The sequence below is a fragment of the Thermopirellula anaerolimosa genome, from assembly GCF_054657335.1.
In genome coordinates, this window is sequence record NZ_BAAHYX010000004.1 from 1,208,346 (window position 1) to 1,266,016 (window position 57,671).

General features: G+C 61.9%; 43 protein-coding genes and 1 tRNA gene (2 of these 44 cut by a window edge). 20 read left to right on the top strand and 24 right to left on the bottom strand.

Going from position 1 to position 57,671, the window contains the following annotated elements:
• From ACYQ6J_RS05090 to ACYQ6J_RS05125, 8 genes are all read left to right on the top strand, one after another.
• Window positions 1-338 carry the end of a Na(+)-translocating NADH-quinone reductase subunit A gene (locus tag ACYQ6J_RS05090; RefSeq protein ID WP_460183115.1) on the top strand. 1,090 nt of this gene lie to the left of the window's left edge, so only the last 338 of its 1,428 coding nucleotides appear in the window; its start codon lies beyond the left edge, outside the window; the stop codon is at window positions 336-338.
• The gene (locus ACYQ6J_RS05095; RefSeq protein WP_460183309.1) at window positions 338-1,546 is read left to right on the top strand and encodes an NADH:ubiquinone reductase (Na(+)-transporting) subunit B; all 1,209 of its coding nucleotides are present in this window, start codon (window positions 338-340) and stop codon (window positions 1,544-1,546) included. The genes ACYQ6J_RS05090 and ACYQ6J_RS05095 overlap by 1 nt, the downstream gene beginning before the upstream one ends.
• Window positions 1,539-2,339 (top strand): Na(+)-translocating NADH-quinone reductase subunit C, encoded by an 801-nt coding sequence (locus ACYQ6J_RS05100; protein ID WP_460183116.1) that lies wholly within the window; start codon window positions 1,539-1,541, stop codon window positions 2,337-2,339. Before ACYQ6J_RS05095 ends, ACYQ6J_RS05100 begins: the two co-directional genes overlap by 8 nt.
• 67 nt (window positions 2,340-2,406) lie before the next feature.
• Window positions 2,407-3,030 (top strand): NADH:ubiquinone reductase (Na(+)-transporting) subunit D, encoded by a 624-nt coding sequence (locus ACYQ6J_RS05105; RefSeq protein WP_460183117.1) that lies wholly within the window; start codon window positions 2,407-2,409, stop codon window positions 3,028-3,030.
• Window positions 3,031-3,051: 21 nt separating this feature from the next.
• Window positions 3,052-3,663, top strand: a complete 612-nt coding sequence (gene nqrE / locus ACYQ6J_RS05110; protein ID WP_460183118.1) for an NADH:ubiquinone reductase (Na(+)-transporting) subunit E — start codon at window positions 3,052-3,054, stop codon at window positions 3,661-3,663.
• 13 nt (window positions 3,664-3,676) lie between these two features.
• Complete coding sequence (gene nqrF, locus ACYQ6J_RS05115) at window positions 3,677-4,906, top strand: NADH:ubiquinone reductase (Na(+)-transporting) subunit F (RefSeq protein ID WP_460183119.1); 1,230 nt, start codon at window positions 3,677-3,679, stop codon at window positions 4,904-4,906.
• Window positions 4,907-4,909: 3 nt separating this feature from the next.
• Window positions 4,910-6,010, top strand: coding sequence for an FAD:protein FMN transferase (locus ACYQ6J_RS05120; protein WP_460183120.1), 1,101 nt, complete (start codon window positions 4,910-4,912; stop codon window positions 6,008-6,010).
• A gap of 80 nt (window positions 6,011-6,090) precedes the next feature.
• Entirely contained in the window at window positions 6,091-6,366 is a 276-nt protein-coding gene (locus tag ACYQ6J_RS05125; RefSeq protein ID WP_460183121.1) for a hypothetical protein, read from the top strand.
• On the opposite strand, the gene ACYQ6J_RS05130 is transcribed toward ACYQ6J_RS05125, so the two are convergent.
• The 4 genes from ACYQ6J_RS05130 to ACYQ6J_RS05145 form a co-directional block, all read right to left on the bottom strand.
• The gene (locus ACYQ6J_RS05130) at window positions 6,350-7,516 is read right to left on the bottom strand and encodes a nucleoside hydrolase (RefSeq protein ID WP_460183122.1); all 1,167 of its coding nucleotides are present in this window, start codon (window positions 7,514-7,516) and stop codon (window positions 6,350-6,352) included. The genes ACYQ6J_RS05125 and ACYQ6J_RS05130 overlap by 17 nt on opposite strands.
• 160 nt (window positions 7,517-7,676) lie before the next feature.
• Window positions 7,677-8,993 carry a PhoPQ-activated pathogenicity-related family protein gene (locus tag ACYQ6J_RS05135; protein WP_460183123.1) on the bottom strand — a complete coding sequence of 439 codons (1,317 nt, stop codon included), beginning with the start codon at window positions 8,991-8,993 and terminating at the stop codon, window positions 7,677-7,679.
• Between the two features lie 345 nt (window positions 8,994-9,338).
• Window positions 9,339-10,595: a putative sugar nucleotidyl transferase gene (locus tag ACYQ6J_RS05140; protein ID WP_460183124.1), complete on the bottom strand. Its 1,257-nt coding sequence runs from the start codon at window positions 10,593-10,595 to the stop codon at window positions 9,339-9,341.
• Between the two features lie 193 nt (window positions 10,596-10,788).
• On the bottom strand, window positions 10,789-12,234 hold the full coding sequence (locus tag ACYQ6J_RS05145; protein ID WP_460183125.1) for an endo-1,4-beta-xylanase: 1,446 nt from the start codon (window positions 12,232-12,234) through the stop codon (window positions 10,789-10,791).
• A 236-nt stretch (window positions 12,235-12,470) separates the two neighbouring features.
• On the opposite strand from ACYQ6J_RS05145, the gene ACYQ6J_RS05150 reads away from it, so the two are divergent.
• Both ACYQ6J_RS05150 and ACYQ6J_RS05155 read left to right on the top strand, forming a co-directional pair.
• Window positions 12,471-13,946, top strand: a complete 1,476-nt coding sequence (locus ACYQ6J_RS05150) for a glycoside hydrolase family 140 protein (RefSeq protein WP_460183126.1) — start codon at window positions 12,471-12,473, stop codon at window positions 13,944-13,946.
• Window positions 13,947-14,380: 434 nt separating this feature from the next.
• On the top strand, window positions 14,381-16,093 hold the full coding sequence (locus ACYQ6J_RS05155; RefSeq protein WP_460183127.1) for a hypothetical protein: 1,713 nt from the start codon (window positions 14,381-14,383) through the stop codon (window positions 16,091-16,093).
• 165 nt (window positions 16,094-16,258) lie between these two features.
• Here ACYQ6J_RS05155 and ACYQ6J_RS05160 read toward each other — a convergent pair whose 3' ends face one another.
• A complete protein-coding gene (locus ACYQ6J_RS05160) occupies window positions 16,259-17,659 on the bottom strand; it encodes a sigma-54 interaction domain-containing protein (protein WP_460183128.1) in 1,401 nt (466 codons plus the stop codon).
• A gap of 722 nt (window positions 17,660-18,381) precedes the next feature.
• Here ACYQ6J_RS05160 and ACYQ6J_RS05165 point away from each other — a divergent pair.
• The gene (locus ACYQ6J_RS05165; RefSeq protein WP_460183129.1) at window positions 18,382-18,810 is read left to right on the top strand and encodes a hypothetical protein; all 429 of its coding nucleotides are present in this window, start codon (window positions 18,382-18,384) and stop codon (window positions 18,808-18,810) included.
• 128 nt (window positions 18,811-18,938) lie between these two features.
• Here ACYQ6J_RS05165 and ACYQ6J_RS05170 read toward each other — a convergent pair whose 3' ends face one another.
• Window positions 18,939-22,877, bottom strand: coding sequence for a carbohydrate binding domain-containing protein (locus tag ACYQ6J_RS05170; protein WP_460183130.1), 3,939 nt, complete (start codon window positions 22,875-22,877; stop codon window positions 18,939-18,941).
• A gap of 46 nt (window positions 22,878-22,923) precedes the next feature.
• Window positions 22,924-24,192, bottom strand: coding sequence for a cysteine desulfurase-like protein (locus ACYQ6J_RS05175; protein ID WP_460183131.1), 1,269 nt, complete (start codon window positions 24,190-24,192; stop codon window positions 22,924-22,926).
• 358 nt (window positions 24,193-24,550) lie between these two features.
• Here ACYQ6J_RS05175 and ACYQ6J_RS05180 point away from each other — a divergent pair, with 358 nt between their 5' ends.
• The gene (locus ACYQ6J_RS05180; RefSeq protein ID WP_460183132.1) at window positions 24,551-25,939 is read left to right on the top strand and encodes an MFS transporter; all 1,389 of its coding nucleotides are present in this window, start codon (window positions 24,551-24,553) and stop codon (window positions 25,937-25,939) included.
• Window positions 25,940-25,945: 6 nt separating this feature from the next.
• On the opposite strand, the gene ACYQ6J_RS05185 is transcribed toward ACYQ6J_RS05180, so the two are convergent.
• Together ACYQ6J_RS05185 and hcp are read right to left on the bottom strand one after the other, a co-directional pair.
• On the bottom strand, window positions 25,946-26,458 hold the full coding sequence (locus tag ACYQ6J_RS05185) for a TPR end-of-group domain-containing protein (protein ID WP_460183133.1): 513 nt from the start codon (window positions 26,456-26,458) through the stop codon (window positions 25,946-25,948).
• 173 nt (window positions 26,459-26,631) lie between these two features.
• Entirely contained in the window at window positions 26,632-27,927 is a 1,296-nt protein-coding gene (gene hcp, locus ACYQ6J_RS05190) for a hydroxylamine reductase (RefSeq protein WP_460183134.1), read from the bottom strand.
• Window positions 27,928-28,146: 219 nt separating this feature from the next.
• Here hcp and ACYQ6J_RS05195 point away from each other — a divergent pair, with 219 nt between their 5' ends.
• Window positions 28,147-28,824 (top strand): Crp/Fnr family transcriptional regulator, encoded by a 678-nt coding sequence (locus ACYQ6J_RS05195; protein WP_460183135.1) that lies wholly within the window; start codon window positions 28,147-28,149, stop codon window positions 28,822-28,824.
• On the opposite strand, the gene ACYQ6J_RS05200 is transcribed toward ACYQ6J_RS05195, so the two are convergent.
• The 11 genes from ACYQ6J_RS05200 to ACYQ6J_RS05250 all read right to left on the bottom strand — a co-directional run bounded on the left by ACYQ6J_RS05200 (window position 28,821) and on the right by ACYQ6J_RS05250 (window position 41,264).
• Window positions 28,821-30,494, bottom strand: a complete 1,674-nt coding sequence (locus ACYQ6J_RS05200) for an outer membrane protein assembly factor BamB family protein (protein ID WP_460183136.1) — start codon at window positions 30,492-30,494, stop codon at window positions 28,821-28,823. The two genes, ACYQ6J_RS05195 and ACYQ6J_RS05200, sit on opposite strands and share 4 nt — an antisense overlap.
• A gap of 319 nt (window positions 30,495-30,813) precedes the next feature.
• A tRNA-Glu gene (locus ACYQ6J_RS05205) sits at window positions 30,814-30,887 on the bottom strand.
• A 252-nt stretch (window positions 30,888-31,139) separates the two neighbouring features.
• On the bottom strand, window positions 31,140-31,595 hold the full coding sequence (locus ACYQ6J_RS05210; RefSeq protein ID WP_460183137.1) for a carboxypeptidase-like regulatory domain-containing protein: 456 nt from the start codon (window positions 31,593-31,595) through the stop codon (window positions 31,140-31,142).
• A gap of 101 nt (window positions 31,596-31,696) precedes the next feature.
• Entirely contained in the window at window positions 31,697-32,797 is a 1,101-nt protein-coding gene (locus ACYQ6J_RS05215) for a DUF1559 domain-containing protein (RefSeq protein ID WP_460183138.1), read from the bottom strand.
• A gap of 200 nt (window positions 32,798-32,997) precedes the next feature.
• A complete protein-coding gene (locus ACYQ6J_RS05220) occupies window positions 32,998-33,309 on the bottom strand; it encodes a hypothetical protein (protein ID WP_460183139.1) in 312 nt (103 codons plus the stop codon).
• 25 nt (window positions 33,310-33,334) lie between these two features.
• On the bottom strand, window positions 33,335-34,393 hold the full coding sequence (locus tag ACYQ6J_RS05225; RefSeq protein ID WP_460183140.1) for a DUF1559 domain-containing protein: 1,059 nt from the start codon (window positions 34,391-34,393) through the stop codon (window positions 33,335-33,337).
• Between the two features lie 168 nt (window positions 34,394-34,561).
• The gene (locus ACYQ6J_RS05230; RefSeq protein WP_460183141.1) at window positions 34,562-34,969 is read right to left on the bottom strand and encodes a carboxypeptidase-like regulatory domain-containing protein; all 408 of its coding nucleotides are present in this window, start codon (window positions 34,967-34,969) and stop codon (window positions 34,562-34,564) included.
• A 132-nt stretch (window positions 34,970-35,101) separates the two neighbouring features.
• Entirely contained in the window at window positions 35,102-36,118 is a 1,017-nt protein-coding gene (locus ACYQ6J_RS05235) for a DUF1559 family PulG-like putative transporter (RefSeq protein WP_460183142.1), read from the bottom strand.
• A gap of 132 nt (window positions 36,119-36,250) precedes the next feature.
• Window positions 36,251-38,737 (bottom strand): transglutaminase TgpA family protein, encoded by a 2,487-nt coding sequence (locus tag ACYQ6J_RS05240; protein ID WP_460183143.1) that lies wholly within the window; start codon window positions 38,735-38,737, stop codon window positions 36,251-36,253.
• A gap of 28 nt (window positions 38,738-38,765) precedes the next feature.
• Window positions 38,766-40,067, bottom strand: coding sequence for a DUF58 domain-containing protein (locus tag ACYQ6J_RS05245; RefSeq protein WP_460183144.1), 1,302 nt, complete (start codon window positions 40,065-40,067; stop codon window positions 38,766-38,768).
• 69 nt (window positions 40,068-40,136) lie between these two features.
• The gene (locus ACYQ6J_RS05250) at window positions 40,137-41,264 is read right to left on the bottom strand and encodes a homospermidine biosynthesis protein (protein ID WP_460183145.1); all 1,128 of its coding nucleotides are present in this window, start codon (window positions 41,262-41,264) and stop codon (window positions 40,137-40,139) included.
• Window positions 41,265-41,958: 694 nt separating this feature from the next.
• On the opposite strand from ACYQ6J_RS05250, the gene ACYQ6J_RS05255 reads away from it, so the two are divergent.
• Window positions 41,959-43,854 carry a hypothetical protein gene (locus ACYQ6J_RS05255; protein ID WP_460183146.1) on the top strand — a complete coding sequence of 632 codons (1,896 nt, stop codon included), beginning with the start codon at window positions 41,959-41,961 and terminating at the stop codon, window positions 43,852-43,854.
• A 90-nt stretch (window positions 43,855-43,944) separates the two neighbouring features.
• On the opposite strand, the gene ACYQ6J_RS05260 is transcribed toward ACYQ6J_RS05255, so the two are convergent.
• The 3 genes from ACYQ6J_RS05260 to ACYQ6J_RS05270 form a co-directional block, all read right to left on the bottom strand.
• Window positions 43,945-45,879 (bottom strand): coiled-coil domain-containing protein, encoded by a 1,935-nt coding sequence (locus ACYQ6J_RS05260; protein ID WP_460183147.1) that lies wholly within the window; start codon window positions 45,877-45,879, stop codon window positions 43,945-43,947.
• Between the two features lie 261 nt (window positions 45,880-46,140).
• Window positions 46,141-47,703: a sialate O-acetylesterase gene (locus tag ACYQ6J_RS05265; protein WP_460183148.1), complete on the bottom strand. Its 1,563-nt coding sequence runs from the start codon at window positions 47,701-47,703 to the stop codon at window positions 46,141-46,143.
• Between the two features lie 241 nt (window positions 47,704-47,944).
• Window positions 47,945-49,681: a methyl-accepting chemotaxis protein gene (locus tag ACYQ6J_RS05270; RefSeq protein WP_460183149.1), complete on the bottom strand. Its 1,737-nt coding sequence runs from the start codon at window positions 49,679-49,681 to the stop codon at window positions 47,945-47,947.
• Window positions 49,682-49,976: 295 nt separating this feature from the next.
• Between ACYQ6J_RS05270 and ACYQ6J_RS05275 the strand changes: the two genes are divergently transcribed.
• From ACYQ6J_RS05275 to ACYQ6J_RS05300, 6 genes are all read left to right on the top strand, one after another.
• Window positions 49,977-51,428, top strand: coding sequence for a Gfo/Idh/MocA family protein (locus ACYQ6J_RS05275; RefSeq protein ID WP_460183150.1), 1,452 nt, complete (start codon window positions 49,977-49,979; stop codon window positions 51,426-51,428).
• A 264-nt stretch (window positions 51,429-51,692) separates the two neighbouring features.
• The gene (locus tag ACYQ6J_RS05280; protein ID WP_460183151.1) at window positions 51,693-52,370 is read left to right on the top strand and encodes a 3-keto-disaccharide hydrolase; all 678 of its coding nucleotides are present in this window, start codon (window positions 51,693-51,695) and stop codon (window positions 52,368-52,370) included.
• Between the two features lie 114 nt (window positions 52,371-52,484).
• Window positions 52,485-53,555: an ROK family protein gene (locus ACYQ6J_RS05285; RefSeq protein ID WP_460183152.1), complete on the top strand. Its 1,071-nt coding sequence runs from the start codon at window positions 52,485-52,487 to the stop codon at window positions 53,553-53,555.
• A gap of 273 nt (window positions 53,556-53,828) precedes the next feature.
• A complete protein-coding gene (locus tag ACYQ6J_RS05290) occupies window positions 53,829-54,770 on the top strand; it encodes a hypothetical protein (RefSeq protein WP_460183153.1) in 942 nt (313 codons plus the stop codon).
• A gap of 509 nt (window positions 54,771-55,279) precedes the next feature.
• Window positions 55,280-55,945, top strand: a complete 666-nt coding sequence (locus ACYQ6J_RS05295) for an RNA polymerase sigma factor (RefSeq protein ID WP_460183154.1) — start codon at window positions 55,280-55,282, stop codon at window positions 55,943-55,945.
• Entirely contained in the window at window positions 55,938-56,912 is a 975-nt protein-coding gene (locus ACYQ6J_RS05300; protein ID WP_460183155.1) for a hypothetical protein, read from the top strand. Before ACYQ6J_RS05295 ends, ACYQ6J_RS05300 begins: the two co-directional genes overlap by 8 nt.
• Window positions 56,913-56,968: 56 nt before the next feature.
• On the opposite strand, the gene ACYQ6J_RS05305 is transcribed toward ACYQ6J_RS05300, so the two are convergent.
• Window positions 56,969-57,671: the 3' portion of a sulfatase family protein gene (locus ACYQ6J_RS05305; protein ID WP_460183156.1), read on the bottom strand. The gene runs 815 nt beyond the window's last position; the window shows 703 of its 1,518 coding nt (coding positions 816-1,518); the start codon falls outside the window, past its right edge; its stop codon occupies window positions 56,969-56,971.

Sequence of the window (57,671 nt, forward strand, 5' to 3'; positions counted from 1 at the left end):
GATGGCTGGCCCCGGGGTTCGGCAAGTTCTCCGTCAGTCCCGTCACAGTGGGCGCCGTCCTGGGGAAGGATCGCCTGTTCGCCATGCACGCGGGCAGGCACGGCGGAAAGAGAGCGGTCTTTCCCATCGGCAATTACGAAAAGGTCATGCCGCTGGACATCCTGCCGACGTTTCTCCTGCGTGCCCTGGAAAACGGCGACCTGGAGGAATCCGAGGCCCTAGGGTGCCTGGAATTGGAGGAAGAAGATCTGGCCCTGTGCAGCTTCGTATGTCCCGGAAAGCAGGATTACGGGACCATGCTCCGCGGCGTACTGACTGCCATCGAAAGGGACGAGTGATGCGACCGCTCCGCAAGCTGCTGGATTGGATGGGTCCCTGGTTCGCTCCCGGCAAGCGTCTGCATCCGCTCTACCCGGTCTATGAAGTCGTGGACAGCTTCTTCTATACGCCGGGAGAACCGAGCGAGGGCACGTGCCACGTCCGCGACGCGTTGGATTACAAACGGCTGATGAGCGTGGTGCTCGTCGCCCTGATGCCGTGCGTTTTCGTGGCGATGTACAACACGGGCCTACAAGCCAACCGCGTCCTCGAAACGCGGGGCGGCGTTCCGCCGCAGGGATGGCGTTACCAGCTCTTGGACCGCCTGGGAGCAGGTTACGATCCCGCCGATTTTTGGTCCAATCTGGCGCACGGGGCCGCTTATTTCCTGCCTGCCTACGCGGTGACCATGATCGTCGGGCTGAGTTGGGAAATACTCTTCGCGATTCTCCGCAAACACGAGGTGAACGAAGGCTTTTTTGTGACGGGACTATTGTTCCCGCTGACCCTGCCCCCCGCCATTCCGCTGTGGCAGGTGGCGGTTGGGATTTCTTTCGGCGTCGTCTTTGCCAAGGAATTGTTCGGGGGAACGGGGCGGAATTTTCTTAATCCGGCCTTGGCCGCCCGGGCGTTCCTGTTTTTCGCCTATCCCGCCGCCATCTCGGGAAACGAGGTGTGGGTGGCCGTGGACGGCTTCACCGGAGCGACGCCGCTCAGCGCCGCGGCGACCGGCGGCATGTCGGCAGTTACGGCCCAAACCACCTGGGCCGGCGCGTTCATCGGCACCATTCCCGGTTCCATGGGCGAGACCTCTGCTGCGGCTTGCCTTTTGGGCGCGGTCGTCCTCTTGGCGACAGGAATCGCCTCCTATCGAATCATGAGCGGCACGTTGCTGGGCGCGCTGGGTGCGGCGGCGGTGTTTTACGGCCTGGGAACCTCCGCGAATCCCATGTACTCCATGCCGCCCCATTGGCATCTGGTATTGGGCGGATTCGCCTTCGGGTTGGTCTTCATGGCGACCGATCCCGTGACCGCCGCCATGACCTCGACGGGACAGTGGCTTTACGGCCTGACGATCGGGGCCTTGGTGATCCTCATTCGCGTCGTCAATCCGGCGTTTCCCGAGGGCACCATGCTGGCCATTCTGTTCGGCAACGTCACGGCCCCGCTGTTCGACTACTACGTGGTGCGAGCGCACATTCGAAGAAGGAAGTTGCGCCATGCCTAACGATTCGATCGTCAAAACGGTGGCCGTCGCGTTGGGGGTGTGCCTCGTCTGCTCGATGATGGTGGCGGGCGCGGTCGTCACGCTCCGTCCAATTCAGGAACGCAATATCCGATTGGATCACAAACGGAACGTATTGCTGGCGGCGGGGCTCTTGGAACCCGGCCAAAAGGCCGATATCGAAGCCCTGTTCGCCCGCCTGGAAGCGGAGGTCGTGGACTTGGAAACCGGCGAACCGGTGCCGGATGCAGACCCCGACGCATTCGATCCGGCGGTCTTGGCGCGGGATGCCGAGGGCGCCGCGACGCTTCCAGCGGACCGGGATATCGCGGGGATTCGCCGTCGTCCCAACCGGCAAGTCGTGTACTTCCTGCGAGAGGACGGCCGCTTGCGTCGCGTGATCCTGCCGGTCTACGGCAAGGGACTGTGGTCCACGATGTACGGTCTGATCGCTTTGGGGCCCGATCTCAACACGGTGGAGAACTTTGGATTCTTCGCCCACGCCGAGACGCCCGGTCTGGGCGGCGAGGTGGACAATCCCCGATGGAAGGCTCAGTGGATCGGCAAGCGAGTCTTTGATGCGTCGGGGCAACCCCGCTTGGAGGTCGTGAAGGGTCGCGTGGCACCCGACTCGCCGGAAGCGGAGTATCAAGTGGACGGCCTTTCCGGCGCTACGCTGACCGGTCGAGGCGTGACCAATCTTCTTCGATTTTGGCTCGGAGAGCAAGGATACGGCCCACTCTTGGAGCGGTTGCGGCGAGAAGAACGGACGGACCATGCGGACGCGGCGTCTTGACGGGACCGACCGAAGACGGTCGCCGCTTCAGGCGTATCGGCGTCGCAGTTAAGGGAGAGCACGAGTCATGGCGACAATCCGGCGAACGCTCACCGATCCGATCATTCGCAACAACCCCATCACGGTGCAAATCCTGGGGATCTGTTCGGCCCTAGCCGTGACCACGAAACTATCCACGGCCCTGACGATGGCCGCGGCGGTGGTCTTCGTAGCCGCGGTTTCCAGTACGCTGATCTCCATCATTCGGAATTGGGTGCCCGGCAGCATTCGCATGATCGTGCAAATGACGGTCATCGCCTCAGCGGTGATCGTGGTGGATCAGTTCCTCAAGGCCTTCGCGTACGACATCAGTCGCCAGTTGTCGGTCTTTGTGGGCCTGATCATCACGAACTGCATCATCATGGGACGCACGGAGGGCTTTGCGATGAAGCATGCCGTGCTGCCGAGCCTGTTGGACGGCCTGGGAAACGGCCTGGGCTACGGTGCGGTGCTGGCGGCGGTGGGCGCGGTTCGCGAGTTGCTAGGCTCGGGAACGCTGCTGGGCTACACCGTTTTGCCCTTGGCGGGCGACGGCGGGTGGTACGTGCCGAACGGTTTGATGCTCCTATCGCCCAGCGCATTCTTTCTGATCGGTTTGCTGATTTGGGCCTTGAATTCGCGCGGCCGCGCGGTGATTCGGGATCACTCCTAGAGGACGGACGTGGGGGGAGCCATGTTGGAACACCATTTGAGCCTATTGATGCGTGCCATGTTCGTCGAGAATTTGGCCTTGGCCTTCTTTCTCGGCATGTGCACCTTTCTGGCGATATCGAAGCGCGTCGATACGGCCTTGGGGTTGGGTATCGCCGTCATCGTGGTGCAAACCGTCACGGTGCCCGTCAACCAATGGGTCTATCAAAGTTTCCTCCGCGCCGGCGCTTGGGACCGCTTTGGGTTGCCGGATCTGGACCTGTCTTTTCTTTCGCTGATCACTTTCATCGGGGTCATCGCTGCGATGGTGCAGATACTGGAGATGGTGCTGGATCGATTCTTCCCCTCGCTCTACAACGCGCTCGGCATATTCTTGCCGCTGATTACCGTCAATTGCGCGATCCTCGGTGGTTCCCTATTTATGGTGGAACGCGATTACACGTTCGCGGAGAGCGTGACGTTCGGTTTCGGATCGGGTGCCGGTTGGGCCTTGGCGATCGTAACGATGGCGGCGGTGCGCGAGCGATTGCGGTACGCCCGCGTACCGCGAGGCTTGGAGGGCCTCGGCATCACGTTCATTACGGTGGGACTGTTGGCGATGGTGTTCATGTGCTTCTCGGGAATCCAACTCTGAACGAGGCCAGGCCATGTTGATCGAAATCGGTCTCAGCGTCGGCATGTTCTCGACCGTCGTCTTGGCCTTGACGACCGTGATTCTGGTCGCTCGGGCGGTGCTTCTTCCCTGGGGCGAAGTGGAGATTGAAATCGACGGTGCGCCCGAGCATTCCTTCCGCGCTCGACCGGGAGTCAAACTCTTGCCGCTGCTAGCCGAACATCGCATCTTCGTCCCATCGGCTTGCGGCGGGGGCGGCAGTTGCGGGCAGTGCAAGGTCAAGGTCCTGGAGGGCGGCGGCGAGATTCTGCCCACCGAAGCGCCGTTCATGACCCGCCGCGAGATACGCGAAGGCGTGCGACTGGCGTGTCAGGTTGCCGTCAAGGAAGACCTACGGCTTTTCATACCCCAAGAGATCCTCGACGTTCGGCAATGGACGTGTACGGTTCGCTCCAACCGCAACGTGGCGACGTTCATCAAGGAGTTGATCTTGGAATTGCCGGCAAATGAACCGTTCGAATTTCGTGCCGGAAGCTACATCCAGATCCAGGCCCCGCCGTACGAGATCGCGTTTCGCGATTTCGATATACCGGCGGAATTCCGCGACGAATGGGATCGGCTCGATCTGTGGCGGTATCGGGTCCGGACGCGGGAATCGGTGACGCGGGCGTATTCTATGGCGAACTATCCCGAGGAACGCGGCATCATCATGCTGAACGTGCGGATCGCGTTGCCGCCCCCGGGCAGCGACGGCGCACCGCCGGGATTGATGTCGAGCTATTTGTTCAGTCTCAAGCCGGGCGATCGCGTCCTGGTTTCCGGGCCGTACGGCGACTTTTTCCCGCGCGAGGGCAACGCCGAAATGATCTACATCGGCGGCGGTGCCGGCATGGCGCCTTTGAGATCGCACATCTTCGACTTGTTGCGGCGCCGCGGTTGCACCCGAAAGATCTCCTACTGGTACGGCGCGCGCAGCCTCCGCGAGGCCTTCTACATGGAGGATTTTGAAGCCCTGGAGAGGCAGTATCCTAATTTCAGTTGGCATCCCGCCCTGTCGGAACCCAAGCCCGAGGATCGCTGGACCGGTCCCACCGGTTTCATTCACCAAGTCCTTTACGACTGCTATTTGAAGGATCACCCCGCCCCGGAAGACTGCGAATACTACCTGTGCGGTCCGCCGGTGATGAACAAGGCCGTGCTGCGATTGCTGGAGGACCTGGGCGTGGAACGCGAGAACATCGCCTTCGACGATTTCGGAGGGTGAGAAATGGCGGAGCGAACGCGTCGTTGGCAACGAACGGGGATGACGGCGGCGGGCCTGTTGGTTCTTGTCGCGTGGCTGGCTTCCACGCGGATTGCGTCGCCGCGTTCAAGCGTCTCCCTCACCGGCAGCACCATGGGGACGACCTATTCCATCAAGTTGGCCGAGTTGCCCGACGGTCTCTCCTCTGCGGCGATACGGGACGAGGTGGAGCGCGTTTTGCGGGATATCAATGGCAAGATGTCGGCCTTCGATGCGCAATCCGAAATCAGTCGCTGGAACGCGGCGTCCGCCGGCGTTTGGCAACCGATTTCCGCCGATACCGCGACCGTCTTGAGGGAGGCCTTGGCGGTGTGCGAGCGGTCGGGCGGGGCACTCGACGTGACCGTCGGACCGCTGGTTCGCCTTTGGCATTTCGGTCCCGGAGAGGGGCATGACGCCGGGGAATTGCCGGCGGTTCCCGATGAAGACGCGATTCAGGCGGCGCGGGAGCGGGTCGACTGGAGATGCATTGAACTGCGAGGGCAACCGCCCGCCGTCCGCCGCGGGATCGAGGGCGGCGCCGTCGATTTGGCCGCCGTCGCGAAGGGCTATGGCGTGGATCGCGTAGCGGAGCGTTTGGAGGCGTCAGGAATCGAGAATTATCTGGTGGAGATCGGCGGCGAGATTCGTGCCAAAGGCCGTCGCCCGGACGGGTCGCCGTGGGCCGTCGCCGTCGAGGCGCCGCGTCTCGACGCCCGACAGACCCAGGCCGTCTTACGATTGGATGGCGGATCACTCGCGACCTCAGGCGACTACCGCAACTATTTTGAACGCGACGGACGACGCTTCAGTCACTTGATCGATCCGCGGACCGGGCGACCGATCGAACATCGCTTGGCATCGGTCAGTGTGTTGCATCCATCGTGTATGACGGCGGATGCCTGGGCGACGGCGCTGATGATTCTGGGACCGGAGGAGGCCTGGGCGACCGCTCAGCGAGAGGGATTGGAGGTCCTGCTCATCGAGCGGAAAGATGCAGGTTTTGAGTGCCGCATGACGCCGGGTTTCGCCGCGCGCATGGTCTCTGTCGCCGGAGATGCATTGCTCCGCCGCGCATCGAGATGAGCGGCACGCCTTGAAGCGTGGGCAACGAGAGTCCGCAGGCCTCGAACCGTGGAATTCTTGTCGCGATGGAGAGGACGGCCATGATGACGTTTCTTGCAACGGTGCCGGTGTTCGTGGCAGTGTTCTGCTGTCTTATTTTGGCTCAGACCTTGCCCGCCCGAAGAAATCGTTGCAACTGTCGCTTGGCTGCCGAGATCTTGGAGTCCCGACGGCGGATTCAGCGCGGCAACGTCCCGAATGTTGGCGGCGCCGTGCCCAAGCTTCCGATCCGACAAGCAGCGGGCCACTGCGGGGCGTGCAGCGGCGAGGACGCGGGCAAGACGTATTCCGCGGCCTTACTCAGGGCAACTCGCTGAGTAGCGATCGCATGGCCGTAGTCATGGCGATGGGATAGCGGGATACGTCCCGCACGTGGAAGATGAATCGCGGCGGCGAATCGGCGGTCTTATCGGCGTCGCTCCACCGGGTCACTCCGTCTTCGGAACACGATACGCGGACGCGATCGAACGTGAAAACCGGTTCGGCGGCGAATGACGCGGGCACGATGCTCCCCTCTTGGGTTACCGTCAAGCCGACGGAGTGGAAGAATCCCGCCGTACACCACATGTTGCGATCCATTGAGGCAATTCGGGCGATCAAGTCGGGGTCGGGACGTGCCGTCAGGAATCGCAGCCAATCAGGCCGCGGAACGAACGACGACGTATCGTCGGATTGAAGCAGATTTCCGTGCAGGAACATATAGGCGAAGAAGTTCCGCAGGGATGGTGAGAGGTGGGGCATAACCTCCCCTTGGCGAAAGCGATAAAAGGTACCGTATTCGGCCGTCCGGAAGCCTTCCCCGGGTCGGTTGGGGACCTCTTCGAAACACGGCATCCAATACACCGGACAAGGGAGATCGAAGACGGCCCGGTAGGCGGCGGGATCGAGGTGGACGTTCCACTCCAGCACCGCGGCCTTTTGCGGGTCGCGCGTTCCGCTGCCGGCGTTCAAATAGACACCGCTGCACTTTTGCTCGAACAATTGCGGTTCCAATCGCCCCGCCAAAGCCACGTCGCGGCATGAGCCGAGTACGTGGATGACGACGGGTCGGGGCGAACGACGCATCCAATCCAGCATCGCACGGACGCCGCGAAGATCGGCCTCTTCCGCCTGTGCCGCGCCGCCCGACGAATCCTGAAAACGCGGCGACCCGACCATCACCGGCACGGCTTTTCCCGTCAGATAGTTCAACTGCGCCACGGCCAGAACGTCGGGATCGTGGGCCGCTCCCGGCAAGGGATAGTCGATCAGCACGCCCAGCAATTCCGCACGCGACTGAAACGCCAATGCATACACGCAGGCCAAATCCCAGTGATCGTCGGGGTCGTTGTGGGGACGATAGAGATCGGTGACGTGGATCATGGGAACCGGTTCCGTCGCCGCCGCATAGGAACCGGCGTAGAGCACGGTAATGCCGGCGATCGTTGCCAGGATCAGAGCACCGATGCGGTTGGGCACGATCGACATGATTCACCTCACGAAAAACGTGTTGTGCCGGACCGGTTTCGTCCCCGGCGTCGGGCGCTGATTACGTTTGCAAGCCAAAGGGAAGCCTCGGCCTGCCGTCGAAGCACTTGCGGTTTTGTGGCACGCGATATGCCGTTCGCCGTTCGGGCCGATGCCTCGCTTATTCCCCGGCGCGAAGGTTCGTCCCCGGCAGTACGGCGTCCGCAAAGGGGAGCGTGTCCGGCACCACGCGAGGCGGCGTGGTGACCTTAAGGTAGAAATCGTCCTTAACCGGAAAGGTCAACTCGACGAAATAGACCGTCCAACCCTTTTCCGGGCGAGGGACGCGCGCGAAGCAGCGCCCGGCGTTCCATTCCAGCGGTTGGGACGTGTAGCTTGGGCCGATCGTCACAAGGCGGAAATCTCGGGCCTCGGGATTGGTCGCTTGCCACAACAGAATCCGTTGCGGCTTGTCTGCGGATTCCACCTCGACGACGCCCTCGCCCGGGAACCGCCACGAGACACGCGGTCGCGGGGCGTCGTCCAGAATCAATTGGTAGAAACCGATGATCGTTTGCAGCGCGTCGCTGTTCTTCAGCCCATGATCCGTATTGGGCACGACGCGGAGGTATTTTTCGCCCTGTAGATCGTCGAAATAGAATTGGGGTGAATCCGGGGGGAAGAACTGGTCGCCCGATGCGTTGACGACGTACTTGGGCATCGTCAGGCGGTGACGGTAGAAATAGGGATCCTCCACCTTCAGAAAGTCGCTGATTCCAGGCTCGCCCAATCGCTGGAGGATATTATGATCGACGTAATCGTGGACGGCGGGGGCCCAAAAACCGTAGGCCGCGTAGTGATGCCGCAAAGAAGGTTCGCAATTGAGGACGTCGATGACGATCGGCACGGCGGCTTTGACGCGAGGATCGACGGCGGCGGTCAGCCAAGTCGTCCAACCCCGCTTCGATCCGCCCGCCACCACGAAGTCGCGGATTTCCACGCCTCCGCCCGCCTCGGAGCGGAGAAAAGCTTGCACGGTATCCATGGCCCGCACCGCGGACTTGACCATGGGGAAACGTGCCGACCACGTGACGTCGCCGGTCTCCAGGACCTTGTTCCAAGTGTAGGCTACCAGATCGTCTTCGAACCGCTCTTTACCGTCGCTGAAGAAGATGATCGGTTGATTGGGCACCATCCGCAGTTCGGCGGTCACGGTTCCGGTTGCGGCGGCAATGGTCGTGATCAGGTTGTCGGTCGCGGCGGGAGGCGATCCGCCGTTGCGTCCTCCGCCGATCATCAAAAAGGCCGTGGAGTACCGCACGACATCCGGTTTGGCGACGACCAGCCAATGTTTCCACACCGATTGACTCACTTCGTCGGGCGAACGCCAAGTCTGCGACGTCATTTCCAGAGTGAAGACCGTCCCGCCCGGCACCTTTTGCGTTTGGACCACCTGCCAAGCGTATGCGGCATCCGGTTTGGCCACGTACTCGTCCAAGGCGGTCCTCTCCGGCAGATCGAGTTGCGGCGGCGCAGCGAAAGTCGAGCGCGCTGCATTCGGCAAGCCGCAGACTGCGACCGCGAAGACAACCGCCGCAATCTTGGCGGCGCGAGCAACGATGCGCGACGACGTTTTCCTTTTGATCGATGCATGAACAGTCACGAACGCAGAGCGAGTTTTAGTCAAGGTGGACAAGGTTGCCATAAGCAGCAGTCTCCCAGGTCGCGAATCGGGATGAGAGCAAACGAATGACCGCGAGGTTGCCGAAACCGCTCGGCATTATAGAGGAAAGCGGCGGCATGGTACAGCAGACGAAACCGGCTCGGTGCCCGCGCCGTTTCGTCACAGGACCAACGGTTGGCTGCCCAGGCGGCGCTCGTGGCGCGTCAATTCGTACATGTCGCGAATCAACTGCACGTCGCACGGGCGCTGCGTGACGTTGCGGCGGACGAACATCCGCTGCTGTCCGGCGATGGCCACGTCCACAGGGACCTCGCTGATTTGGCCGAAGACCCTGGCGTAGTTGGTGAAACTGGGCACATTCGTGGTCACGAATCCGTACACCATACAGCAAGCACCGATCACCTTGCCGGTGAAGATGGCCGTATTCACCGCCGTCTTGGAATAGTCGCCGATGATGCACCCCAGGAATTGCATGCCGGTCGCGACGCGATTGCCGTCGTATTCCATGCTCACGCGACCGTAGGTGTTCTTCAAATCGCTGTTGCAACTTCCGGCGCCGAGATTGACCCAACTTCCCAGGTAGCTGTGCCCGATGAAGCCGTGGTGCTGCTTATTGGAGTAGGGTTCGATGACGGCGGCCTCGATCTCGCCGCCGATCTTGGTCGTGTGCCCCACGCTGACCATGTCCTTGAGCGCGGCGTATTCGATCACTTTGGCGTTGGCGCCGATGTAGACCGGACCTCGAAGGAAACAGTACGGCCCAATGACGGCGCCCGATTCGATCACGATGGGTCCCTGCGAGGCGTCCACCGTGCCGTACTCTCCGATCCGGACGTTTTCACCCACAAAAAGGCCGTCCTGCAACTGCCGATACCCGCTGCCGGAGATGCGGTCTTGCAGGTGTTCGGCGATGGTTTCCATGTGGTATTGAATGACGTGGTGCGGATATTCCATGAGCGGCCAGGAAATGTCCCAATCCGGCAAAGCCAGCGATTCGACCAGGCGCTTCCATTCGCCGGGCGGTGCCGCAGTGAGCAAAGGAGGCGAAGGCAACGGAATGTCGGCGGCGGACGAGCGATCGATCTTGGCCGCCACAACCTGGCCCTGCCAAGTGACCACCCCGGAAGCCCCCGTCCGGACACGTTGCTCCAACTGCCGTACCGCCGAGACCGACGGTATGGATCTGGCATTGAGGAACAAGATGGAATCAGCCGAGAGGTCGGCGGCGGGCAAACCGTAGTCGAGCTTGGTCGTCTCGGCGAGATGCGGGCGGACCAATGCCGACAACCTGCCGCCCAGCCTCTGCGCCAAATCGAGCAGGCGGTAGGCTCCCACCGTCACGCCGAAGACGGGCCGACCAACGGTAATCGGATACAATTGCTGCACCAGCGAATCTTCAAAGAGGACGACTTCCATAGCCCTTCCCTACCAATCGACGGTTACAAGCCTGCAACATCGCAGGCCTTGGCTCCCCTCTATTAGGGACTGCAATTTGTGGCCCAACTTTCACTTCAGGGGATAGAAAAGGGTACATTATTCCGCGCCGCGGCGTCAAAGCCGAACACAATTCTTCGACGGCGGAACAGAACCCGACGGAGTCGATGCTCATCTATCGCGGCGCATCGGCGACCGTGCAGCGCTCGCCGCGTTCCGGTAAAGTGATCGTGTAGCCGTTGGTCTGCCCCTCTCGGACGTCGATCACGGCTTTGGCGGCGGTCTTTCCGGCGACGACCTGGACCGAGTATTTGCCTGCGAATCCGCGAAACTCGGCCCAACCGTTCCCGTCGGTCTTGGCCCGAATATGGGTAGTCCATTCCGAGCGAATAAGACGTTCCAGTTCACGGTAGGCGGGCTTGGGATCGAGGTTTTCGTCCAGCAGACCGCCTTTGGCCTCGTTTTCGCCCTGAACCGCCGTGCCGTCGCCGAGATTCCACCAGGTAATCCCCGCCATGTTGGGAGCGCTGAACCACAAGCGATAATGATCGCGAACGACTTCCGCTTGCAGGGCATCGCCGCCGTCGCCCGCCGAGGGAATCGTGATTTCGGTAATGTAGATCGGCAGGCCGAATCGCGCTAGCCGCTCGTAGACCGCCAGGAGTTTTTTCGGGTCGCAGTTGGGGCTTTTCAAATAGGCATCCAATGCTTGGCGACGAAAATAGTGGAATTGCAGGCCGATACCGCGAACGGGAATTCCCGCCGTCAAAAGTTCTTCGATTTGCTGTTCATACCTACCGGCGGCAGGTGGGAAATTGAACGATGTGACCTCATTGATCATCAAGACGGTATCCTCGGGAAACAGTGGCGCAACCTGCCGAAAGGCCCAGCCCACGTAGGACCGATCCGAATCGTACAAGGCATAGGACGGCGGGCACACCAGCGACTCGTTGACGACATCCCAGATGCGGATGTGGTCACGGTAACGTGCAGTGATTTCGCGAAACCGCTTTTGGTACAACGCCTTCAGCGCTTCGGCATCTTTGGGAAGCCAAGATGGATTGTAGGCGTGCCACAGCAGGGGGTGGCCCTTGAGGGTGATTCCGTGGCTCTTAGCCCAGGAAAGGAAGCGGTCCGGCGGCGGACGACGCCAGATATCGCGGCTTCCCTCGGCGTAGCGCAATTCACCTTCAACAGGTTCCGTGCCCTCCCAATAAAACGGCACGGTGGCGAAATTGAAAAGATGCACAAAGGCGTCTTCGTACTTGCGATTCTTCTCGGACGAGTCGAGTTGCCCCAGCACGAAAGCGTTGCATCCGAACAGAAATGCGTGCGTCTCTTGGCGAGCCTCGACCTGTACATGAGGCACGGGCATCCCTTCGCTTCCGAGCACTTGGCAACGAACCGTCTCTTTGCGGTAACGATCGATGTTTTCCGATATCTGCTTCTGAACCTCGGGGTCTTGCCAGCGCGTGCGATAAGCTTCCAATTCCGGTGATACGGGCGGCGCTGCGGAGTCTTGCGCGGCAAGTTTCTGCGCGATCACCAAAACCACAAGCAATGCCGTCGCGCTGCGAAGGACGTTCGCGCTCGGTTCGGGAGCACCTGCTCGCAATTGCATGACTTTGATTCTCCCGGTCGAGGATTGTTGAAAAACGGTCGACGCTGCTTTGCTGCTTCAGTCGAAAGACTCGCCTGCGTCGCTCGCCCGGCACCATTATAGCCCGCGTGACGGCCTCTTCGCGCCGGGCGCTCCCGCGTGTTGCAAGTGCGTCGAGGGGACCGGAAAATCACATTCATTCGGCAATCCAATGCTCGGCCCAACACAACCTTGCGGAGAAGAAAGGAAGGGATCGAATGTCGGCGGCACCGAACACGAGGGGAAGTGTTTTCGCGCAGCGGAAAACGCTGCGATTCGGATTACGGTTAGCCGCTGCGGCGGTGGCATTTGAGGCCGCCGTCACTCTGACTCGCGATGCCCTTGCGACGAACGGCGTGGAGCAATTAGGGAGCAGCCCCAACGGACGATATCTGGTAACGCCGGACGGTCGTCCCTTCTTCTACTTGGGTGATACCGCGTGGGAGCTTTTCCATCGTTTGAACCGGGAAGAGGCCGAGCTGTATCTCACGGACCGCGCGAGGAAGGGGTTCACCGTGATCCAGGCCGTGGTCCTGGCCGAGTTGGACGGCCTGCATGCGCCCAACGCGTACGGTCACACTCCGCTGGTGGACGATGATCCCACGCGTCCCGCCGTGAAAGACGGTCCGGATAATGATTACTGGGACCATGTCGATTGGATTGTCGGGCGTGCGGAGAGTCTGGGTCTGTTCATCGGAATGCTGCCAACCTGGGGAGACAAATGGAATAAGAAGTGGGGCGTCGGCCCGGAGATATTCACGCCGGAAAATGCCCGGACGTACGGGCGATGGCTCGGCTCCCGTTATCGGGACAGGCCCATTATTTGGATATTGGGCGGCGATCGCAATCCGGAGACGCCCGGCCACCTCGCCGTCATCCGGGCCATGGCCCAGGGACTAAGGGAAGGCGACGGAGGGCGTCACTTGATGACGTATCATCCGATGGGCGGGTCGCATTCGGCACAGTGGTTTCACGCCGACGACTGGCTCGCTTTCAATATGTTTCAGTCGGGGCACGGGTCGATGCACTTCCCCAATTATCGAACGACCTTGGCCCTACGCGAACGGACGCCGATCAAGCCCGTCCTGGACGGAGAACCGCGATACGAGGACCACCCCGTGAATTGGAAGCAGGATTCCGGTTGGTTCGACGACTGGGATGTGCGGCAGGCCGCCTATTGGTCGATGCTGAGCGGAGCGTGTGGGCACACTTACGGGAATCACAACATTTGGCAGATGTACGAACCGCCCCGTCGGCCGATTTCTCACGCGCGAACGGCCTGGAAAACGGCCTTGCGGCACCCGGGCGCCGAGCAAATGGGCCTCATGCGTTCCATTCTCACCCAGCGTCCGTTCCACAAACTACTTCCCGATCAATCCCTGATTCGGGGATTCGAGTTGGAGGGAGGCGATCATCGCCGCGCGGCACGCGCGGAGGACGACTCATTTGCACTGGCCTACCTGCCGACCGGCGGTGAGTTGACGGTAACCTGGAATCCGCCCGGAGCTCGCCGAATCCGAATTTGGTGGTTTGATCCTCGCACCGGCGACGTTCGAATGGAAGGCGAGAAGGACGCCGAAGGGGCGATCTCCTTGCGTGCTCCCGGTGAGGGAAGAGGGAACGATTGGCTGTTGATACTCGACAATGTCTCGGCCGATTTGCCGCCGCTAGAGAAAGCTTCCGTGGATCGCTAAGGCGGGTCTCTGAGGCCGGCGGTCACCGCGAGATGATTGCCGGAAGTGCGCGAAGGGGAACGACATCCGTTCCACTTCCAACGCCTGACTCGCCTTTGCGCCCTAGACTTCGTATAATCCACCGGTTTGAAGCATGGCGGATTGTTGCCGCGGTGCGGCTAAGATCATGCCCCTGTTTACGAAGAACTTGGCGAGGCGTTACCGCACGGCGCGTCCTGCGGAAATGGCGCAGTTCGGCGAATCGGCCCGAGTTCGGTTCACACATTGGCACCGGCAAATCGGGCGGTAATGAGGGATGCTACCACCCACGGTGGGGGTAACCGCCAGGCGCGGAACGGTGTAGCTTTTCGGTCGGGGCTTGTGTGGTGTTGCCCTGTTATGCAGGGGTTTCTCGTCGCGGTGACGGTATAGGAGAACCAGAAAGGAAGAAAGTGATGTCTCGAAGGCAGAGAGTATTGGGCGCGGCCGCGATTTACGGCGTGATCGCGCTGGCGGCGTTTCCGTTAATCGCCGCGGCACAAAATACCGCCATGCAAACCGTGGGCGCCGTGGCGATCGGCGGCGTGGATCGGTTGATGGAGGACGCCGAATACGTCGGGAAAGTCGCGGGCAATCCGCAACTCGGCGAAATGATGAAGGCCATGGTCGCGGCTCAGACCGGCGCGGCCGATGGCATTCCGGGCCTCGATTCCAAACGCCCCGCCGGCGTCCTCGTCCAGACCGACGGGATGGACTTTTACGTTTACGGAATGCTGCCCGTCACCAAGATCGACGATCTGTTGGGTTTGCTTTCGCGGTCCGGCATTACGGCGGAAAAGCAGGGAGACGTTTACGCGATCCAAGGCCCGCAGCAGACGTTGTTCGCGGTCGAGAAGAACGGTTGGGTCGTGCTGGGCATGAACAAGGAGTCCCTGGCATCAGCCCCCGCGGATCCGACCGTGCTTCAAGAATTGGCCGGCAGTTATGACTTGGCCGTGAAGATCAATCTCCAGAGCATTCCGCCCATGTATCGGCAGCTAGCCGTGGCCCTGATTCAGCAGGGGATGCAGCAGGGCATGCAACCGGAACCGGGACAGACCCCGGAGGAGTTCGAACTTCAAAAACGAATGGCGACGCAGTCGCTGGCCCAGGTCCAAGACGCCCTCAACGAAATCGACACGATCACGGTGGGGATGAGCCTGGACGAATCGGCGAGCAACTTGTCGCTGGACTTGACGGTGACCGTCCTGCCCAACACGAAGGCGGCGCGACAAATCGAGGCCAACGTGAATTTGACGACGGCCTTGGCCGGTTTCGCCCAAACGGACGGCACGTTCGTCTTGCAGGCGACGGCCAAGTACACGGCCGACCAGGTACAACTGATGAAGGAACAATTGGAGGATTACAAGAAGCTGATCGCCGCCAACCTGAAAAAGGAGGGCGAACTCAGCGCGAAGGAGCGCAAGCTCGTCATGGATATCGTAACCCAGGTCTTCTCGCAATTGACGACCACGATGGAGAAGCAGGGGGCGGATATCGCGGTGTCGGGTTCCATGACGTCGATCGTGGGCGGTATTGTGCTGGACGACCCTGCACCGCTCGAGGCTCAGGTGAAACAGTTGTTCGAGGACGCCAAGAAGCAGAACGCCGAGTTGGCCGACCTCGTCACGCTGGATGCCGAGACGTACGCGGGAGTCCGCTTCCATCTCCTCCAGGTACCCAACGCGGCAATCGCGGAGGGCTCACCGGAATTCGCCCGACTCTTGGAGGGCAAAGATTTGCAAGCGGTGCTGGGAGTCGGCGCCGAGGCGATTTATTTCGCGGTCGGAAGCGACGCGGTAAGCGATCTGAAGGCCGCCCTCGACGCCTCCAAAGAGCGAAAACCGGTCAGTGTGTCGTCACGATTGCACGTCGCGCTGAAACCGATTTTGGAATTCGCCTTGGCGATGTCGAGTGAGGAGGCCGGTGATGCGGAACGGGCCCAGATTCAAGAAATGCTCGATGTCATGAGCGGCGACCGGGATGTGGTTCGGGCCGAGGGAAAACTGCTGCCCAACGGTTCGCATACTCGGATCGAAATCGGCGAAGACGTTCTGAAGGTGATCGGCGCCGCCGTGCAAAAAAGTATGGCCGGGGCCGGAGCGGAATTCTCTCCGGACGGCTTCTGATTTCGGCGGCGAATCGTCCGATACATTCGGTCGGACGTCATTGCCGGACCATAAGACGTACCATCCGATCCGAGTGTCCCGGAAGCCCTTTCGGGACGCTCGGTTTTTTGTCGGGCGGCGGAGGGCGGACTCGCACCGGACAAGCGGCGAAATCATAGTCCCGACTCACGCCGTTTCCGCCATGCACTCGAAGAGGCCGTATTTCCGCATCTTGTGGTACAGTGTAATGCGAGAAATACCCAATTCGCGGGCGGTGTCTTGGCGGTGATAGCCGTTGCGGCGTAGCGTTTCGACGAGAATCCGCCGTTCGGCAGCCTCCAATTGTTCGGCTAGGGTTCCTCCCGGTAATAGGTCGATCTCGGCGGGGATGGAGGGTTCATCCTCAAACGCCCCACGGATGGTGCTGGGAAGGTCGCAGGGGCGGAGAACCCCGTCCCGGCAGTACAAAACCGCCCGGCGCATGACGTTTTCCAACTCGCGGACATTGCCGGGCCAAGAGTGGGCGGTCAATGCCGCCGTGAATCTCGGTTCGATCGATTGGATGTGTACCTTGAGGGCTTTCGCGTGCTGTAACGCGAAGCGGAGGGCCAGGTATTCCACGTCGTGCGGACGCTCGCGCAGCGGCGGGATGCGAAAACTGAGGATGTTCAGCCGATAGTACAGGTCGCGGCGAAACTTGCCCTCTTGAACGAGCTGCTCCAGATCGGTGTTCGTAGCGGCGATCAGCCTGGCCGTAGAAATTCGCGTATCGTTGCTACCTACCGGTTCGTATTCCCCCGTCTCGATGACGCGCAACAACTTGGCCTGCTGGTCGGGAGGCAGCACGTCGATCTCGTCCAGGAGCAAGGTCCCGTCTTGCGCCGCGGCGAACTTTCCCAGACGCTCGTGATCCGCCCCGGTAAACGCTCCCTTAACGTGACCGAACAGTTCGCTTTCGATCAGGTTGGGCGGCAAGGCGCCGCAGGCCACGGTGAGGCATCGACCGGATGACCGACCCGACATATCGTGGATAACCCGGGCCAGGCTGCTTTTCCCGGATCCCGTCTCGCCGCTCAAGAGAATGGTGACGTCGTGCTGGGCCGCCACGCGTAGTTCGTCCATCATCTCGAACATCCGCGGCGAAAAGGTGGCGTAACTACGACTTCTTCCGCGAAGGATTCGGTGCGGGTGCCGACGGAGGTACTCGGCCAGTTCGTACTCCAGCGGCGCGTGTGCCCGGATCAAGCTGAGGAGTTTCTCCGTTTGGAACGGTCGCTGTAGAAAGGCTTGTACGTTTTCCAGAGCCTTCTCTCGAATCTCGGACGGACATCCTTCCTCCAACACGCCGAAGATCGGCGCGGCGGATTCCAGTTCCCGCAATCTGCGAAAGAACTCTTGCGGGCGATAGCCGTTGATCATGTTGCGCGAGATGTGAGCCACCAGGGCGGGGCAGGTTTCCGCCCGGACCGGTGGGCAACCGCGTTCAAGCGTTTCCAAGGCGATCAATTCATAGCGATCCGAGGTCGCTTGCCGCAATTCCTCCACGAATCCACGATCCTTGGAGATGACGACGAGAGCGGAATCCATGATGCAGATCGTCTCCAACAAGTCAGGTGCCCCCCTGCCTCAAACCCGTCCCACTGGGGGGTGGGTGATAGACGCCGCAGTTTGAATCGCGGCATCGGGCTTCAGCGAACGTAGCGCCCAGGCGTTACCCGCCGGAACCTTTTGTTTAAGTTGATAAGAAACCAACACTCAGCGTGACGAGACGGTGCGTTGGGCCCTTTGATGTCAACAGCGCCAGACACTTCCGTGTTGCCGATTCGGTACACTCGATGGCGACGTGTTAAGCAGTGATAATACTCCTTCTTTGATTTCCCATGTTATTCAGACTTCCCATATATTCAAGTTCAATCCCTTGATCGGCCGCAGTTCAGCGTTGCAGCCGCTTAACCGAGACGTTCTCAATCGCATAATCGGAAAGTTGCGCCGCACCTCCTACGTTTTCGCAATGGTTATCGCGGTGAAACTAGTATATTTAAGGGGGAACATATAGCCGGAAGTGGTGCATCCCAGGGCGTGGCCTTCGCTGGTGGGAATCTATAACGTCGGCCGGGCAATTTTCTGTCCGCCTTGATTGGGTAAGCCGATTTTTGTCAGTAGCAACGAAAATTCCAGCCGTAGTAGCTTCGGCTCCTGCGGAGCCTCCCGGAAACATCCGATGCGACGGAATCGGACGGTGACGTTCGCGTCCCCGGTCTGACTCGGCCGGCATCGCAAAGCGATTGAGTTCAGCAAAGGACGATTTCATGCGAGCAGCCATTCTTGCCGTGGCGATCATCATCGGCGCCACTGAAGCGTACGGCCAAACCGTCTCGTCCGATGATCCGATGACGGAGGGAGCGGTTTACGTCGAAGGCCCCTCCGCTGAGCCTATTGCCAAGGCGGGACACATCAACACGGCCACCGGCAAGACGTGGTTGGGGGATTGGTTCGGCCCCATGCCGCAGACATGCTATCAGCCGCGTTTCGGTTGCTATCCCGGCAACCCGCGGACGATCCATCGTTATCCCGCCTTCCACGGCTACTACTATCGCGCGCCCTACAACTACCGCCACTACTTCGAGTATCCTTGGCACGCGCAACCGCATGAACCGCAGGCCTTCGGGACCTCTGGGACGGCGGTTGTCGAGGAAAGCATCACGCCGCTGCCCGATCCCACGATGCACGCCGAATGACCGTGCGACGGGGCTGCATGCTCTCCGCCGGAAAAGGTCCTTGTCACGCCCGCTGACGGCACCTCGGCGGCGAAGCGAAGCGGCACGGTGGACCATGCCGCAGGCTCGATGACTCGGCGGCGAACCGCTCAGCGAGTCCCGATGCGGATCATCTCGCCCAGGCAATCGTTGGGAACCTCCAATCGCAATTCCGTATTCGCGGTGTGCAGGGGAATGTCCGCCAGCTTGCACCACTTGCCGCTGCGGAATTCACCGAATTCCGCCCCGTCGGTGCCGATCGTAGCGCGAAACAGGCGGATTCTTCGGGCCGTTGTGGGCACGAGAAAGACCTCCCTGGCCGAACGGATGTCGGCGTCTTGAGCGTTTTGCGTTTCGGCGGACCACAGCAGCATGTGACCGTCGGATTCCGCGACCGGGCGTCCGTCGCAGTACAGACCTTGCCCACCCTCCAGGGCTGGTACGCGACCCGCCGAATCCCACGCCGCCAAGGCCGGTTCCCAAGGCGCCAGAGTCGTTTCCAGCGATTTTCCGTCGGGCAGTCGTGCCGTGACCCGCTGCGTCTCCACTCCGGTGTTCACCAGCACCAGGGCAGCGCCGTCCTCCAAAGCAACGGGCATGACAAGGACGGTCGGTGAGTCCGGTTGCACCTGAACCCGCGTGACCCCGGCCCGATCCAGAAGCGCGATCCAACGTCGCCGCAAATCGGGCGAGGGAGGAAACGCCGATTCCGGCCCCTCGTCAACGGTGGATGTCGCGGCGGTCGGTTGTTCCCGGCAGACCACGATGCGTCCGTCTTGCTCCAAGGCGTCGAGAATCTCCGCGGCGGCATCCGAGATGCTTGCGCCGGGGACGAAAGCCGCCTTAACACCCCGCAGGTCCTCTTGCCGCAAATCGAGATCGCTGACGACGGCGAAATCGATTCCCAGTCGGGCAAGTAAATCGGCCGCAGCCAAGTCGTGGGGCGCGAAACCGTCGGCAACCGTCTCTCGTGCGCTGTCGGCGGCAACCAGTACCACGTCCGGTTTCCGCCATCGCGGTTGGAGTCGCAGCAGCAGGAAGGCAGCCGCGCGATAGAACCGCAGGGAGTCGCGGGGAACGCCGTCGCAAGTATGCGTTAGACCCCAAGGAAAAACGCGATCGTCGTCGTCGCGCCAGCACCAATTCCGCGCCGTCGCGCCGCCCAATCCGAACGTGAGTTGCGGGAGGGCGAGAAACATGCGGTTCCGCTGTTCGTCGGTACGGCGAATGTGGTATCCGCCGCCGCCCAAACTCGGCTCCCAGGCGGGATGCGTCTTGACGCCGAATTCGCCTACGCCCGCCGACTTGCCGCGAAGGCGATGGTCGACCATCTTGAAAACGGCCGAAAAACGGCTCAAATCGCGGTTCGGCCGATCGAAGTAGCCGATCTCGGCCATGTCCAATCCGTCTAAGGTTTGTCGCACGTCGAGGCCGCCGATGGGGATCTGATAGTACTCGCTGATGATCGGGTGGACCGGGTCGGCCGACCGCACGGACTCGGTCAGGCGCTCATTCCAACGGCGCGTCTGGGACAGTTGCCAATGGAGGTCCTGCTGTTCGGTCGATTTGGGCCGCAGTTGATAGTCGCCGTTCAGGTAGTAGATCAGCCCGTCGGCGTCGCGGTATCGGCGGGCAAAGGCTGCCGTGAATGCAGCCTGTTGCTCGAGGAGCGTATCGTCAACGGCCACGTCTTGTCCGATAAAAAGCCCGGCGCGATGAATGACGCCCGCCCGGTGGGACAAATAGACCGCGGCATCCAATTTCCGCCAATCTTCCTCCGTCGGTTCATAAGGGGGACGCCACCAGGTTTGCAGGTTCGCGTTGACGAGTATCCCGTGGTCGGCCATACGACCGAGTTGTTCGGCCCAAAAGAGCGGATCGGATTGCGAAGGGGAGAAGAACCAATTGGACCACGTGGTCGTGCCGCAGAGAAATGCCGGTCGATCGCCCAGGCGAAAATAGTTGTCGGCATAGCTGAACCGCATGGAGCGCGGAAATTGTTTTCCGTCCCAAATGACAAAGCCCGCCGACATTTCGTCGCAGGGATTGCCGGCGGCATCTTGCAAGCGAACGGTGAGGCGATGCAACCCCGTCGATGCTGCGGCCGAATCCAACCGAATCGTCTGGACTGCCGCCCCTCCCGGCGTCACGCAAATCTCTTGCCGCCCTTCACCGAGCAGCGTCGCCGTGTCCTCCGCGGTCCAACTCCACGTCAGCACGCCCGCGAATGGTTGCGGTCCGAAATGCCGGACCGAAGACGAGACCTCGGCCGGCTCGCCCGGACGGTAGCACGGCCAACGACTTTGAACCGCGTCCAAGTATACCCCGCGTCGCATGCGGACCAGCGCCGGTTGAAGCACGCGATCCCGGAATCCGGAGAGTTGGGTGAGATCGGCGTTGTCGACACCAAAAAACGTCCAGGTCGAACCGGCGAATCGCCCCGTGGTATGAATCATCATGGCACCCGCCGTGCCGCATTGCCGCCCAAAGCGATCCACGGCGGCGAGGAGCGGCGCCCAGCGAGCATTGCCGTTCAACACGCCCACCGCGGAAAAGCCCTCGGCCGCGAGGACGGCCTCCCATCCCGGGGCCTTGAGTCCCGCCGTTCGGCGGAGCGGGTAATCGGCATCGCACATGCCGATTTGCCAGGGAGAAACGATCAGGCCGTCGCCCGGACGACCGTACCGTGTGTTCAATCGCGGGGCGTGCTCCACCTCCTCCAAGCGAATATCGTCGAAATAGGCGGTCCCGGAAGCCTGGTGCAACCCAAAGCGGATGTCCACGCGGTCCACCCCCGCCGGAACGCGGAAGTATTCGGTGAACCGCTTCCAGTCGCGGGTACCCCGAACCTGAGCGATGTCGCGAGGCGAGCGCCACTCGTTTCCCGCCATGGGATAAAAGGCCAAAAAGGCGTAGCCCGTCCCCTGCACGTCCGCAGCCTTCACCCATCCGGAGAGTCGCAACGATTGACCGGGTTTCACGTCGGCGACGGTTTGGATGTAGATTGGCCCGTCGGCGCCTTCATGCCGCACCAAGGCGCAACGTGCCCCTTCCACCGTTCCTTCGACCGCAGTTGGGCACGCGTTGCCCGCCGGGTCATGCCATGCAGCATCATTCCCTGGCTCGCGGACCGTTTCGAACCCCGGATCGCGGTTGAGAAGCCTGATCGTGATGGGTTGCGTAAGGTCCACGGAGACCCACCCCGTTTCGGTGCGCCGCAGGGGCGCGTCCAAGGGATAGCCGCCGAAGGAGAGCAAATCCGTACCCCGACAAAGGAGTTCCAGCAGCGATTGTCGCGCCTCGATGGGAAAGCACGGTCCGTTGGGAAGAACCAGCAAAGCGGCGTCGGCGGTTATCTCCCGCCGCGCCTCGGCTGAAATCAAATCGCTCGCCCGGATCAACCGCGGTTCATATCCGGCTTGAGCCAATTGATCGGCTAAGGCCCGGGAATCGGGAGCGGCGGCATTCCGCGAGAAATCCGGTTCATCCAAAATCAAGGCCGCGTTGGGAAAGCCGGTCGGTTTTTGGGCGGCGGACCCTGCACTCGCGTCGGCAGCCCACGTCAGGCGTGCCGGTTCAAACCAAGCCTTTCCTTCGGCGCGATACAAACCCAACCGCAACTCGATGGAGAAAGTCCGTTCGTTCGTCTCTCTTTGGATCTCGAACTCGGTCCAGTCATGGGTGCCGGTCGTCTTGGCGAAATCATGAAAGGCAATGAGGTCGCCCATCTCATCGAACTCGTACACCGAGGCGAAGGCGAATCCGCCGTTCGCTTCAGGCTGCAAATCCTCCGTGCGCACTCGCGCGACCGCCCGGAAGGACGATTTGGGCCGGGCGATGTACGTTCGAACGGCCAAGGCGCCCGAGGTTTCGCAGAGCAAGACGGGCGGTCGTTCCGGATTGTCTGCGGGAAGGGTTGTCGCGTTGCGAATGCTCCAACCGGTCCAATCAGCGTCGCCGCCCGCGGACTCACCGGACCAAATTGCGAGCCCTATGCCGGCAACGATGACTGAGATGATGGGGACGGCCAACCGATTCGAGACGAGCATGTTTCACTCCTCGGTGGGAAATCGCGAAAGGCACGCCTGATGGCAATCATGGGCCGAGTTCGCGGAGGGCGGCAGTCAGGCGGGAAACTTCCTCGTGGGTGTTGTAGTGTACCATGGATATCCGCAACAAACCCTCCGGTTCCACGCCCAACGCTTCGGTGAGCGGCACGGCGTAGAAGTTGCCATGCCAGGTGCAGATCGATCTCGCGGCCAGGTATTCGGCCAACTCGCAGGCGCGAAGCCTGTCGTGCGTGAGGGCGACCGTGGGCACACGCCGGTTGGGGTCCGCGTCGCGGATTCCCCAAACGCGAATACCCGGGCAATCGGCCAAGTCTTGCAGCAGGGCCGCGGTCAAGCCGTGCTCATGGCGGGCAACGGCGTCGAAGGCCGCTTGCAGCGCGGCCCTGCGACCCGCGGCATGGGGTGCACAACGTCGCCCCAATTCCGCCAGATACTCTATGGCCGCCTCCACGCCCGCGATTCCTTCGTGATTCTGCGTGCCGGTCATCCAGCGGTCGGGAATCCCGTTCGGAGCGGGTCGCACCTTGTAGGCGGGCAACGATTCCAACAGCGAACGCCTGCCCCACAAGATGCCCACATGCGGGGCGAAAAACTTGTAGCCCGAACAGACCAGGAAATCGACGCCCCAACCATCCACGTCGATGCATCGGTGCGGTGCATAATGCACGGCATCGACAAAGACCAAGGCACCCGCGGCGTGAGCTTGCCGCACGATCTCCTCAATCGGCGTAAGTGTTCCGATCGCGTTCGAGGCCGCCGTCACGGCGACCAGGCGGGTTCGCGGGCTAAGCTTGCCCACGAAATCCGCCATGTCCAAAGTCCCTTCCTCTGGAATAATGTCGGCGACTTGAACTCGCACGCCGGCATCTTCGGCCGCTCGGACCCAGGGCGTGAAATCGGCGTCGTGTTCCAGACGGGTCAAGAGAATCTCGTCGCCCGGTTTCCACGTCCGCGAAATCGCTCGCGAAAAGGCAAAGGTCAGCGTGGTCATATTCGCGCCGAAGACGATGGTATCGGGATCGGCGGTTCCCAGAAAGTCGGCCAGCGCCATCCGCGCGGAAATCAAGAGAGCGTCGCTCTCCCGACTGGTGACGAACGTGCCGCCGTGGTTGGCGTTGGTCTCCACGAGGTAACGGACCACGGCGTCCAGGACCGCGTGCGGCACTTGCGTCCCCGCCGCCCCGTCGAAGAAAGTGACGGGCAGACCGTTTTCGCGTTTACTCAAGGCCGGAAATTGTCGCCGGCATTCCCAAACGTCGAGCGGCGCGATAAGAGAGGAATCCTGGTCCGTCACGGCGCTACTCCCCGGCACATGTTTTCGTCAAAGGCCGACTACGGCCTGTTTCCTTCCAAAAATGGGCGGCGATTGAACGGCGTGTCCACCGCCCAGTCGTCGAGCCGACAAGGCTCTCAACGTCCCTTCGCCGATTGTGGTCCGGCCTGCGCTTCGGAACAATATCCCCGGAAAAGTCTGCCGCGTTGGGGAGTCTTGTATAAAATTAGAGTTCGTTTTTCTCGACCTTCGCCGACTCGCTGCCGTGAGGCAACCAGCCGGGCGGAGACGAGTCGACTTGCGGCGAATTCCGCCCTGGTTCGCGGAGACGATATGTTGAGGTATTCATTTCAAGACTGATAGACGCGACGATCTGAACATGGTTGTCAACACGCTTCAAACCGACGTGGCGGAATCGTCCGCCGCGACGAAAACCCCATCGGAGACGCATCGACTGACTCATCGAACCGGACTGCTGATCGTCTTTCTGGTGGTTTTCGTGGACCTTCTCGGCTTCGGGATGGTCCTTCCTCTCGTGCCGGTGTATGCCGAGCACCTTTTGGGGGGCTATTCCACGATCGCCGCCAACGCGATTCTCGGCCTGCTGATGACCTGCTTTTCGCTGATGCAGTTCGTCTTCAGTCCGTACTGGGGCAAACTTTCCGATCGCGTGGGCCGACGTCCCATCTTGTTGCTGGGGTTGGCCGGGTCCACCACCTGTTACGGGCTGTTCGGCTTAGCGTGCTTTTACGGCAGCCTGACGGGGATGTTTCTTTCCCGAATCGGTGCCGGCATCATGGGCGCCACGATCGGCACCGCGCAGGCCTACATTGCGGACGTGACGCCGCCGCAACGCCGTGCGAGCGGCATGGCGCTGATCGGAGCGGCGTTCGGCCTCGGTTTCACGTTCGGGCCGTTGTTGGGGGCGGGTGCCCTGCTCTTGAGCGATGCCCGGGGCGCGGCGCTCAGTCCTTGGCCGGGATTGGTGGGCGCGGCGTTCTCCGGATTGGCGCTGGCGCTGGCCTTTTTCAAGCTGCGAGAATCGCTGCCCGCCGCCCTTCGCGGCAAGGTGACCCCCGCCGCGGAGATCGCGGAAGCGTCGGCGATGGAACCAGCCGGAGAGGCCGGGTTGTTCCGCATCCTGGATATCGCGGTCTGGCGGGAAACCGCACGGCACCCGGTGGTTCTATTGCTTCTGCTCACGACGTTCATCGCGGTTTTCGCACTCGCCGGATTCGAGGCCACGCTTTCGGTGACTTTAGCGGCGCTCTTGGGCGTGGAGCATGGCGGCGCACCGCTGCTGGCGGTGTTCTCCCTGATCGGTTTCATTCAGACGATCGTGCAGGGGTTCATTGTGCGACCGTTGGCCCGCCGGTGGTCGGAGGGGCGTCTGGCGGCGATCGGCTTGATTACAGCCATCGGAGGATTCCTGTTGATGGCTTCCGCGGCGGCCGGCCCTTGGGCTTCGCCAACGGTGCTCATTTCGGCGGCGGGCGTCGTGGCTGCCGGAATGGCCTTCGTCGTCCCCGCCGTCCAAGGGCTTCTATCCCGCCACTCCGCCGAAGATCACCAGGGACGCGTGTTCGGCTTGGCCAACAGTCTCTCCGCAGTCGCCCGAATCGTCGGCGTCTTGGCGGCCTTTCAGTTGCGCGGATTGGCGGCGTCGCTTCCCTTTTGGTCTGCCGCCGGATTGCTTGCCATTACTTGGGGCGTCTTGCGCCGCGCGATTCGAGTTTCCGCCGCGAAGGAAACCGCCGTCGCTCGTTGAGATGTGCTAGCCGTTCACGATGGCGGCGAAGCGCGGGTCGTCGCGGATGGGATCGAAATCGCCTTCATCGGGAATCAAGAGCCGAAACTCCGGTTCCAGTTCCAATGCCCGGCGGAGACAATCAAGAGCGGGTTCCACCCTGCCCGCCAGGCTGTAGTAGCAAGCGAGATTGTAAATCACCAAGGCGTGATCGGGTTGGACGGCCAAGGCCGCCTCCAAGTCGGCGCAGGCCAGGTCGATTCGCCCCAGGCGTTTGTGGCACCAGCCTAAGGCGAGATAGGCTTCCGGGCGATCGCGCCGCAAGCGTACGACTTCTTCCAGGAAGGGTACGGCCTCGGCAAAGCGTCCCAGGTCGCGGAGGGCCTCGCCGCGGTACATCCGCCAAAGCCAGTCATCTTTCCGCGGGGCGACGCGATCGAGCGCCTTCAGCGCGTGCTCCGGCATGCCGAGCATCAAATAACCCTCGGCTTCCCGAAGCGTCTTGCCGCGGATGACGCTTTCGCGCGACGCCGCCATCATGGAATCTCTCGCCCGCCTGTCATCGTACGAAAGAATCGCAAGGTCCCGAAGCTCAGCCTGCATGGACCTGCCATAACTGTAGGCGACGAGTGGGGCGTAGAAAAGGGGCGAATCGCGGTCGATTCGCCCCCTTGGTCGTGGCACGGAGAAACGCTGCGGGGTGTTGTTCGGCGTCAAGCCGCGGCCAACACTCGTTGCAGATCGGCCTCGGCGCTGGAACCGATCAGCCGCAGGTCGTATTTCTCCTGGAGAATGCGGAACACGTTGGGCGAGACGAAGGCGGGCGGTTTCGGGCCGATGGTCACGCCCTTCACCCCCAGGTAAAGCAGCGTGAGCAGCACGGCGACCGCCTTCTGTTCGAACCACGAGACGACCAGCGTGAGCGGCAGATCGTTGACGCCGCAGTTGAAGGCCTGGGCAAGCCCCACCGCGACCTTGATCGCCCCATAGGCGTTGTTGCATTGCCCCATGTCCAGCAACCGGGGCAGACCCAGCAGCGTACCGTAATCGTGATTCCGGATGCGGTACTTGCCGCAGCCCAGCGTGAGGATGAAGGAGTCGGGCGGCGTGGCCCGGGCGTAATCGCTGAAGTAGTTGCGCCCGACCTCGGCCCCGTCGCAACCGCCGATGACGAAAAAGCGGCTGATCTTGCCTTCCTTGACCGCCTGCACAATCGTGTCGGCCATCCCCAGGATCACGTTGTGATGGAAGCCGACGACGGAGGTGCCGCAACGGTTTTCCGGCAAGGACGGGCAGCGCTTGGCGGCCTCGATGACCGGCGTAAAGTCGTCGCCCTTCAGTCGCTTGCCGCCCGGCACGGCGGTTACCCGGGTCGTGAACACGCGATCCTTGTAGCTGTCCTTCGGTATCAAGATGCAGTTGGTAGTGGCGACGATGGGGCCGCTGAAGTCCTCGAACTCGCGGCGCTGTTTTTGCCACGCCCCGCCGTAGTGGCCCGCCAAATTGGGATGCTCGCGGAGCTTGGGATACATATGGGCGGGCAGCATTTCGCCGTGCGTGTACACCTTGATGTCCGTGCCTTCGCACTGCTTCAGCAAGTCCTCCAGGTCGCGGAGGTCGTGACCGGTGATGAGGATGCCGGGTCCCGCTTGCGTGCCCTCTTGCACCGTGGCGGGCGAAGGCTCGCCGTATCGCCGAACATGGCCCTCATCCAGCAATTCCATGACGCGAAGATTGTGCTTGCCGCACTCCAGCACCAACTCCAGTAGGCTCTCCAGGTCGAAATTGACGTTGGTCATCGTGGCGAACAGGGCTTCTTCAATGAAGGCGTTCACCGATTCATCGGTCATGCCCAGGCGTCGCGCGTGGTTGGCATACGCCGCCATGCCCTTCAGGCCGTAGAGCAGCGTCTCTTGCAGCGACTGCACGTCCTGGTCCTTGCCGCAGATTCCGGGACTGACCACGCAACCCGAGCAATTCGCCGTCTGTTCACATTGGTTGCAAAACATTCCGACACTCCTTTCCAAAAACGAAAAACACCTAATCACGCTTGGGCGGAGTCGCCGCCGATCTCGGTCGTCGTCGGCGGAACGATGTTGATCCGCACGATAAGTCGCGGACCGCCGTTCCGCTTGCTCTTCCGTATAATACGGTTTGCCGGGGGGGCGGTCCTTGATCTAGATCAAGCCGCCGCGAGATTTTTCGAAAAAAGGTCGTGGAAAGTGCTGATGACGCCGCAACTCGTCCAAATCCTGCAAGATTGCCCCTTCTTTTCTCGCCTGGATGAACAGCGTTTCGCGCGTCTCTTCGCCATGTCGCGCTTGGTCAAGTTCCGCAAGGGGCAACTGATTTTTCGTCAGGGTCAGGCGTGTCCCGGCATTTATATCGTGGGGACCGGTTTGGTCCGCATCTTCCAGCGGGGTCCGCAAGGCCGGGAGCAGGTGTTGCACATCGTCGGGCCCGGCGGGACCTTCGCGGAAGTGGCCGCCATCGGCGGCTTCGACTGCCCCGCCAACGCCGAAGCGGTGACCGCCGCCGTTTGCGCCCTGGTGCCGCAAGAACCGTTTCACATGTGGATCCATGAAGATCACCGGTTGTGCCTGGCGCTGCTGCTGGGTTTGACCATTTGGACGCGGCACCTGGTGGGTTTGCTGGAGGACGTGACGCTCCGCGACGCGTCGGGGCGTCTCGCCCGATGGTTGCTCACGGCGACTCCGGACGACGGCATCATTCGCTTGCCGTCGCTGAAAAAGCATCTGGCCTCGCAACTCAACATCACAAGCGAGACCCTCTCCCGCACGCTGAAACGACTGGAGGAGGCGGGCGTCATCGCAGCGGGCGGGAGAGGCGCCATCCGCGTACTGGATCGTGCTCGACTGGAGGCGGAGGCCGCAGGCGGGACCTAGTCGGCATCACTCGCCCGAGAAGCAATGCCGATCGCGAATAGGTGCTGTTGCGCGGCGAAATAAAGAACCCCGTCGACCGCGGCGGGAGACGTATAGATCGGTTCTCCGAGTGCGTTTTCGGCTAAGACGGTCTTTTCCCGGGCCAGGGCGAAAACCACCGTGTCGCCGTCCTCGTCGCTGACGTAGGCCTTGCCGTCGGCGATCAGCGGGGTGCCCCAAACCGCGGCGAACATGTCGTGGCTCCACAGCAGTCGCCCGCTCTCCGCATCGACGCAGTGCACAATACCCGACGCGTCCGCGGCCATTACCAGGCCCTCGGCCACGACCGGGGCGGCGAGCGCACGATGATAGGTTTCCTCCACCTCCCGCTTTCCGTCGCCGTTCAAGTCGTCGCCCGTGTAAACCCAAATCACTCCGCTGTTGGGATTGGGAACGATCTTCTCTCCGGCGGACGGATCCACGGCGATCTCTCGACGCGGAGGGACCGATCGATTCATGGAATCGACGACCAATTCCGCGCTGAGGTCGCCTCGTTTACGGGCATCGACGCACCAAAGTCGGCCTTCCCCCTCGCCCCACTGGGGATCGCAACCGGTGGCAAGGTAGACGCGGTCGCCGCAGATCACCGGCGGAGCGACCAAGTAATCGCGATCCCCCAGTCCCGCTTCGCGAAATCGGGCGGCCTTGGGGTTCACGTCGAATCGCCACAAGAGCGGCGGCGGGCGATTTCCCGCGGTATCGACTCCGAAGGCGTAGACCCAACCGTCCCCTCCGCCGAAGATGAGTTGCGGCACGCCCGCGACCTCGGCGAAGGCGGGACTGGACCACTGCCCCTCAAGGATGTTGCCGCCCGGCGAGGCGTCCGACCACATCAGTTCGCCCGAGTTCTTGTCGAGGGCGATCAAGCTGGGGGCGTCCGGGGCGGGAACGCGCCCCTTGTCGTCCGTACCATTGGACGTGGCGACGAATATCCAAGGGCCGACCGCCGCCGGCACGGAAGACGTCATGAATCGGGGGACGACGCCCAATCGACCGATCATGTCGAATTCCCAGACCACGTCCGCCTCGTGCGTGTCCCGCACTGCGTTCGCAGTCGCGCCGTCGTCTTCGCCGTCGTAGAAGCCTTCGGTATCCAAGCACGCCACGCAACCGCGGTTCGTGACAATCCACATGCGATCGCCTTCGATCCACGGCGCAGAGCAGATGCCTTGCAGCGGCCAATTCCGCTGTGAGTCGGGCAGCACGGGGACCGAGTATTGCCACAAAAAGCCGCCATCGTTCCGAGAAAAGGCCGTCAAGCAGCCAAGGTCCTGCTTGGCGGGAAATCGCGGCAGGTAGCCCGCGCCGTTATTGGTCGCGCAGAACACCTTGTCCTTCCACACAACGGGTGAACCGTAGGTTTCACTTCCCAGCCGGGCGGCCCAGAGGATGTTTTCCGCTCGGTCACCGCCGCGCCACTCGCCGGTCTTGCGGTCGATGTCGCCGACCGCCCAGCGTTCCGGCAGTCCGCGAGCGGAGGAAACGTAATTGCGGTTCAAGGGCGGCAGGCTGACGGTCGGCGATGAGGAGGGAGTCTCGCCCGCCGCCACTCCGCCGACGGAGAGCAAGATCGTCGACAAAATCGGTCCGAGCGTCGTGGAAACGATTCCGTCTCGCTTGATGTGGTGCATGGCGTTGCGGTCCTGATCGCGGTTGTGGGATGACCGACCGGAAAGCCCGACGACTTCGGCACGTCCCGCGCCCCTCGATTATGGCCCGTTGGCGGCAACCGTGCCAATAGCGCGGAAAAACGACCAAAGGTTGCCGAAACCCATTGCTGCCAACGCCGCAATGAGTCGGCCCGGCGAGAGTCGCCCAACGCGGACGGAAAAAAACGGGCGGGAAAAAAGATTTACGACGCACGAAACGAGACGTGCGCTCGACAGAAAGAAGAGTCACGCAAACGGCGATCGTTGCACGAACGGCGTCATGCCATGCAATCGCCCCAAGTGACCCCGACGGGATTTGAACCCGTGTTGCAGGCTTGAAAGGCCTGTGTCCTAACCTGGCTAGACGACGGGGCCGCCAGGCTTCCCGCTTGCCGGGAAGCAAGAACAACCTATTATCACCACCGCGATCCTTGGCGTCAACGGCGCCCCCGGCGCACTAGGCCGCATTCCGTCAACACGGTCCCGAATGTAGGGCGATGTGTTGCTTCTTCGCAGTTCGCGACATCGTCCAAGGTGATTCCGCCGGGCGGAATTGCAGCGTTATCGATGCCGTTCGCGTGCGGAACCGACGTTCGCGAACTTGGGGCGAGCCTTCGTCGGCGACCGTCAATTTTTGGTCAACGGCAGGTCGATCGTGTTGCGTCCGGACTTGACTTCGAACTCCAGCTCCGTTTGGACGTTGTACTTGGGCGGGATCGGTTCGGCGGAGGCGGTGGTGTTCGGGCTTTGGGCACCGCCCGAGTAGGCCGCCTCATAGCTGGGATCATCCGACGAGACTTCGGCCGCGGCTTGAGCCTTGGGCAAGGTCCGCACGGAGACCTTGTGCTTTCCCACGACGGCGCCTTTGCCGCCCGGGTAAACCAGGCTGTATTTTCCGCTATCGTCCGTCGTGCCGGTGGAGGCCATGCCACCCTCGACGGGCGTAAAGGTGACCAAGACGTTGGCAAGGGGTTGTCCGTCCATAGTGACGACGCCTTCCACCGTGCCCGTCTTGGGGCCTTTTTGACAGCCCAGCAACAATCCCACGACGCACAGCAAGCAGAGCAACCGCAATTGAGGCATGGCATCAGTCTCCCGATGATGGTTGTTCACGAAAAAGGTGCCGGCGACGCCGCGCGTGGGCGTCGCCGAACGAAAAGGCAAGGAATCGCGACGGCGCGCGATCACGGCATTTGCACGGTCTCGCCGCCGGTCCGACTGCCGAGGGCGCCCCACACGCCCCAAGGCGACGGACGCGTGCCCGGCGAACCGACGTCATCGATCGCTTGGTTGCCGGTGTCGATGGTCTCGGAGATAAAGCGAACCGACCCGTCCACCAAGCCGACGTTTCCGCCGCCTGGGTGGAAGCTGGAGAGCGTTCCCATGTGCTCGTTGCCGTCCACGCCGCCCCAATGGCAGCTTGGTCCGTTGGGACGAACCATGGTGGCGAAGCCGACGAAATAGGGCCGACCGTCCCAGGCGCGACCGCCCGTCGGACGGAAGTCGGCGCGGACCGGCGCGATCAGGCGTTTCGGGTTCGTGGGATCGACCCGCGCGAGGCAGGCCGCGGGATTCCAGGCGGTCATATTGAGGGCCACGCCGCCCAAGACGTCGTACGGATCCCCGCCGGCGACCATCTCGCCCATCGAAATCGTGTTCGATGTGCCGTCCGTCACAGATTCCATACCGATCCAGCGTTCGCATTGGAAAACGCCGCGGTTATCTCGCCCGTTCTGGTCCGGGCGGAAGTGATTCTGGTGATAATCGTCGCCCACGCAAGCCTTGTAGTTCAACAGCGACGGGCTTTCCCCGCGATTGGTGACCCGTTGGTCGGAGGGGCAGCGGTAGGCGGGGATATCCTTGAGCCAGTAGTCACGGACGAACGGACCCCATGTGGCGTGGTTGGGGTCGGTCGTCCATGGCTCGGGGAGACCGGCCGGCGTCATTGCCTGCGCCATGTATGCCTGAAAGAGCGGGGCCTGTTCCACATAGGGCAGAATCATCATGGCCCATGAGTAGTAGCGTCCCCGGCAGGTTCGCACGCCCAAGGCCGGGAAGACCTTGTACGTGTCGTGGTAGTTCTGAATCGCCAATCCGATCTGCTTGAGGTTGTTGGTGCATTGGGAGCGCCGGGCGGCTTCCCGGGCGGCCTGCACGGCGGGCAGAAGCAAGGCGATCAAAATCCCGATGATGGCAATCACCACCAGCAGTTCCACCAGCGTGAAGCCATGGGGATCTTTCCTGCAAATACGGCCAAATCTGAAACTTGTGGAACAAGACATCATAAACCTTCCTCCTGCGGTAATTGAGTACGGAAACTCTTGAATAAAAACCGACCCTCCTAGGAAGTGTACTTCATTACCTAATTTATCGCAACGATTTGGTTAAATCCAAACGCCGAATCGTTGGGAAAAATGCCTAAAGAAAAGGGAGAGGTGCCATCGACACCCCTCCAGGAGGTAGTTCTAACGCTGCCAGGAATGCTTTATAGCTTTCCCAACATCTCTTGGGCCTTGGCCTTGGCCTGATTCGGATTGCCCGTCATCGATTCGAGTTGCGACAGGTCTTGCAGCAGCGTCTGGGCCTTGGCGGCGTCGGTTTCCTTCATGGCCTCCAATCGTTCCCGCACGACCATCAGGCCGCTATCGACGACCCCCGTATCGGCCACCTGTTGGAGCGCCGAGCGGACCTCTTGATTCGGATCCGGTGCCTCGACCTTAGTGGAAGGCGTGCTGGGACCGCAACCGATCAGGGCCGTCAATAACAATCCGCCGGCCAACCATCGCAATGCCTGCATGGCAAATCCTCCGTCCTGCTTCGAATCACCAAGTTACGGGGTTACCGTCGGATCGCCCACCCAAACGCTGCCAGGTGGTCAAATCGATCGTATCCGACACGAAACGCACGGAGGCATCGGCCACGGTGACGTTGACGCCGCCGGGGTGCATGCTCTTGGGCGGGACGATTCCGTTGCGGTCGCATGCGTAGCCGAACGTTCCGCCGTCGCAGCAACTGATATGCCGCCAGTTCGGCGGGGCGATCGTGTTGATGGCGATGAAACCTGGGAAGCTGGCGCTCCATTGCCGACCGGCGTTGCTTTGATGCCACGAAGTCGCGTTGGAGTCGCAGGTCACCCCGGCGGCCTCGATGGCGTCCGAGGGTGGAAATTGATCCTGCGTAAGGGGGTTATTGTTGGTGAAATCACGGCGGATGGTCAGCGAACCGCCCTGATTGTCGCCCTTGATTTGTTCGCTCAACATGATGACGTTGCTGGAACCGTCGAAGATTTCCGCCATGGTCGTCTCAACGCGCCGCAGGAAGACCCCGCTGGCTGGGACCGCCGCTCCTGTGTCGTAAAACCCGCGACGAGCACCGCCGGACACCATGTAGTTGTTGCCGCCGAAATTCCGGTCCGGGTAAGGCTGGTCGCTGGGGCAGAGGAAGGCGTCGATCTTGCGCTGGGATATCCAGTAGTTGGTCGGGGCGCTCGCCGTGGGGATGGACGATTCGCCATTGTTGTCCCACTCGAAGCGGAAGTCCATCTGGTCGTACAAGGCCCGCTGTTCGATGTAGGGCAGGATCATCGTCAACGCCCCGTGGCCCCGCCAAGAATTCCACGTCGTGGGCGTATTCATGTACTGATAGGCCGGAAAGACTTTGTAGACGTCGTGATAGTTGTGGAACGCCAGCCCCAATTGTTTGAGGTTGTTGGTGCATTGGGAACGCCGGGCGGCCTCGCGGGCGGCCTGCACCGCAGGCAGAAGCAAGGCGATCAAGATACCGATGATGGCAATCACCACCAACAATTCCACGAGGGTGAATCCCCCCACGAGCGGGCGAGCACGCTTGCCGCCGCGAGATAACAAAAAATGAGTAATCATACCACGTCTCCTGGACAAGAACCCGACCAAGCACAACCAGCAACAAGCCCCTGGCAACACTGAGAATAGCTCAGCGACAAAACCATGTCAATGAATTGGCGAACGGAATTCCACGCTGGAACGTCACGCTGGGAAACCTCGCCGCGAATTCCCGGCGGATCGCCCCGGTCAACGCTTCAGTTCCACGGGCACCTGATTCGCCCCGGCCTTGATTTCGCAACGAATGTCGCTCGTGGACTCGCTCCAGTACTTCTCGGGCACCGTGCTGTCGATGGAGACGGGCTTCGGTTCCGCTGCGGGGTCCTCCTCGAGGCGGGGGGCCAGATACACAATGTACTGCCCCACTTCGATGGGCTTAGGGAGCTGGAAGGTCCCATCGGGGTTGATGTTGGCGGACCCGCCTTGTCCCGTGTCCGGGCTGAAGAAGATCACCGAGGCGTCGGCGTACGGCTTACCGTCCAAGGTCACGGTGCCGGACACCGTTCCCGTCGGCTTGCTCCGCCGCCCGCATCCGATAATCAGGCCGGTGATCATCATGAACGCCACGATTGTTGTAAAGGTATTCCACCGCGTCATGTCGGTCGTCTCCCGCAAACACTGAGATTCCAAAACGCGTCAAAATTAGGCGCAACGAAAGAAAAACACGGCGGCTCACAGCCTCGGCCCTCGAAGGCGGTCCCCCGGTTGGTCGGCACCCGTAGGCCGATATCAGAACTCCGGCGTAGGCTCGCCGTCCAAGCGGCAGGCCAACCGTTTGAGGTTCATCAAGTCGATCGTATCGCTGATGAAGTGGACGCTGCCGTCCGTGAACAAGGCGTTGACACCGCCCGGGTGTTCGGAATTGATGACGGTATTATTGCGGTACTTGTTCTCCGTGGCGCCGGTTTGCACGATTTGCGAATTCGGTCCGAAACGGACGCAGGTGCTGCCGGTTTGCCAGAGATCGCTACAGGACGACGCGCCGATGGGCCGGGGATGACGACTGCCGTACCACCCGCCGTAATAGTTGGAGGTGCGGTTCTTCCTTTGCACCAAGCCGGATTGTTCACCCACCAGCATGGTATTCGAGGTGCCGTCGCGACAGTATTCCAGGCCGTAGCATTCGTTGGCGGGCATCATGCCGTTGTTGCACGACCAACCGTGGCCGCAGTCTCGGGTGCCGATCGTGGGATCCGGGCCGGGAACCGGTTGCGCGGCGCCTTGGATGCCGGCATACGTCACCATCATGGTTTCCTGCTCGTTATTGACGACCGGATCGTTGACGTTGTCGAATTGCGGGATGTTCGTCGACGGGCAGCGATAGACCGGGATCAACATACGCCGCAAGACTTGGTTACCGTACAAGGCATTGGTACCAGCCGCCCCACCGCCCATGAAGGTATACGGCTGATCGGACCGGAACTGAAGCTGATCGTACAGCGGTTTCTGTTCGATGTACGGAAGAATCATGCAGCGCCAATTGGTGCCGCTGGAGGGCCAGGCTTCGCGGAGGTTGAACGAACCGGGCGGCAGGGTCTTCAGCACGTCGTGATAATTGTGTAGGCCGAGGCCGATCTGCTTGAGGTTGTTGGTGCATTGGGATCGCCGGGCGGCTTCCCGGGCGGCCTGCACGGCAGGCAGAAGCAAGGCGATCAAAATCCCGATGATGGCAATCACCACCAACAGTTCCACCAATGTGAAGCCCCGCAGACGCCGGCATGACGACAAGCGTTCTCGTCCCCTCACGGCACTCTCCTTTCTCGACAAACGACATAAAGACCCGATAACCATGCGGCCTACTATAAAAAAGATTGCGCGGAATGTCAATCAAATTGTTTGCGATCTTTGCGGCTCGATACGCACCATGGAAACCCGAATTCAAGGGCAACTTCGGTGGAGTGCCGCCTGCCAACGCTCCAGGGCGTCCAGCGCCTGGGCGGTCTCTTCGGGACCGGGATACCGTTCGGCGTACCTTCCTCGGTAATACAGATCGACGATGCGGTAGCCCGATTCGAGTAACTCGGTATGAAAATCTTCAGGGGCGGAGGAACCTGGAATCGTGGCGGCGACCTCTTCCATGAAGCGACGGGGGGTGCGGTCGGGGGGACGGCGACGACCGTGGGCGGCCAGCATCTTCTCGAATTCGTGGTAAAACTCCAATCCTAACCGCTTGGGCGAGATCAAATAGCCGGAGCGGACGCCCAGGCGTCGCAGAAGTTTTGCGCGGCGAACGGGAAAGCGCCAAAGCATCCACAGGCCAAGCGAGACCAGCGTGAAGACCGTCACGACCGCGACGGTCGCAACCCGGCCCAGGGGGGAGGCCATCGCGTCACGCACCGCTTGCGTCAGGGCGGTCGCATCCCGCCGGCCCAGGGTGTGGTCCCAAATCGTTTGCATGAGCCGACGCGAGCGATCCACGGCGGGTTGATAGACCGCCTCGCGCTGGCGCGGACGATCCATCTGCACCACGTACTTCAGCCACACGAAGTCGAGCCAATTGAAGGTTTGGGCAAAGCGATTCCAAGGTTTGCGGGCGGCGGACATGGCGTCCCGGTCGGGCGGGGTCGGATCGAGACGCAACCAGATTCCGTTGGCAAACCATTCCGCCGGGGCCTCGACGCGGAATCGTTCGGGAATCTTGTCGGGCGCCAGGTAGACCTCGACCCAGGCATGGGCGTCCTGTTGGCGGACCTGATAAAAATCGCCGAACGGGTTGTAGTCGTCGCATTTGAAACCGATGACCACGCGGGTAGGCACACCGCGGCAGCGGAGCAGCAGGGCCAACGCGGAGGCGAAATACTCGCAGTGGCCCTCGCGATGGTCGGTCAGGAAATCGACGATCGGATCCAGGACGGGATTGCGGCGGGGCGACTCCAGGCTGTAGCGGAATTCGCCCGACGACGCCAAATTCCGTTCGAAATACAAGGCCAGGCGGTAATGGTCGGTGGGAGAAAAGGACGTCTCCGCGGCGAATTCGGCCGCCCAATCGTCGGCTAGGCGTCGCAGCCGATCCCAACCGCCGGGCGGCGGGGGAGGCGGCGGTCGCGGTCGCGGCGGGGAACCCCAATAGCTCCACGGCGGACTCGGGGATTGAAAGCGACGATCCCACTCCTCCGGCGATACGTCTTCGGGGACGTCAAGATAGAGCCGAGTGTGGATGGGCTCCAAAGCTGGAGCCCAATCGGTCAGCGTTTCGCCGGAAAACGCCGTCGTGGTCAAGGTGTAAGTGGTACGCTGTTCGGTGCTGCCGGACATCCGGAACAGGCGGGTTTCCACGGGGTCGTACATGAACTCGCCCTCCTCGGTTCGACCATAGGGCCAAATGCCGAACAATTCCGGCGTCTCGATCGGTTCCAAGGTGATGCGTTGGCGAACGAACCGTCGACCGGGCTGAGGCCGCAGCGTCGGCAACGACGTCATCGGGGGCGACCAGGGGTAAAACGGGGCCAACCAACGTTTGTCGGCATAGCGGGCAAACGAGGCGCCGCGGAGATAGACGGTGCCGGCGGCTGAAATGGAATCCCCGGTGAATGCGTCCTCCAATTGCACGCGCATAACGGGAGAGGCATCTTCGATGAGGGAACCCACCTCGCCCAACCGCATTTGGTTGTTGAAACCGATGCCGCGGACCATCCGTGCGCCCGGTCCTTGCCATGCCCCCCCGCTCAATCGAGGAACCGCCGCGAAAAGTATCGCCGCGAACCCAATCGTCGCGCCGGCCAAAATCAGCATGCGCACCAGAAGCGCGCCGTTGAGTTCCGGCACGCCGCGACGCGGCGCGGATGGGGCGGAATCGGCGGGTTGAACAAGCAGAAAGGCGGGGCTTTCGCTGCCGTCTTGCCCCGCGACGGCGCCTCCCGCATCGGTCGCTTGCCCGCCGCGGAGGACCTGCTCGTAGACCGTCAAGAGCAAGAGCGAGGCCAACCCGACAGCCAAGTAGAACGCCAGGAGCAAGACGAACGGAAAGCTCTGATAGAAGGCTCCCGCGGACACCACCTGAAACAAGCTGATTACCAGCAGGTAGCGATAGACGCGGGCATCCTTCTTTTGGAACTGGAGGATGATCTGGAGGTACACGAGGAAATTCGCCACGACCAGCACTTGCATGGTGCCTTCATTGCGAAAGACCTCGGTCGCAACCAGAAACAGGGCGATGAGCATGGCCGCGTTGGTAAGCCAGCGCGGCGGAAGAAGCAGTCCCAGGCGATCCGTGAGGACGAAGGACGCCAAGGAGGCGAAAGCGGCGGCCCAGGGCAGCACGGCGTTTTGCTCGCCCATGCCCAGCAGGGTCGTTCCGAGCGCGGCCAAGATCGCCACGCACGCCTGCAACCTTCGTTCGAGTTTGACCAGCTCCGCACGATTCATAGCACTCTTCGCGACGATGGTCTCGCGGTCATCCTCCGGGCGATGGAGCGGCCTCACGATCGGTCGCGGGGCCTTGGGACGTCGAATTCGCCGGCAAGGAGTCCCCTTGCAGAGAGGCAAATCTCACCGCGGGCGGAAGGTATTGAAAATAGTTGCGCAGTCCCCCTGCGGCGACGTCCAGCAAACGGACGGAACGACCCTGCCCGGCGAATCGAACATCCCTCGTCGCACCGTTACCGTTGTCGGTGGTCGGCGCGCTAAGCGGATATGTCGTCACCAAGATGACCTCGGCGGCGACAACCGAACGCAGGGTCGCTTGCAGCGGTGCCATGGGATCGCGATGCGTCGCCGTCGCCACGGCCAGGCTCTCCAATCCCCGATCGAGCAAACCGGGAGAGGCCGGGCCCGTGATGCGATCCACCTGCTCGCCCGATACGATCAGGCTCACGTTGCCCCCGCCTTTGCGGCAGAGGTCGTCGAGCACCGTGGCGGCGAAACTGACCGCCTCCTCCACGTGCCGGCGATCGGCGTCGCTGGGCGTCTTCGGTTCCCAGAGCGCCAGCAGAATTGCGACGTCTTCGTTGCGAGGCTGGTCGAACTCCTTGACCATGAATTGCTGCAATCTCGCGGAACGCCGCCAGTGGATATACCGCGGACTATCTCCCGAACGCCATTCGCGAAGACCGAAGAAATCGCCGGACATGCGATGGCGTCGCGTTTCGCGACGGGCACGACCGTCGTAGTCGTGGTGGGCGCGTTGGAACCACTGCCGCGTCAACTTGCCCAGGCAGGGGTATACCAAAAGCGTTTCGCGATTCTCCACCGTGCACGCGGCTTCGAACAGACCGAACGGAAATCGCGAACGAACACGCACGGGCCCCCATTCGTAGCGCCCGCGGGCAAGCAAGCGCGCCTGGAAGGTCTCGCTTTGGGTATCTTTGCCGGCAATGACGCGGAAGAGCGCGGCGACTTCCACGCCGCGCGACGCCGCCGAGGAATCTCCGTTCGGGGTCGTCCGCCGGACCGAGTCCTCGATGCGAATGGACCAGTGAGGACGATATCCCCGGCGGTTTTCGACTTCGAACCGCCCGACCAGAAGATCGCCCGCACAAATGCCGCGCGGCAGACGTCGCCGCAATCGGAGGCCGCGGAGATTGCCTCGGGCGAGCCACCACCCGAAGATGCAAGGCCCGGCGACGAAACCCGCCATCAGCAGCAGGAGGTTCACCTGCCGCGAACAGGCCGCCAAGAAAATCCCGAGAGTCAGGGCTAGGTAGTAAAGCCCTTGGCGTGTGGGGCGGACGCGGACACGGGAAACGGCGGAGTCCATGATGCCAATATTGTAGGCGCGGCAGGGAACCGCGGTCGCCCGCCGGGGACGAATTCTCGGCCCATCCGGTCAGCCGTCGGCTTTCGCCTGGAGATACGCCTGCCGCAGATACTCCAGCAGTTCGGCCCGCCGATCATAGAGGCGTTTCGGCGGTCGAGGTTGCCGCCGCGCCAACGCGTACGCCGTCACGAGGGGCATGGCCACGGTCGAATCTACATAACAAACCACCGAGTCGGGCACATGTTCCGGATCGACCTTGCCCCAGCTTACCGCCTCCTGGGGAGTCGCGCCCGACAATCCGCCTGTATCGGGCCGGGCATCCGTGAATTGCAGAAAGTAGTCGTGGCCGGGCGTGTCCAGTCCTAAAATGTCCGAGGCCTGGGGCGCGGTTTGCAGCACGAAGTTCTTGGGGCTTCCCCCTCCGAAAATGAGGACGGCCGATTTGCGATCCTCGGTCTTCGACCAGTAATACACGGCGGTCGTCTCGCTGACGTCCGCCAAAGGATCGAGTCGTAGGCTGCTCCCTTGCAACCAACGCTCGGCGGCGACCATGCCGATGGTGGAATCGCCCGGCGAACTGGTATAAATCGGTACGCCGTTGCGGTAGGCTGCCGCCAGAACCGAGACGTGCGGCAGGCCCGCCTTTTCCTCCGCCTCCGCCGCGTATTTTCCCATGTGATAGTGCAATTCGGCGGTGGTGAGACTCCGCTGGAACTCGGGTCGGTCGAGCATCTCCTGGACGCGGCGATCGGTTTCGATCAGGCACTCGTCCAAGGAGAGCAAGACGTCGTAGATGCGGACCACGCCGACCTCGTGGAGCGTGCGATCGTCGATGCGAAAGTCGCCCGCCACGAGGCGGTAATTGAACGCGAAATGCAGATCGTGGTAGAGATTGGCGCCCGTGCAGACGATCCAATCCACGAAGCCGGCCTCGATGAGGGGAACGACGCAGGATGCGCCCAATCCGGCGGGCGTCAACGCTCCCGCCAGCGACATGCCGACCGTGACGTCCGATTCCAGCATCTTGCGGACGAAGAGTTGGGCCCCTTCTCGGAGCCGTGCTCCGTTGTAGGCCAGAAAAACGGTGTCCAAAACGTCCGCTAGCGGTTCCTTGCCGGTCAAACCCGGCGGGAAAATGCGCCGACTGGAGAGGAAATCATCGTGCTGAGGATGACGTTCTTGCCGGGGGCATTTCATCACAGCGAATCTCCCAACCTTTCCGATGGCATGCACCAACAACCCGTCTCGATGCAGACCTTCAAGAGTAACGGAAAGAGGAAGCCTTGCAAACCGCCGCCGATAAGGGTGTTGTTACCGACGAATGAAAATGTCCCCTTGCGCCGTGAATGGCAATGCCTTAATCAGCCATCCAAAAAGCCGGGTTGCACGGTGAGGTTACCAATGAGTGCAAAAGGGCGGACGAGGCCGGCGGCCTTCCGTTTGGTGAAGGTGCAAGATACCGCGATATATCGGGCTGGTGACGGCGAGCGAGATCTTTCGGATAAGTTGGCGGGCGAAGCATTCGTGGTCGCGTTTCCAGGCGTCGGAAGCGACACGGCGTCCGTAGCGAGCGTTTCGAACCCGTTCCGGATTCGCTCCGCCCATCCTCTTTTCCACCACGCGATTCGGCAATTCCCTGGAACTCTCGCGGGGGGCCTTTCTTTGCGAACACCGACATCGCCCGCCGGCGAGCCTGCGGACGCAGGACGCTCCCGACCGATTTGGTAGCCGGTCGATTTGGAGCGCGAAAGGTCGTGAGCCTCCGCGGGGGTGGCGGTCGATCTAGAACAAAAGCCCGAATCTCGCTAAACTTTCAAGCACAAGTTGAGAATCGGACGACTGCACCCTCCGTCCGGCGCGACCGACGGACCGACGACAAGGAGATTCACCGGTGTTGACTGAGGAACGGATCCGCCAAGCATCCCCGACGGGGATTGTGTTGTTGCTTGTTTTCGCCTTCTCCATGTCGCTCCGCGCCGCGGGCGAAGAATTTCGACCCGAGACGATGTTTCCGGATCACACGCGGGGGTTCTTGGCGATCAGCAACCTGCCGGATCTCCGGGATCACATACAACAAACGCAGTTGGGCCAACTGCTGCAAGACCCTGCGCTCGAGCCTTTCGTGCAGGATTTGCGGGCACAGGTGGAGGCGAGGTTCGACGGCATCCGCAGTCGCTTGGGCATTCGTTTGGATGAATTGGAGTCGATCGTGACGGGCGGGCTGGGAATTGCGGTGTTGTACTCCGACGCCGACTCGCAGGCCGGATTGGCCGCCGTCTTGGAGATCGCGGGAAAAAGGACGGAAACCCAAGGAGTCGTGGACCGGGTAATCCGGGACGTGCGAGACCAAGGCGGTTCCACGACCGCCGAGCGGATCGCCGGCAAGGAAGTCACGATCGTCACGCTGCCGGAGGACGAGCGCCGCGGTGTGCGTCGTGTGGTATTCCATCTGGATGACCGGTACTTGGTGGCGGCGGACAGCACCGCGACGATCGAGGGCGTACTGAAACGGATGGGCGGCGATTCGGCGGCCACCCTCGCCCAGCAAAAGGCCTTCGCGCGGATCATGGAACGCTGCGCGGAGGATGCGGAAGGCGGTGTGCCGCAGATTCGCTGGTTCATTGAGCCGTTCGGTTACACCGCCGCCGTGCGATCCGCCATTCCGCCGGAGCGGCGCAAGCGGGAACGACGTTTGGCGGAGGCCCTGAAGGCGGCGGGCTTTTCGGCCCTGCAAGGCATCGGCGGTTTCGTCGATGTGGCCGTGGAACCCTACGAATTGATCCACCGCACGTTCGTTTACGCGCCTGGGCCGCTGGAAAAATCGGCCAAAATCTTCAGTTTCCCCAATTCCAAGGAATTCACGACGCCCAAGTTCGTGCCGCGCGACCTGGCCACCTATGCCACCGGCTACTGCGACGTGCTGAACGCCTTTGATAACGTGGGACCGGTCTTCGATCAAACCATCGGCGAAGGCGAGGAAGGTGTTTGGCAAGACGTACTGGATAGCCTCAAGAATGATCCGACGGGGCCGCAATTCGACTTGAGAAACGAATTCTTCGTGCATTTCGGCCGGCGAATCGTGGTCTTCACGCAATACGAGCTGCCGATCACGCCGACCAGCGAGCGGGTGCTGGTGGCGGTGGAAGTCAAGGATGCCGATGCCGCCGCCAAGGCCCTCGACAAAATGTTCCAACACGAGGCCCGATTCGAGCGGCGGGAGCATAACGGTCGCATCATTTGGGAAGGCCTGCCGGAGGAGAAGAAAGAACTGCCCGGCTTGAATTTGGAAGGCATTCCCGGGGTGGGAGAAAGCGAAGCGCCGGCGGAGGAGGAGTCTTCGCCGATCTTCCCCAATGCATCGCTCACGGTCTACGACGGCTATCTGTTGATCGCCTCGCACTACGACTACCTGGTCGCCCTTTTGAATCGCGATCAAGCCCGGGAATCGCTGGAACGGAATCCGGAGTATTTGACCGTCATGGAGCGGATCGAGAAATTGGGCGGCGAGGAGGCGTGCCTCAAGTCGTTCTCTCTGACGGATGAGGCGTATCGTCCCACTTACGAGCTGATTCGCCAGGGGAAAATGCCGGAGAGCCAAACGTTGACGGGGCGATTGCTCAATTCGTTGCTGGCCCCGGAACCGGGGAAGCCGCGGGAACAGCGGATCGACGGAAGCAAGTTGCCGGACTACGAGGTGGTGAGACGGCACCTGGGACCGGCAGGGCTTTTCGGCAAGGCCGAGAACGACGGTTGGTTCCTCAAAGGCTTCACGCTCCCCAAAGAGTGACGGTTGCAACACGGGCGCGGCGTAGAAAAGCCGCCGCCGCTCCGACGAAAACCTCGCGCGGCGCGGACGGCCCTGGCATTGCGAGGCCGCTTACTTGCCGCCTTCGGCATCCTCCTCGGAGGACAATCCCAATCGACTAAGCCACCGTCCGCGCTGGGACTTGCCCTTCGCGTCGCCGGCCGACTTGGCCTCGTCGCGTTCGTGATGCTGTTCATTCCATTGGCGCTGCCGTTCTTCGAGCGCGGCGCGTTCTCGGGCGATCTTAGCCCGTTCGCGCGAAATCTCTAGTTCCGCTTGGCGGAGTTTTTCCTTCCACTCCTCCTCCAACTGGCGAAGGTGCTCGCGTTGCTGGCGGATGATCTCGTCCTGCTCGAGGAATTGACCAAGGGCCGCGGCGCCGACCGCCATGGAGCCGATGTTGGCCGACTGATTCTCCAGCAGGCTTCGCAACTCCGCGATTTCTCGGTCTTTGTCCGCGAGTGCGGCCTCGGTCTTCTTGACCACGTCCTGAATCTTCAGATGCGTTGCGCGGGCTTCCTCGTCGTCCTCGTCGCCTTCCGCCTCCAGGGCGGCCAGGATTCGCTGCTTTTCGATTTCCCAGTTCGATATCCCCCCGGCGGACGCAGAGGCTGCGGATTGGGCGGCTTGGGCCCGGCGACTCTCCGCCTCGGCCAGCCTCTTTTCCAATTCCGCGCAGCGAAGCCGCCACTCCCGTAGGTCCTGCATGGCCAACTCGTAGCGCCGCGCCATTTCCTCGTCCGGCGCAGCGGCTGGTTCGGCCGTCCCCGCTTGTTCCAGTCGGGCTTCCAGCTCCTCGCATCGGGCGACCAGGGCGGCCAATTGCGACTCGCGATCGTTCCACTGCTCGGTCCAACGACGCCGCTCGGCCTCGTATTCCGCGGCCAGATCGGCCTGCCGCTGGGTCGCAGCGCGAATCTCCTGCTCGCGTTGCCGCAATTCCCGTCGCAAAGATTCCTCGCCGCGAAGCAACTCTTCCTTTTCGCTCTCGATCGCGCGGAGCGATTGACGCAAGGATTCGACCTCAGCCCGCGTCTTTGCCGCATCTTCCTCTTTTTCCGCCCAGATCGCCTCGCGTTGCCGGAGCGTCTGAACTTCGGCGCGGAGGGTCTCGAGTTCGCCGCGGGCGGACACGGCCTGTTCGCGGAGTGCCTCCAGTCGCGTTTCGGCGGCGGCTAAGGCGGCCTCGGCCTCATCCTTCGCCGTCACGGCCTGCTGGTGTTGGGTCGCCAATTCCTGATGCCTCTGTTGCAGGCTCGTCAGGCGGCTACGTATTTCCTCGCATTCCTCGCGAAGGGCCTCGCGTTGAACGCGTTCGGCGGACAATTCCGCCCGCGCATGCTCGGCGATTTCGGCGGCGGCGCGAATCTCTTGATCGCGGCGATCGTGTTCCGCTTGGAGCCTGGCGATCTCGGCTTCTTTGTCGAGCAGCACCGATTGAAGGCTCTGTTCCCGCTGCCGCGACTTTTCCAGTTGGTCGCGAATCGCGGCTTGTTCGGCCAGTTGCGCCGATGCGTCGGCATGGGCGGTCGCCAACTCTTGGTGCCGCTGCTGCAAACCGGCCAAGCGTGCTTCCAGATCGGCGCAGGTCTCCCGCAGGGCTTGCAGTTCGGCGGATAACTCCCGGGCGGCGGCTTCGCGTTGCTGCGATTCCTCTCGGAGGCGGCGCGATTCTTCGTTCCAGGATTGCTGCCGGGCTTGGAGTGCGGCAAGCTCTTCCTCCTTTTGCCGCAGCAGCGATTCCAGTTCCCGTTCGCGTTGACGCCGCCGTTCGCTCTCGTCGGACGGCTCGGTCTCCGCGCCTTCGCTTTGAGAGGCGGAGGCCAAGGAGTCGATGCGGCGAACGAGGGTTTCCAGGCGGCCCGATATTTCCCGTTCGGCGATACCCAATCGTTCACGACGGCGCGCGAGAATCTCCGCGATCCGCAATCTTTGACCGCGAATCGCGTCGAGGATTTGTTCGGGAGATTCGCCGTTTACGGCGAATGCGGCCTGGGAATCATCCATGCGGAAAATCCTTGTTCGCCGCCGACGCAGGCGATAACCCTGGCCGGCGCGACGGTCCGCCCCAAGGCGGATGAGAGCGCACTGTGCGCAGAAAAACGGCCGACCGGCAATCTATCGCCCTTGGCATGCCAATGCGACTGCCTATTAGGCTATAGGTTACCGGCCGACCGACGTCAAATGACCTCGCTGAAAGGGCGAAGTATTCCGAGCCTGCGGGTCGTCGGGGATAAGCCGACGTGAGGCTCGCCGACTACTTCCAAATCACTTCGCGTCCACGGTGACGCCCGGGAAATCATCCGTGCGGAAGGGGCTGGCGGGAAGGCCGGCCTTATTCCACAGGTTGACGACCGGATAATTCGCCCAACCGAAGCGGACGGCAACCGGATTCGGCACGGCGGGGCTGGAAACCACAACCGTGTCGCCCACGATTTCCGCATCGGCGTTGACGAATTTGCGGTCTTCACCGCACATAGTGAAACCGGTCAGCTTGTCGCCGCGGCATTCCAGACCGCCGCCCAAATGGGTGAAGTGCAGGACGACCTTGCCGTCTTGAACCTCCATATGATCGTAGATCGGGCCGGAGTATTCGATCTTCTCTCCATAGGCCAAGGCACGGGCTGCGATTCCCAGACGTTCCCCCACCGGTTGCTTTTTCTTGGGGTGGATGTCGTCTTCCTCGCCGACGTCGGTGATGACCGCCATGGCGGTATTGGGGTAATAAAGCATGGTCATCAGTTGCGCCTCGCGGAGTTCCGCCCAAGCGCTCTCCATCGGCTCCGACTCGATCTTCATGAAGGGGGCCAGTTGCACGAAAAGGAAGGGGAAATCGCCCTCGTTCCAGACCTCCCGCCACGATTCGATCATGGCCGGGAAAAGGGTTCGGTATTGATAGGCTCGTCCGGCGTTGGATTCACCCTGATACCAGATGGCGCCGCGGAAGGCATAGGGCACGAGGGGCGCGATCATGGCGTTGTACAAACCCGCCGGGCTGTGGGGATGCTCCGGACCCATGGGCGGATTGGGCGGTCGTTTGTTGAACTGCTCGCCGCGTTCGCGGGCCGCGCGAGCCTCCTCACGATAGGCCTGGAGCGCCGCCTCGTATTTCTTGAGATTCTCCGGGTACTGCTCCATGGCTTGCTGGAAGCGGTCCACGATCGGTTGCAGCTCCGGCATGGAGGTCAACTTGGCCCAAGTCGTCCAAGCCTCCGCCGGGGTCCCGCCGTACGAGGTGTTGATCAATCCCACGGGGACGTTGAGTTGCTTTTGCAGGTAACGTCCGAAGAAATAGCCCACGGCGGAGAAGTTGGGCACCGTTTCCGGGCCGCAGACGGCCCAAGCGGCATCCACGTCGGGCTGCGGTTCCGGCTTGGCCTGCCGCGGCACCGTGAACAGGCGGATCATGGGGTTGGCGGAGGAGGCGATCTCCTGCTCGGCGTTGGCGGAAGCCGCCACGGACCATTGCATGTTCGATTGGCCGCTGCAAATCCACACCTCGCCGATCATCACGTCCGCCAGGACGATTCGATTCTTGCCGGCGATGACCATTTCGTAAGGTCCGCCCGCCGGCAACGGCGCCAGGGTGACCTTCCACTTGCCGTCGTCGCCGGCGACCGTGGAAGCCTTTTGCTCGCCGAGGGTGACGACGACCTCTTCACCGGGATCCGCGGTGCCCCAGACGGGAATGTCGGCCCGCTGTTGCAAGACGGCATGGTCGGTGAACAACGCGACGGGCTTGACGTCGGCACGGACGGGAAGCACCGCGAAGAACAAGATTCCAAGGGCCAGGAATGCCGGTCTTGCCGGCAGGTTGCATCGGTGCCGCATCGTGAGACTCTCCTTGCATCTAGGACCCGGGAAACGAGATATCGCCGCGGCCGGGGCAATTCCCCCGGCCGCTCACACGACCTATTGTGTTATCGGCGAGACCGTTTCGCAAGCAGCGCAACGACCTTCTGCGCGGAGGGCCGGGAGAGGAGACACACGATGACGCACGAGCCGCAACCGGGCGGGATGCGGCGTGAGTCCGCCGGTCTTCGCGTCTTCCCAGAGCCAACCGAAGAGTCGCTTAGGACGACACCGGTATCCGCTCGCGGATCCTGAACCGCGAAACGAGGTTGTTCAGGCTGACGGCCTGCGCGCCCAATTCCTCGCTGCACGAAGCCAGTTCGCCGGTATCCGCGGACGTGTTTTCCGTAAGCGAAGCGGCGTTGCGGATGCCCTGGACAACCTCGTCCGCCTGTTGCGTTTGGAGTGCGGTGACGTCGGCGATCTCGGCGATGCGTTGTGCAGTCACTGCCGCTCCGGAGACGATTTCCTTGAGGGCGGCACCGACCTCCTCGCTCATGCGAACGCCCTCCGCGACGCGTTGCGTGGACTCTTGGATCAAGCGCGTGATTTGCGAGGCGGCCTGATTGCAGCGCTCGGCGAGTTTGCGGACCTCGTCGGCGACGACGGCGAACCCCATTCCGTGTTCTCCCGCCCGCGCCGCCTCGATGGCCGCGTTCAGCGCCAGCAGATTCGTTTGGCCGGCGATTTCCGAGATGACGCCGATGATCTCGCCGATGTGCTCCGCACTGGCACGGATCGACCCCATCGCATCCAGAGACTTGCGGACGGCCTCACCGCCCGTTTCCGCCAGACGGTTCGTGTCATCCGCCTGCTTGGCCGCGGCGGCGGCTTGCTCTCTCACGCTGAGCACCAAGTTCGCCAGTTGCTCCACGGCGTGCCGCATCGAGCCGATGTTGTCCGTCTGCGAGAGCGAAGCCTGGGCCAGTTGTTGCGATCGGTGCGAGACTACTTGCGACGATTCCGCGAACTGACGTGCACTCTCCACCACCCCCGCGATCAATTCCTCCACTCCGTCGATGAAGCGGTTGAACCATCGGGCAAGCTCACTCAATTCGTCGTTGCGGTCATCGGGTAACCGTCGAGTCAAATCGCCTTCGCCTTCCGCGATGTCGCGAAGCATGTGGGTAACGTTTTTTATTCGGCCGACCACGGAACGACCCAGGATCACGACGAACGCGAAGCAAGGAATCGCGCTGAGGGCGGCCCCCAGCAGAAAGATGGCAAGTTGGCGGCGTGCAGTCCGTCGCCCCGAAGAACTCAGCTGGATCGCTTCCGCCACGGCGCCGGTCACGGCACTGCGACCTTCCGCGACCTTGGCTTCGCGATCGGCCACTTCCTTCAACGTTTCATCGATGATCCGTTGCTGTTCGTCCTGCATGGCGTCGATGATGGTTCGAGCCTCTGCGAAAATCGGTTGAGATTCTTTTTCGCTGATCGCACGGGCTTCGGACCGCTTGTCCGCCGATTGGGCCGCCGCGACCACCTGCGTCGTCTTTTCTTTCCAAGCGGCGAACGCGACTCGGAAGTCGGCGTAAAGCTTCCTCATTTGCGGCGAGTCCTGTCCTTGGACGGCCTTGGCGACGCGTTCCTCCGCCTGCGCGATGTTTTCTTCATTCGTTTTCCGCGCCTCCTCCCACGCTTGCTTATCGGACGCCGCTAGGGCATCGTGTTCGGCCAGATTGGCTTGATACATATCGCGATCGGCGTTCAGCAGGAGCGCGATGCTTTCGTAGCGCCCGCACAGCGTGGGAATATCGTGCCTAGCCAGGGTCTCGACATGCGTGTCCAGCAAGGGATTGATCCGCTCCTCGACGAGTTTCGGCAAGCGATGCTCTGCGACGGTTGCCAGGGTATGATCCAATCCGGACAACGTGTGCCAAGCGAGTGCGGAAAGGCCCGCCAGCACTACGATGACGGAACCGGAAAGGACATAGACCTTCAGCTTGAGCGACATCTTGACGGATCTCCTAAGTCGTATTGCTTCCTGATGCCCCGCCGCCATGGAACGCTGATGCCCCGTCGCGGAATTGCACTCCGGACCGGGCCCCCCGCCTGAAGCAAACTTAGCTCGTTTTTACGGCGTGGATTTGGAGAAAGTCGACCTTCTTGCGGATCATTCGTGCTTGTTGCGGGATCGGCGGGGGAGTATCCTATTTTCCGGCCGGATCGGCCTTGGTCTCACGTGGGGCGGAAGGAGTCAGCCGCGCCGCAATGAAATTTGACATGCGTTGTGATGGGAGGAATTCATCATGAAAAATCTTCATCTTCACCGACGTCAATTCTTGCGGCTTTCCGCCGCCTTTGCCTTGCCGTCGTTGATTCCCGGTTCCGCCCTGGGGATTGCGGGGCTTGCCGCTCCTAGCGAACGGGTCACCATCGGGTTGGTGGGATGTGGCGGTCACGGGGTGGGTTGGAACCTTGTCCAAGTCTTCCGGCATGCCGACGCCCAGGTGATCGCGGTCTGCGACGTGGATGCGCAGCGCCTGGCCGCCGCTAAAGATCGAGTTGATCAAAACTACGGCCCCAAATTGGGCGATGGTTACCGCGGTTGCGCCGCCTACGGCGACTTCCGTGAGCTGATCAACCGCAAGGACCTGGACGCCCTGATGAATTGCACGCCGGACCACTGGCACGTTTTGCCCGCGCTCATGGCGCTGGAGGCGGGCAAGGACGTGATTTGCGAAAAACCCCTGACCCTGTTCGTGGAGGAGGGCCGCGTCCTGGCCGACAGCGTGGAGCGGCATAAAGCCGTCTTTCAGACCGCGTCCGAAAACCGCTCCATCGACGTGTACATTCGCTTGATCTCGCTGGTTCGGGCGGGGGTGATCGGCAAGTTGCGGCACGTGGAAGTGCGTTTACCGATGGGTAATACCAACCAGCGCGTGACCGGCGATGCCAAGGATATGTTCGGCAAAGACACCGTCGAAGATCCGCCGCCGTATCTGAACTACGAGATGTGGCTGGGCCAGGCCCCTTGGATGCCCTACATGCCGGCCCGATTGCACGGCAACTTCCGCTGGAATTTGGCCTTTTCGGGCGGCGTGCTCACGGATTGGGGGGCGCACATGATCGATCTGGCTCAGTGGGGACACAATACCGAGCGAACCGGACCGGTGGCCGTGGAAGGCAAAGGCGACTTCCCGCCGCCGGATGCCGTGTACAACGCCGCCCCCACTTTCGATCTCCATTACACGTACGCCGACGGGGTAACGATGCGCGTTTCGGCGGGACCGGGCGACTTGGAGACCGGCAAGAGCTACGACATCCCGATCGTCGGGCGGACCTCATCGCCCGGCATCCGCTTCGAAGGCTCCGACGGTTGGATCGAATCGCACGGGTGGCGGGGTTCGCTCAAGGCGTCGCAGCGACCGATGCTGGACGTGGAGGTCGATCCCGCCGCAGTCGGCGTGTTCGTTCCCAGCGAGGTCGTGAGGCGGGAGGACGGCGGTTTGGGCGGCGAGCACCGCAACTTCCTCGATTGCGTCAAGTCGCGCCAGCCCTGTTACGCCCCGGCGGAAGTCGGCCACCGCACCATCACCATGGCGCACATCGGAAATATCGCGATGATGCTGGGCCGCAAACTGCGTTGGAACCCCGAGGCCGAACGCTTCGTGGACGATCCGGAAGCCGACGCTCGGCTGACCCGTGCCCAGCGCGAACCTTGGACCATGAAAAACGTGAGGTCCTGGCTCCAAGGATGACGGCACGCCTTCGCGCAGCGGTCCCATTTCGACCGCCGAGGTGCATCGGGGTCGCGGCGTCGCGAAAGCTTCGGCTTGGTAACCGTCGCGGCGCGAGGGTATATTGAGCGCCGGTGCCCGCCGTGCCATCGTCTCGCCCAGCGCTCATCGGCCTGATTGTCCGAATGGGCAGCGTTAGAAAATCGTTGAGTCGTCGGTTTGCGGCAAACCGGCGGTGGGTCGCGGTTTTAGGTTATTGGGTTGTTCTTGAGGAGGTACGATGTGATGACGCGCTCGTTTGGGATTCCGGCAGTTGTGACCTTGGCGTTGTTGCAGGCCGCTTGGGGGACCCTCTCCGCCGCGGAAACTTGTCTGACTCAAGACGAGAAAGAGCAAGGGTTCGTCTGCTTGTTCGACGGCACCTCGCTCGATCAATGGCAGGGCGACACCAAGGGATACGTCATCGAAGACGGCGTCTTGGTCTGCAAGCCGGGCGGCAACCTGTACACCAAGAATCAATACGGGGACTTCATCTTCCGTTTCGAATTCAAACTCACGCCCAACGCAAACAACGGCGTGGGAATCCGAACGCCGATGGGTTGTGACGCGGCCTATTGCGGCATGGAAATCCAAATCCTGGATGATTCGGGCGAGAATTACCGAGACAAGCTTCAGCCCTATCAATACCACGGTTCGATCTACGGCGTCGTGCCGGCGAAGCGCGGACATCTCAAGCCTGTCGGCGAGTGGAATGCGGAGGAAATCCTCTGCCAGGGACGGCATGTTCGCGTCACCTTGAACGGCACCGTCATCGTGGACGCCGACCTGGACAAGGTCGAGCCGATGGATCACCGAGATCACCCGGGTTTGGCCAGGGAAAGCGGCTACATCGGCTTTTTAGGCCACGGCACCCGGGTGGAATTCCGTAACATTCGGGTCAAGGATTTGACCGAGAAGAAGTGATCGCCGCTTGGCGGCCAATCGTCGTGCATGGGGATGGCACGGCGGGGCGTTCGATGACGCCGGATGCGACATCCGCAGTGTCGGGTTTGTGATTTGCGCCCGGGAGGGATCTGCGTGGCTGGGCGTTTCCTAGGAATCGAAATCGGCGGAACGAAACTGCAAGTTGGGGTGGGCGAGGAGGGAGGCCCGCCGCTTCTCGCCCTCCGTCGCGCCGACGTGGAGCCAGAGAAGGGGGCGGAAGGCATCCGCGCGCGGATCGCGGAGATGGCGACTCCGCTGATCCTGGAGTATCGCCCGGCGGCGGCGGGGATCGCGTTCGGCGGACCTTTGGATGCCCGAACCGGTCGCACGTTGCTCAGCCACCACATCCGCGGATGGGAAGACTTTCCCTTAGCGGATTGGTGCCGCGAGACCCTGGGGTTGCCCGCCGTGCTGGGGAATGACGCCGATCTGGCGGGTTTGGCCGAGGCGCGATTCGGTGCCGGAAAAGGGCATGAGATCGTCTTCTTTTTCACGGTGGGGACCGGGATCGGCGGGGCGCTCATCCATCAGGGCCGGATCTACGGCGGCAGTCGCGGAATCGCCGCCGAGTTGGGGCACCTTCGGCCCGGCCCCGGCGCGCGCAATCCCGACGACGATTTGGAGTCCTACTCCGCCGGGTGGGGGATCGCCAAGAATGCCCGGGTGTGCGTGACCACCATTCTGGGTGACGACGCCGCCTCATCCGCAGACGAGGATGCCGTGCAGCGTTGGCGCCGTCGCTTGCAATGGGAGTACCTGCCGGCGCCGGAGGAAAGGCGGTCCGAGGTGTTCCGAAAGGCCGCACAAGAGCTTTTGCAATTGGCACACGGCGACCCGGCGAAATTGTCGACGAAACTGGTGGGCGAAGCCGCCGGGCAGGGCAACCCCGTGGCGCATTGCGTCCTCCGTCGGGGGATTCGAACGCTGGGTTGGGCCGTCGCCCAAATGATAACGCTACTGGCACCCTCCTGCGTCGTGGTGGGCGGCGGCGTCTCGTTGTTGGGAGAGGAACTCTTTTTCGCCCCGCTCCGCCGCGAGGTCGATCAATATGTCTTTCCCGCCCTCCTCGGCAGTTACTGCATCGTACCCGCCGCTTTAGGGGAGGAAGTCATGGTCCACGGGGCGGTAGCACTTGCCGCCGACGCCGCGACATCGGGTACGTGATTCCACGGCCCGGCTTCTCTTTCCGCATCTCCATGCAATCTCAAGTCATCCCAGAGATCCCATTTTCCATCCGTTTCCGAGGCAGGGCGAACGACCGTGTAAAAACATTGCGGTCGTAGCGGTCCTGATAAACTTCGCGTGGGTTGTTGGCCGACAAAGATTGGCGAGGCTCTGGAAAGCCGGCGCCCGATTCGTCCTTTCGGGCGGGTGCCCAGCGATCCGCCGCGGACAAGTATTCCCGCCGTTTGCCGCTCCCTAGAGCGAGGTCCAACCGTGCTGCGACTTTCGGTCTTGATTCCGGTAGCCGGGCGACTCTCTTATTTGGAGGATACGCTTCTCTCTGTGCTGGAGGCGCAACCGGAGGGTTGTCGGGTAATTGTCGTGTTAGACGAACCCTATGCAGACCCCTGGGGACTGAAGGACGAGTTGCGGTTCATCGAAGCCGGACCGGGTTGCTCGTTGGGGCGAGCGATCGCGTTGGGACTGGCCGAAGTCGAGACGCCCGTCACGTTCGTCCTGCCGTGCGGTCACGAGGTGGAAGCGAACTGGGCGGACCAGGCCCCGCAGATTTTCGAAGACGAGCGAATCGCCGCCGTCGTCCCCCTTGCCGTGCGGCACGACTCGCCGGGAGTGGTGGTTGCGGCGGGGGTTGGGTATCGCCAAGACATCGGCCGACTCGTCCCGTTGCAGGAGGGCGTGGCCTGCGGTAATACCGTGTTGGCTCGTCGCACCCAAATACTTCCTCATTCGGCGGGGGCCTTCTTCCGGACCGAGTCCATCCGCAAGATTCCCTTGGATGCCGAACTGGGCGAGGAGTGGGTCCTGGCGGCGGCGGTTCGGGCATTGCACTCGGCGGGATACCTGAGCGTGCTGGAACCGTCGTCGCGGGTTCGTGCCCGCCGGTTCCCACGCACCGCCGACGCCTTCCGCGACGCTCGCGACGCCGAGGCCTTCTTCTGGCAATGGTGGGACGGCGCCCCCTCACTCCCTGTCGCGGCGCGGCATGTGGGCCAAGTCTTGGGGCGTGCCGTGGCCGCCCTGCCTCGCGGCAACCTGCTGGCCGAACTGTCGGGCAGACTGTCGGGGGCGGGTACCGTCGCCAGGCGGACCGTCGCTCACCGGCGGCACGACATGCAAGGTCCCCATTTCAACGTCTCACGAACGTCGGCTCATACTGCCGACCAAGTTGGGCGAGATAGATTCGCCCGGTCGTAAGCGTCAAATGCTCTTCGGCGCGGCTCCCTCAATACCCCATCTTGGGGCGCGATCCGATCGCGAATGCGCCGCGACTGCGCCCCTGAACGCGGCAATTCGCCCGAAATCTCGTGCCGGCGGCGGCGAGATCGCGGATTTCCGCGAGTGCTTGCACGAAGACCCCTTCATTCGGGTTGCGCGATGATCCAAATAAGAAGGAATCTCGTGCTTCCGCCGGATAATTTCTTTTCTTCAGAAATCCATAAATAACAAGGACTTATAGAGATTCTCCGATTTTTCCTCTGCAAAATGTTTTGTGTCTGCGGTAATTGGCGCGCCGCTTGCTTACGAGTCAGGGAAATCGTTGGTTCGCTCCCGCCCGCCCGTCGTGTGTGAAAAAGGGCGCAAAATCCCACCGCTAAAGCACAGGACCTATTACAATGATTTGTATTCGCAGAATTCGAAAGAAACGGCGCGCTCAACCTCGTCGTCTGCGCCGTACCAAGCAAGGTTTCTCGAACTATTGGCGAATGTTCGCCGTAACTACGATGGATTTCAGCTTGCCCGACGTTCCCGGACTGCCGCCGCGGGCCGAATGGTCCGACGAGGACCTGATACGCGAGTATCAGGAGAAAGGCGAAACCAAGGCCTTCGAGGAACTGGTTCGCCGCTATGAACGGGAATTATTCGGTTACCTGTGCCAGTACTTGGGCGACCTCCAAATGGCGGAGGATGCGTTTCAAAGCACCTTTTTGCAGGTGCATTTGAAGTGCGGCCAATTCGATCCGGAACGGCGGTTTCGGCCTTGGCTGTACGCCGTAGCCACGAACCAGGCGATCGACGCCCAACGGCGGAACCGACGGCATCGCAACATCAGTTTGGATCGCCAATTCGCCGCCGAAAGCGATGGAAATCGCTCGGGCAGTTTGGCCGAGATCGTCGCCGGCGAGAATCCCGATCCCGACGAGGAGATGCAGGCCGCGGAACGCCGCGAGGGTATGCTCCGTGCCGTGGACGCCCTGCCCGACAACCTGCGGCAGGTTTTGATGTTAGTGTATTACCAAGGGTTGAAGTATCGCGAGGCGGCGGACATTTTGGAGATTCCCGTAGGGACCGTCAAGAGTCGCCTGCATACCGCCGTTCGCAAATTGGAGTCGCAACTCAACGTGACGCAAACGATCTCTCACTATGGATAAACCGTCGCCGACGCAACTGATCGGTTATCTGCTGGACGCTCTGGAGGACGATGAGCGGGCGAAGATCGAGCAGTTGTTACGCGAGCGGACGGATTTGCGGCAGGAGCTATCGGCCCTGCGGCGACGTCTGCGGTGTTTGGAATTGGCGCGTCCCGAAATCTCGCCGCCGCCGGGCTTGGCCGCCCGGACCTGTCAGTTCATCTTCGACGCCGTTCGTGACGGCGTCGTGCCGGCGGTGGAGAGCATCACGCGAACACGGACCGGACGGGGGCGGAGAGGCCCCTTCCGCTTCACTCCCGTTAGCGACTACTGGAGCGGCGGCGGAGCCGCCTGGTCTTGGCTCGATCTTCTCGTGGCGGCCTGCGTGGTCGTCGGATTCCTCGGTTTACTGTTTCCCGCCGTGGTCCATCACCGGGTGCGGAGCGAGGCCGCGCAATGTCGCGAGAACCTCCGCGCGGCGCATCGCGGTATCAGCGATTTTGGGATGCGTTTAGCTGGGTTCTCCGGTCTGCCGGTCTTGCTGCCGGAAGACCTGACGGGCCAAAGCACTCGTTCGGGCGATGAGACGGGCGATGAGATCGGTCCTGCCGCGGTGGTTGTGCCTCGCGTGATGTGTTGTCCCACCGTGTTGGCCGCCTTCAAGCCGCAAGCCCCCGCCCCCGCTGCATGGCCGACCCCGGTTTCCATGGTCGCCGAAACGCCTTATACGGGGGGACGGAGCGTCAGCGCGTGGCCCGTCTATCAAATGGGCGCCGCTGCCCGCGCCGGTTCCGCGGATGAATACACCGTACTCCTCCGCGACCCTGATTTTTCGCGTTCTGCGTGCGAAATAGTTCCCCCTCACGTCTCCGGTTGGAACGTTCTGTTCGAGGACGGACACGTAGTATTCCTACCGCCTCGGCCCGAGGCGTCGGCGACCGCGGACTTTGCTGTTCGCGCATCGGCCTTGGTCGGCCCTTCCCGCTGAAACGCGGGGCCGGCGCAGATCGGCGTTGCGTGCCGAGCGATCCTTTCGGACGAGGACTACTCGTCGGCACTTTGCACGTCGTGCGGTTGCACGCCTGCTTCCAACACCGCGTCGGGATCATCCGTTTCCGGCAAGATGCCCGGCAGTCGCTGCGTCTTGCGGATATGCTCCACCAGAAGTTGCTTGAAACGGGCGATTCGCTCTTGATGCTCCGGGGCCGCTACGATGTTGTGGAATTCGCCCGGGTCTTCCTGCAAGTCGAAGAATTTGAAGGTGGGACCCGGCAGCGGACGTTTGGGGTCGTAACCGTCGTCTCGAACTCGTTTGCCCCGCTGATACACCAGCTTGTATCGTTGATCGCGAATCATGATTTCGTCGTTATGGGCGTACTCGACGATCACGTGGTCCCGATGCTCTTCGGTTTGACCGCTCGCAAGTTGCAGCAGGCTTCGCCCCTGAACCCGGTCGGGGACTTGCAGGCCGCACGCTTGCAGCACGGTGGGCACGATGTCCACGAACTCGGTAAGGGCGTTGACCACGCGCCCCTTGGGAAATCGCGGCGGATAGCGGAGGATGAGCGGCGCGGAGACGGCAGGGTCGTAGCTGCAATGCTTCTCGAACCGTCCGTGGTGCCCCAGCATGTAACCGTGGTCGCCCGTGTAAATCACCAGCGTATCGTTCTCCAATCCCGCCTGCCGCAAGGCCGTCAGTACCACGCCCACGTTCTTGTCCATGAACTCGACCGAGGTGTAGTAGGCC

Bases quoted from the DNA above. Each gene is read 5' to 3' on its own strand.
- ACYQ6J_RS05295 (WP_460183154.1), top strand. From the start codon at position 55,280: ATGTTCGCCGTAACTACGATGGATTTCAGCTTGCCCGACGTTCCCGGA.
- ACYQ6J_RS05245 (WP_460183144.1), bottom strand. From the start codon at position 40,067: ATGGACTCCGCCGTTTCCCGTGTCCGCGTCCGCCCCACACGCCAAGGG.
- ACYQ6J_RS05185 (WP_460183133.1), bottom strand. From the start codon at position 26,458: ATGATGGCGGCGTCGCGCGAAAGCGTCATCCGCGGCAAGACGCTTCGG.
- ACYQ6J_RS05300 (WP_460183155.1), top strand. From the start codon at position 55,938: ATGGATAAACCGTCGCCGACGCAACTGATCGGTTATCTGCTGGACGCT.
- ACYQ6J_RS05240 (WP_460183143.1), bottom strand. From the start codon at position 38,737: ATGAATCGTGCGGAGCTGGTCAAACTCGAACGAAGGTTGCAGGCGTGC.
- ACYQ6J_RS05220 (WP_460183139.1), bottom strand. From the start codon at position 33,309: ATGCAGGCATTGCGATGGTTGGCCGGCGGATTGTTATTGACGGCCCTG.
- ACYQ6J_RS05260 (WP_460183147.1), bottom strand. From the start codon at position 45,879: ATGGATGATTCCCAGGCCGCATTCGCCGTAAACGGCGAATCTCCCGAA.
- ACYQ6J_RS05195 (WP_460183135.1), top strand. From the start codon at position 28,147: ATGACGCCGCAACTCGTCCAAATCCTGCAAGATTGCCCCTTCTTTTCT.
- ACYQ6J_RS05160 (WP_460183128.1), bottom strand. From the start codon at position 17,659: ATGGATTCCGCTCTCGTCGTCATCTCCAAGGATCGTGGATTCGTGGAG.
- ACYQ6J_RS05165 (WP_460183129.1), top strand. From the start codon at position 18,382: ATGCGAGCAGCCATTCTTGCCGTGGCGATCATCATCGGCGCCACTGAA.
- hcp (WP_460183134.1), bottom strand. From the start codon at position 27,927: ATGTTTTGCAACCAATGTGAACAGACGGCGAATTGCTCGGGTTGCGTG.
- ACYQ6J_RS05170 (WP_460183130.1), bottom strand. From the start codon at position 22,877: ATGCTCGTCTCGAATCGGTTGGCCGTCCCCATCATCTCAGTCATCGTT.
- ACYQ6J_RS05155 (WP_460183127.1), top strand. From the start codon at position 14,381: ATGTCTCGAAGGCAGAGAGTATTGGGCGCGGCCGCGATTTACGGCGTG.
- ACYQ6J_RS05250 (WP_460183145.1), bottom strand. From the start codon at position 41,264: ATGAAATGCCCCCGGCAAGAACGTCATCCTCAGCACGATGATTTCCTC.
- ACYQ6J_RS05200 (WP_460183136.1), bottom strand. From the start codon at position 30,494: ATGCACCACATCAAGCGAGACGGAATCGTTTCCACGACGCTCGGACCG.
- ACYQ6J_RS05140 (WP_460183124.1), bottom strand. From the start codon at position 10,595: ATGGAAGTCGTCCTCTTTGAAGATTCGCTGGTGCAGCAATTGTATCCG.
- ACYQ6J_RS05180 (WP_460183132.1), top strand. From the start codon at position 24,551: ATGGTTGTCAACACGCTTCAAACCGACGTGGCGGAATCGTCCGCCGCG.
- ACYQ6J_RS05280 (WP_460183151.1), top strand. From the start codon at position 51,693: ATGACGCGCTCGTTTGGGATTCCGGCAGTTGTGACCTTGGCGTTGTTG.
- ACYQ6J_RS05210 (WP_460183137.1), bottom strand. From the start codon at position 31,595: ATGCCTCAATTGCGGTTGCTCTGCTTGCTGTGCGTCGTGGGATTGTTG.
- ACYQ6J_RS05095 (WP_460183309.1), top strand. From the start codon at position 338: ATGCGACCGCTCCGCAAGCTGCTGGATTGGATGGGTCCCTGGTTCGCT.
- ACYQ6J_RS05275 (WP_460183150.1), top strand. From the start codon at position 49,977: ATGAAAAATCTTCATCTTCACCGACGTCAATTCTTGCGGCTTTCCGCC.
- ACYQ6J_RS05130 (WP_460183122.1), bottom strand. From the start codon at position 7,516: ATGTCGATCGTGCCCAACCGCATCGGTGCTCTGATCCTGGCAACGATC.
- nqrE (WP_460183118.1), top strand. From the start codon at position 3,052: ATGTTGGAACACCATTTGAGCCTATTGATGCGTGCCATGTTCGTCGAG.
- ACYQ6J_RS05100 (WP_460183116.1), top strand. From the start codon at position 1,539: ATGCCTAACGATTCGATCGTCAAAACGGTGGCCGTCGCGTTGGGGGTG.
- ACYQ6J_RS05225 (WP_460183140.1), bottom strand. From the start codon at position 34,393: ATGATTACTCATTTTTTGTTATCTCGCGGCGGCAAGCGTGCTCGCCCG.
- ACYQ6J_RS05125 (WP_460183121.1), top strand. From the start codon at position 6,091: ATGATGACGTTTCTTGCAACGGTGCCGGTGTTCGTGGCAGTGTTCTGC.
- ACYQ6J_RS05270 (WP_460183149.1), bottom strand. From the start codon at position 49,681: ATGTCGCTCAAGCTGAAGGTCTATGTCCTTTCCGGTTCCGTCATCGTA.
- ACYQ6J_RS05230 (WP_460183141.1), bottom strand. From the start codon at position 34,969: ATGACGCGGTGGAATACCTTTACAACAATCGTGGCGTTCATGATGATC.
- ACYQ6J_RS05150 (WP_460183126.1), top strand. From the start codon at position 12,471: ATGTCGGCGGCACCGAACACGAGGGGAAGTGTTTTCGCGCAGCGGAAA.
- ACYQ6J_RS05265 (WP_460183148.1), bottom strand. From the start codon at position 47,703: ATGCGGCACCGATGCAACCTGCCGGCAAGACCGGCATTCCTGGCCCTT.
- nqrF (WP_460183119.1), top strand. From the start codon at position 3,677: ATGTTGATCGAAATCGGTCTCAGCGTCGGCATGTTCTCGACCGTCGTC.
- ACYQ6J_RS05105 (WP_460183117.1), top strand. From the start codon at position 2,407: ATGGCGACAATCCGGCGAACGCTCACCGATCCGATCATTCGCAACAAC.
- ACYQ6J_RS05120 (WP_460183120.1), top strand. From the start codon at position 4,910: ATGGCGGAGCGAACGCGTCGTTGGCAACGAACGGGGATGACGGCGGCG.
- ACYQ6J_RS05145 (WP_460183125.1), bottom strand. From the start codon at position 12,234: ATGCAATTGCGAGCAGGTGCTCCCGAACCGAGCGCGAACGTCCTTCGC.
- ACYQ6J_RS05215 (WP_460183138.1), bottom strand. From the start codon at position 32,797: ATGATGTCTTGTTCCACAAGTTTCAGATTTGGCCGTATTTGCAGGAAA.